The organism is Pinirhizobacter sp. (assembly GCF_036499745.1).
Classification (GTDB): domain Bacteria; phylum Pseudomonadota; class Gammaproteobacteria; order Xanthomonadales; family Rhodanobacteraceae; genus Pinirhizobacter.
The window spans coordinates 56,557-112,490 of the sequence record NZ_DASYDG010000015.1 but is presented as its reverse complement, the minus strand read 5'-3'; the positions used below and the strand labels follow the sequence as shown (position 1 = coordinate 112,490).

The 55,934-nt window shown below is 62.8% G+C and carries 54 protein-coding genes (2 of these 54 only partly in view); 30 read left to right on the top strand and 24 right to left on the bottom strand.

What is annotated here, in order from left to right; genetic code table 11:
• Positions 1–224: the 5' end (the start) of a methyltransferase gene (locus tag VGM61_RS05610; RefSeq protein ID WP_331521750.1), read on the bottom strand. The gene continues 523 nt to the left of window position 1, outside the view; only the first 224 of its 747 coding nucleotides appear in the window; it begins with the start codon at positions 222–224; its stop codon lies beyond the left edge, outside the window.
• A gap of 118 nt (positions 225–342) precedes the next feature.
• On the opposite strand from VGM61_RS05610, the gene VGM61_RS05605 reads away from it, so the two are divergent.
• Positions 343–1,431 carry a catalase family peroxidase gene (locus tag VGM61_RS05605; protein WP_331521749.1) on the top strand — a complete coding sequence of 363 codons (1,089 nt, stop codon included), beginning with the start codon at positions 343–345 and terminating at the stop codon, positions 1,429–1,431.
• Positions 1,424–1,963, top strand: a complete 540-nt coding sequence (locus VGM61_RS05600) for a cytochrome b (protein ID WP_331521748.1) — start codon at positions 1,424–1,426, stop codon at positions 1,961–1,963. Before VGM61_RS05605 ends, VGM61_RS05600 begins: the two co-directional genes overlap by 8 nt.
• A 104-nt stretch (positions 1,964–2,067) precedes the next feature.
• On the opposite strand, the gene VGM61_RS05595 is transcribed toward VGM61_RS05600, so the two are convergent.
• On the bottom strand, positions 2,068–2,697 hold the full coding sequence (locus VGM61_RS05595; protein ID WP_331521747.1) for a DUF6348 family protein: 630 nt from the start codon (positions 2,695–2,697) through the stop codon (positions 2,068–2,070).
• 11 nt (positions 2,698–2,708) lie between these two features.
• Positions 2,709–3,728 carry a TraB/GumN family protein gene (locus tag VGM61_RS05590; protein WP_331521746.1) on the bottom strand — a complete coding sequence of 340 codons (1,020 nt, stop codon included), beginning with the start codon at positions 3,726–3,728 and terminating at the stop codon, positions 2,709–2,711.
• 189 nt (positions 3,729–3,917) lie between these two features.
• Here VGM61_RS05590 and VGM61_RS05585 point away from each other — a divergent pair, with 189 nt between their 5' ends.
• The 3 genes from VGM61_RS05585 (at position 3,918) to VGM61_RS05575 (ending at position 5,055) form a co-directional block, all read left to right on the top strand.
• Positions 3,918–4,112 carry a YqaE/Pmp3 family membrane protein gene (locus VGM61_RS05585; RefSeq protein ID WP_331521745.1) on the top strand — a complete coding sequence of 65 codons (195 nt, stop codon included), beginning with the start codon at positions 3,918–3,920 and terminating at the stop codon, positions 4,110–4,112.
• A gap of 150 nt (positions 4,113–4,262) precedes the next feature.
• A complete protein-coding gene (locus tag VGM61_RS05580; protein ID WP_331521744.1) occupies positions 4,263–4,724 on the top strand; it encodes an SRPBCC family protein in 462 nt (153 codons plus the stop codon).
• Entirely contained in the window at positions 4,708–5,055 is a 348-nt protein-coding gene (locus tag VGM61_RS05575) for a metalloregulator ArsR/SmtB family transcription factor (protein ID WP_331521743.1), read from the top strand. Before VGM61_RS05580 ends, VGM61_RS05575 begins: the two co-directional genes overlap by 17 nt.
• An 87-nt stretch (positions 5,056–5,142) precedes the next feature.
• Here the strand turns inward: VGM61_RS05575 and VGM61_RS05570 are convergent, their stop codons facing one another.
• Complete coding sequence (locus VGM61_RS05570; RefSeq protein ID WP_331521742.1) at positions 5,143–8,172, bottom strand: TonB-dependent receptor; 3,030 nt, start codon at positions 8,170–8,172, stop codon at positions 5,143–5,145.
• A gap of 464 nt (positions 8,173–8,636) precedes the next feature.
• Between VGM61_RS05570 and VGM61_RS05565 the strand changes: the two genes are divergently transcribed.
• The 3 genes from VGM61_RS05565 to VGM61_RS05555 all read left to right on the top strand — a co-directional run bounded on the left by VGM61_RS05565 (position 8,637) and on the right by VGM61_RS05555 (position 12,947).
• The gene (locus tag VGM61_RS05565; RefSeq protein ID WP_331521741.1) at positions 8,637–10,682 is read left to right on the top strand and encodes a hypothetical protein; all 2,046 of its coding nucleotides are present in this window, start codon (positions 8,637–8,639) and stop codon (positions 10,680–10,682) included.
• 61 nt (positions 10,683–10,743) lie between these two features.
• Positions 10,744–11,697 carry a prolyl aminopeptidase gene (pip, locus tag VGM61_RS05560; RefSeq protein ID WP_331521740.1) on the top strand — a complete coding sequence of 318 codons (954 nt, stop codon included), beginning with the start codon at positions 10,744–10,746 and terminating at the stop codon, positions 11,695–11,697.
• 5 nt (positions 11,698–11,702) lie between these two features.
• A complete protein-coding gene (locus VGM61_RS05555) occupies positions 11,703–12,947 on the top strand; it encodes an arsenic transporter (protein WP_331521739.1) in 1,245 nt (414 codons plus the stop codon).
• 28 nt (positions 12,948–12,975) lie between these two features.
• On the opposite strand, the gene VGM61_RS05550 is transcribed toward VGM61_RS05555, so the two are convergent.
• A complete protein-coding gene (locus VGM61_RS05550) occupies positions 12,976–13,872 on the bottom strand; it encodes a LysR family transcriptional regulator (RefSeq protein ID WP_331521738.1) in 897 nt (298 codons plus the stop codon).
• A 111-nt stretch (positions 13,873–13,983) separates the two neighbouring features.
• On the opposite strand from VGM61_RS05550, the gene VGM61_RS05545 reads away from it, so the two are divergent.
• Positions 13,984–14,859: an aldo/keto reductase family oxidoreductase gene (locus VGM61_RS05545; protein ID WP_331521737.1), complete on the top strand. Its 876-nt coding sequence runs from the start codon at positions 13,984–13,986 to the stop codon at positions 14,857–14,859.
• Between the two features lie 125 nt (positions 14,860–14,984).
• Positions 14,985–15,836 carry a class I SAM-dependent methyltransferase gene (locus tag VGM61_RS05540; RefSeq protein WP_331521736.1) on the top strand — a complete coding sequence of 284 codons (852 nt, stop codon included), beginning with the start codon at positions 14,985–14,987 and terminating at the stop codon, positions 15,834–15,836.
• On the opposite strand, the gene VGM61_RS05535 is transcribed toward VGM61_RS05540, so the two are convergent.
• On the bottom strand, positions 15,826–16,716 hold the full coding sequence (locus VGM61_RS05535; protein WP_331521735.1) for a hypothetical protein: 891 nt from the start codon (positions 16,714–16,716) through the stop codon (positions 15,826–15,828). The two genes, VGM61_RS05540 and VGM61_RS05535, sit on opposite strands and share 11 nt — an antisense overlap.
• 88 nt (positions 16,717–16,804) lie before the next feature.
• Between VGM61_RS05535 and VGM61_RS05530 the strand changes: the two genes are divergently transcribed.
• Positions 16,805–17,701, top strand: coding sequence for an RNA polymerase sigma-70 factor (locus tag VGM61_RS05530; RefSeq protein ID WP_331521734.1), 897 nt, complete (start codon positions 16,805–16,807; stop codon positions 17,699–17,701).
• Positions 17,702–17,719: 18 nt separating this feature from the next.
• Here the strand turns inward: VGM61_RS05530 and VGM61_RS05525 are convergent, their stop codons facing one another.
• The 3 genes from VGM61_RS05525 to VGM61_RS05515 all read right to left on the bottom strand — a co-directional run bounded on the left by VGM61_RS05525 (position 17,720) and on the right by VGM61_RS05515 (position 19,506).
• Positions 17,720–18,121: a cupin domain-containing protein gene (locus VGM61_RS05525; RefSeq protein ID WP_331521733.1), complete on the bottom strand. Its 402-nt coding sequence runs from the start codon at positions 18,119–18,121 to the stop codon at positions 17,720–17,722.
• 10 nt (positions 18,122–18,131) lie between these two features.
• Positions 18,132–18,611 carry a carboxymuconolactone decarboxylase family protein gene (locus tag VGM61_RS05520; RefSeq protein ID WP_331521732.1) on the bottom strand — a complete coding sequence of 160 codons (480 nt, stop codon included), beginning with the start codon at positions 18,609–18,611 and terminating at the stop codon, positions 18,132–18,134.
• A 130-nt stretch (positions 18,612–18,741) separates the two neighbouring features.
• Complete coding sequence (locus tag VGM61_RS05515) at positions 18,742–19,506, bottom strand: SDR family oxidoreductase (protein WP_331521731.1); 765 nt, start codon at positions 19,504–19,506, stop codon at positions 18,742–18,744.
• Between the two features lie 207 nt (positions 19,507–19,713).
• On the opposite strand from VGM61_RS05515, the gene VGM61_RS05510 reads away from it, so the two are divergent.
• From VGM61_RS05510 to VGM61_RS05490, 5 genes are all read left to right on the top strand, one after another.
• Positions 19,714–20,301, top strand: a complete 588-nt coding sequence (locus VGM61_RS05510; RefSeq protein WP_331521730.1) for a TMEM175 family protein — start codon at positions 19,714–19,716, stop codon at positions 20,299–20,301.
• 130 nt (positions 20,302–20,431) lie between these two features.
• Positions 20,432–21,508 (top strand): LysR family transcriptional regulator, encoded by a 1,077-nt coding sequence (locus VGM61_RS05505; RefSeq protein ID WP_331521729.1) that lies wholly within the window; start codon positions 20,432–20,434, stop codon positions 21,506–21,508.
• A 105-nt stretch (positions 21,509–21,613) separates the two neighbouring features.
• Positions 21,614–22,387 carry an SDR family oxidoreductase gene (locus VGM61_RS05500; RefSeq protein WP_331521728.1) on the top strand — a complete coding sequence of 258 codons (774 nt, stop codon included), beginning with the start codon at positions 21,614–21,616 and terminating at the stop codon, positions 22,385–22,387.
• Between the two features lie 5 nt (positions 22,388–22,392).
• Complete coding sequence (locus VGM61_RS05495) at positions 22,393–22,887, top strand: Ohr family peroxiredoxin (protein WP_331521727.1); 495 nt, start codon at positions 22,393–22,395, stop codon at positions 22,885–22,887.
• Between the two features lie 299 nt (positions 22,888–23,186).
• Positions 23,187–23,369 carry a hypothetical protein gene (locus tag VGM61_RS05490; RefSeq protein ID WP_331521726.1) on the top strand — a complete coding sequence of 61 codons (183 nt, stop codon included), beginning with the start codon at positions 23,187–23,189 and terminating at the stop codon, positions 23,367–23,369.
• On the opposite strand, the gene VGM61_RS05485 is transcribed toward VGM61_RS05490, so the two are convergent.
• Positions 23,366–26,065: a family 78 glycoside hydrolase catalytic domain gene (locus tag VGM61_RS05485; protein ID WP_331521725.1), complete on the bottom strand. Its 2,700-nt coding sequence runs from the start codon at positions 26,063–26,065 to the stop codon at positions 23,366–23,368. The two genes, VGM61_RS05490 and VGM61_RS05485, sit on opposite strands and share 4 nt — an antisense overlap.
• 258 nt (positions 26,066–26,323) lie before the next feature.
• On the opposite strand from VGM61_RS05485, the gene VGM61_RS05480 reads away from it, so the two are divergent.
• Entirely contained in the window at positions 26,324–26,665 is a 342-nt protein-coding gene (locus VGM61_RS05480) for a hypothetical protein (protein WP_331521724.1), read from the top strand.
• Between the two features lie 9 nt (positions 26,666–26,674).
• Here the strand turns inward: VGM61_RS05480 and VGM61_RS05475 are convergent, their stop codons facing one another.
• Positions 26,675–29,731: a ligand-binding sensor domain-containing diguanylate cyclase gene (locus tag VGM61_RS05475; protein WP_331521723.1), complete on the bottom strand. Its 3,057-nt coding sequence runs from the start codon at positions 29,729–29,731 to the stop codon at positions 26,675–26,677.
• 271 nt (positions 29,732–30,002) lie between these two features.
• On the opposite strand from VGM61_RS05475, the gene VGM61_RS05470 reads away from it, so the two are divergent.
• The 5 genes from VGM61_RS05470 (at position 30,003) to VGM61_RS05450 (ending at position 36,529) form a co-directional block, all read left to right on the top strand.
• Positions 30,003–32,555 carry an MGH1-like glycoside hydrolase domain-containing protein gene (locus VGM61_RS05470; protein ID WP_331521722.1) on the top strand — a complete coding sequence of 851 codons (2,553 nt, stop codon included), beginning with the start codon at positions 30,003–30,005 and terminating at the stop codon, positions 32,553–32,555.
• 94 nt (positions 32,556–32,649) lie between these two features.
• Entirely contained in the window at positions 32,650–32,832 is a 183-nt protein-coding gene (locus VGM61_RS05465; protein ID WP_331521721.1) for a DUF3606 domain-containing protein, read from the top strand.
• 66 nt (positions 32,833–32,898) lie between these two features.
• Positions 32,899–33,480 carry a LemA family protein gene (locus VGM61_RS05460; RefSeq protein WP_331521720.1) on the top strand — a complete coding sequence of 194 codons (582 nt, stop codon included), beginning with the start codon at positions 32,899–32,901 and terminating at the stop codon, positions 33,478–33,480.
• An 18-nt stretch (positions 33,481–33,498) separates the two neighbouring features.
• Complete coding sequence (locus VGM61_RS05455; RefSeq protein WP_331521719.1) at positions 33,499–35,499, top strand: M48 family metallopeptidase; 2,001 nt, start codon at positions 33,499–33,501, stop codon at positions 35,497–35,499.
• A gap of 499 nt (positions 35,500–35,998) precedes the next feature.
• A complete protein-coding gene (locus VGM61_RS05450) occupies positions 35,999–36,529 on the top strand; it encodes a hypothetical protein (RefSeq protein WP_331521718.1) in 531 nt (176 codons plus the stop codon).
• On the opposite strand, the gene VGM61_RS05445 is transcribed toward VGM61_RS05450, so the two are convergent.
• A complete protein-coding gene (locus VGM61_RS05445; RefSeq protein ID WP_331521717.1) occupies positions 36,526–37,395 on the bottom strand; it encodes an ion channel in 870 nt (289 codons plus the stop codon). The genes VGM61_RS05450 and VGM61_RS05445 overlap by 4 nt on opposite strands.
• 48 nt (positions 37,396–37,443) lie before the next feature.
• Positions 37,444–38,049 (bottom strand): hypothetical protein, encoded by a 606-nt coding sequence (locus VGM61_RS05440; protein WP_331521716.1) that lies wholly within the window; start codon positions 38,047–38,049, stop codon positions 37,444–37,446.
• A 171-nt stretch (positions 38,050–38,220) separates the two neighbouring features.
• Between VGM61_RS05440 and VGM61_RS05435 the strand changes: the two genes are divergently transcribed.
• The 4 genes from VGM61_RS05435 (at position 38,221) to VGM61_RS05420 (ending at position 41,574) form a co-directional block, all read left to right on the top strand.
• Entirely contained in the window at positions 38,221–38,817 is a 597-nt protein-coding gene (locus VGM61_RS05435) for a hypothetical protein (RefSeq protein WP_331521715.1), read from the top strand.
• 64 nt (positions 38,818–38,881) lie between these two features.
• On the top strand, positions 38,882–39,265 hold the full coding sequence (locus VGM61_RS05430) for a VOC family protein (protein WP_331521714.1): 384 nt from the start codon (positions 38,882–38,884) through the stop codon (positions 39,263–39,265).
• A 180-nt stretch (positions 39,266–39,445) separates the two neighbouring features.
• Positions 39,446–40,552, top strand: a complete 1,107-nt coding sequence (fic, locus tag VGM61_RS05425; RefSeq protein ID WP_331521713.1) for a protein adenylyltransferase Fic — start codon at positions 39,446–39,448, stop codon at positions 40,550–40,552.
• A gap of 218 nt (positions 40,553–40,770) precedes the next feature.
• Positions 40,771–41,574: an alpha/beta hydrolase gene (locus VGM61_RS05420; RefSeq protein ID WP_331521712.1), complete on the top strand. Its 804-nt coding sequence runs from the start codon at positions 40,771–40,773 to the stop codon at positions 41,572–41,574.
• A gap of 113 nt (positions 41,575–41,687) precedes the next feature.
• Here VGM61_RS05420 and VGM61_RS05415 read toward each other — a convergent pair whose 3' ends face one another.
• Genes VGM61_RS05415 through VGM61_RS05390 form a run of 6 tightly spaced genes read right to left on the bottom strand, consistent with a single transcriptional unit; the run spans position 41,688 to position 47,255 of the window.
• Positions 41,688–42,692, bottom strand: a complete 1,005-nt coding sequence (locus VGM61_RS05415; protein ID WP_331521711.1) for an NADP-dependent oxidoreductase — start codon at positions 42,690–42,692, stop codon at positions 41,688–41,690.
• Positions 42,693–42,702: 10 nt separating this feature from the next.
• Positions 42,703–43,491 carry an SDR family oxidoreductase gene (locus tag VGM61_RS05410; protein ID WP_331521710.1) on the bottom strand — a complete coding sequence of 263 codons (789 nt, stop codon included), beginning with the start codon at positions 43,489–43,491 and terminating at the stop codon, positions 42,703–42,705.
• A 15-nt stretch (positions 43,492–43,506) separates the two neighbouring features.
• Positions 43,507–44,274, bottom strand: coding sequence for an SDR family oxidoreductase (locus tag VGM61_RS05405; protein ID WP_331521709.1), 768 nt, complete (start codon positions 44,272–44,274; stop codon positions 43,507–43,509).
• 13 nt (positions 44,275–44,287) lie between these two features.
• Positions 44,288–44,977 (bottom strand): histidine phosphatase family protein, encoded by a 690-nt coding sequence (locus VGM61_RS05400; RefSeq protein ID WP_331521708.1) that lies wholly within the window; start codon positions 44,975–44,977, stop codon positions 44,288–44,290.
• A complete protein-coding gene (locus VGM61_RS05395) occupies positions 44,977–46,041 on the bottom strand; it encodes a phosphotransferase family protein (protein WP_331521707.1) in 1,065 nt (354 codons plus the stop codon). The genes VGM61_RS05400 and VGM61_RS05395 overlap by 1 nt, the downstream gene beginning before the upstream one ends.
• Positions 46,038–47,255 carry an acyl-CoA dehydrogenase family protein gene (locus VGM61_RS05390; RefSeq protein ID WP_331521706.1) on the bottom strand — a complete coding sequence of 406 codons (1,218 nt, stop codon included), beginning with the start codon at positions 47,253–47,255 and terminating at the stop codon, positions 46,038–46,040. Before VGM61_RS05390 ends, VGM61_RS05395 begins: the two co-directional genes overlap by 4 nt.
• Positions 47,256–47,364: 109 nt before the next feature.
• Here VGM61_RS05390 and VGM61_RS05385 point away from each other — a divergent pair, with 109 nt between their 5' ends.
• A complete protein-coding gene (locus tag VGM61_RS05385; protein ID WP_331521705.1) occupies positions 47,365–48,291 on the top strand; it encodes a LysR family transcriptional regulator in 927 nt (308 codons plus the stop codon).
• Between the two features lie 16 nt (positions 48,292–48,307).
• Here the strand turns inward: VGM61_RS05385 and VGM61_RS05380 are convergent, their stop codons facing one another.
• Both VGM61_RS05380 and VGM61_RS05375 read right to left on the bottom strand, forming a co-directional pair.
• Entirely contained in the window at positions 48,308–50,356 is a 2,049-nt protein-coding gene (locus VGM61_RS05380; RefSeq protein ID WP_331521704.1) for a M13 family metallopeptidase, read from the bottom strand.
• Positions 50,357–50,469: 113 nt separating this feature from the next.
• Positions 50,470–51,174 carry a pirin family protein gene (locus tag VGM61_RS05375; protein ID WP_331521703.1) on the bottom strand — a complete coding sequence of 235 codons (705 nt, stop codon included), beginning with the start codon at positions 51,172–51,174 and terminating at the stop codon, positions 50,470–50,472.
• A 175-nt stretch (positions 51,175–51,349) separates the two neighbouring features.
• Here VGM61_RS05375 and VGM61_RS05370 point away from each other — a divergent pair, with 175 nt between their 5' ends.
• The gene (locus tag VGM61_RS05370; protein WP_331521702.1) at positions 51,350–53,635 is read left to right on the top strand and encodes an FdhF/YdeP family oxidoreductase; all 2,286 of its coding nucleotides are present in this window, start codon (positions 51,350–51,352) and stop codon (positions 53,633–53,635) included.
• Positions 53,601–54,452 carry a formate dehydrogenase accessory sulfurtransferase FdhD gene (gene fdhD, locus VGM61_RS05365; protein ID WP_331521701.1) on the top strand — a complete coding sequence of 284 codons (852 nt, stop codon included), beginning with the start codon at positions 53,601–53,603 and terminating at the stop codon, positions 54,450–54,452. The genes VGM61_RS05370 and fdhD overlap by 35 nt, the downstream gene beginning before the upstream one ends.
• On the opposite strand, the gene VGM61_RS05360 is transcribed toward fdhD, so the two are convergent.
• Together VGM61_RS05360 and mobA are read right to left on the bottom strand one after the other, a co-directional pair.
• Positions 54,434–54,763: a hypothetical protein gene (locus VGM61_RS05360; RefSeq protein ID WP_331521700.1), complete on the bottom strand. Its 330-nt coding sequence runs from the start codon at positions 54,761–54,763 to the stop codon at positions 54,434–54,436. The genes fdhD and VGM61_RS05360 overlap by 19 nt on opposite strands.
• Positions 54,760–55,320, bottom strand: a complete 561-nt coding sequence (gene mobA, locus VGM61_RS05355; protein WP_331521699.1) for a molybdenum cofactor guanylyltransferase — start codon at positions 55,318–55,320, stop codon at positions 54,760–54,762. The genes VGM61_RS05360 and mobA overlap by 4 nt, the downstream gene beginning before the upstream one ends.
• A gap of 73 nt (positions 55,321–55,393) precedes the next feature.
• On the opposite strand from mobA, the gene VGM61_RS05350 reads away from it, so the two are divergent.
• Positions 55,394–55,606: an RNA-binding S4 domain-containing protein gene (locus VGM61_RS05350; RefSeq protein ID WP_331521698.1), complete on the top strand. Its 213-nt coding sequence runs from the start codon at positions 55,394–55,396 to the stop codon at positions 55,604–55,606.
• On the opposite strand, the gene VGM61_RS05345 is transcribed toward VGM61_RS05350, so the two are convergent.
• Positions 55,599–55,934, bottom strand: partial view of a glutaminyl-peptide cyclotransferase gene (locus VGM61_RS05345; protein ID WP_331521697.1) — the end only. Its footprint extends 450 nt past the window's final position; 336 of the gene's 786 nt are visible here — the last part of the coding sequence; the start codon falls outside the window, past its right edge; its stop codon occupies positions 55,599–55,601. The genes VGM61_RS05350 and VGM61_RS05345 overlap by 8 nt on opposite strands.

Sequence of the window (55,934 nt, the reverse complement as noted above, 5' to 3'; positions counted from 1 at the left end):
CGCGTAAAGTAACCGCCACCGGGCATGATGTCGGCCACGGTATTGCCCGGCTTGATGCCGGCGAAGGCGACGAGTTCCGCCGGATGGCGGGCAGCGTCACGCGCGGTGTCTTCTGCCGGGCGTGCTGAGGATTGCACGGCAGTAGATACATAGGCGGGTGGCGCGGCGGCGTAGGCGGCGGGAACCGCAAGCGTCAACGCGGCAAGCAGGGCTTTTGTCTTCATCGATGGTTCCTCGTGGGGTGGGAACGGCCGAGCGCATCATGCGCGCGATCCGCCCGCCCATGCAATGAAACCGGTCCTGGCCGGTTCTGCTTACACGGCTTACCGCAAAGGCATCCCCATGGCTCAAAATCCTCGAGATACGAATTCCATCATCAGCCAGCTGGCCCGGAACAAGGGCGCCGCGGGGCTGATAGCCGCGGTTGTGGCCGTGGTCCTGCTGCTGTTTGCCTGGACGGGTGGATGGTTCGGCGGCCGCCTGGGGCCGGGCAAGGTTGCCGACGCGCTGCAGGTTCACGACGGCCTGCACGACGGCTTCCGCCGGGCCCACGCCAAGGGCTACTGTTTCACCGGACATTTCGACGGCAACGGGCAGGGAACGCGGCTTTCCGTGGCCAATGTGTTCGCGCAAGGGCAGTCCAGCGTGATCGGGCGCTTCTCCACCGGTGGTGGCATGCCCGATTCACCCGATGGCCGCCTGGTGTTCCGCGCCATCGCGTTGTCGATCACCGCCCCCAACGGCGAGGTCTGGCGCACGGCAATGGATTCCACGGCCATATTTCCCGTGGCCACGCCGCAGGCATTCATGCAGTTCCTGAAGGCAACCTCGCCCGGCGCGGACGGCAAGCCGGACCCGGCCAAGGTGGGACCGTACATGGCGGCCCATCCGGAGACAGTGGCCTTCATCAATTACCTGAAGGAACAGCCGCTGGCGTCGAGCTTCGTCAATACGCGCTACTACTCGATCAATGCGTTCCGTTTCATCGGCGGCGATGGCACCACCCGCTTGGTCAGGTGGTCACTGGATCCCACCGCCACGCCGGAATGGATGGAGAAGGACAAGCTCGCTGGCATGCCCCATGATTTTCTTTTCGACGACCTCATCAAGCGTGCGGCCGCGGGGCCTCTCATCTGGGACATGTCGATCCAGCTGGCGGCGCCCGGCGACAAGACCGACGACGCTACCGTGCAGTGGCCTGAAGATCGTGAATCGGTAAAGGTCGGTCGATTGACCATCGACCATCTCATTACCGAGGACGACGGCCCCTGCCGCGACATCAACTTCGACCCGTTGGCGCTGCCTACTGGCATCAGGGGCTCGGACGATCCGCTGCTGGCGGTACGCTCGGCCGTGTATTCATCCTCGTTCCGCCGCCGTGCCGCGGAAGGCCCGCATCCGAGTTTCGCCAAGGAGCCTCGTCATGACTGAACGCTTCTGGCTTCCCGCGCGTATCCTGCACTGGCTGATGGCGGTGCTGGTGATCGCGATGCTGTTCATCGGTGCCGGCATGGTGTCGACGGTCAGCCGTACCCACGAATGGCTCTTCGCCATCCACAAGCCGCTTGGCTTCACCATCTTCGTGCTGGTGATCATCCGGCTCATCGTGCGCCTGGTGCATAAGCCACCGCCGATGCCCGAGGACATGCCGGGCTGGATGCGCCACGCGGCCACGCTGTCGCACTGGCTGCTGTATGCGTTGATGTTCTTCCTACCGCTGTTGGGCTGGTCGACGCTATCGGCGGCGGGGTATCCGATCCAGCTCGCGCCTCATGTGCACCTGCCGCCGATCGCACCACACAACCTGGCGCTCTACACCTTCCTGCGCGATGCGCACGGTTTTGGTGCCTACCTGCTGTTCTTCACTTACCTGACCCACCTGGGGGCGGCATTGTTCCACCACCTGGTGCGCAAGGATGGTGTGCTGGCCAGCATGTTGTTCGGCAAGGATCCGGCGGGTTAGGCGTTGCCGAAGCGCCCGGCGGCGATGAGGCTGTTGATCTTGTCGTCGCCGAACCCCTGGCGGTACTTTCCGCCGCGCACCGTCCGCCTGCGCTGTAACATTTTTTAATAGTCGCGAACGTCCACCAGCAGCAGCCACCTCGCCGAGTTCTCCGCCTGTGGCCAATCCTTCGATGACAAGGCGGCGACACCCGCAGCCCAGGGCTGGTTGTCCAGCGTAGCCAGGGCGCGTTCGTTGCCATCGGTATCGCGGGCGTGGAACAGGTTCACCCAGTGCAGTTCCGAGGTGAGGGATTGCGCGCGCAACGCCGCAAGCACGGCATCGCGCACATTTGCTGGAATATCCGCCACGCCGCGCAAGCCCGGCTTGCCAGCGAACACGTCCCAGGTGTTCAGGCCGCTGTCGAAGGCGCTGACATCGAGCTTGCGATCGTCGGTGACGTACCAGCAGGCGGCGAGCAGCGGATACAGCGCCTGTCGCTCGAAATCGTCCAGCGCATCGCGGCAGCCTCGCTCGCCGTAACCTGGGTAGGAGAGCTCGATGGTGCGTTCCTCGGCCGCCACCACGTCGATGTCCAGGTGACCTGGTTCATCGCCGCGGCCGGCGTGCCAGGTGGCGCGGATGGCCGGGAAATCGCCATCGGTCACCAGCCAGTCTTCTTCGTCGTCTTCCAGTTCCACGTCGTGGCTGGCAAACATCTCCCGCAGGCGCGAGGCCAGGGCTGGTCCATTCATGGCGGCTCCTTTCAAGGGCTGGTCGGGGTAGTGGCGTTGTCATCATCGGGTGCGGTGACGGTATAACCGCGCTTGCGCAACTCCGCGAGAGAGCCATTGGGATCGATGAGGTCTTCCATCGGCAGCATGGCGAAGCTCTGCCGGTGGTTGGTCATGGCCTGGATGGCGTAGGACAACCACAACGTGCGCAGCCTGGTAAGCATGTCGCTGATACCCAGCCGCTTGGCGATGCCGGCCTCGGCTACGGTGTTCAGGCAGATGTCCCAGCGATCCTGCACCAGGTATTTGCGCAGGGCCGGCACGTCGCCGGTGGCCCACGCGTTGGCGCGCACGGTAAGCGTGCCCAGCCGCTTGTCGATGTTGTCCAGCGTCTGGTGGAAGCATCTGACGTCGTCGAGGGTAGAGGCCTTGAACTGTTTGACGGCCGCACGTGGCTCGGCGATCTCCACCTCGTACTGCACCGGCTGCAGCTCTACGCCGTGGGTCCTGGCCAGGTCGTCGACGGTGCCGGCGATATTGGTTTTCTGGCGCAGGCCGATGCCTTTGACCGCTTCGTTGTAAAGCTTCAGCGCCGCAAAAATCGGACGGTAATTCTCGATCTTCTTGTTCTTGCCGATGTACTGGTCCTTCAGCTTCAGCCACAGGGCGTAATCGTCGGGCGGAACGGCGTCTTTCAGGTTGCCGTCGTCGGGCTGGTCGCGGGCATTGATCAGCGTGGGCAGCAACATCAGCTTGCCGAACCAGCCCACCTTGGGCTTGAGCGACATCGACGGCGGCTGCAGCACCACTTGCGAATTGGCCACGGCGTTCTCGACGTCGGCCGAGTGCCACTGGATGTCCCGGGGCAGGGGCGCCACCAGTCCCAGGATCCACATGGTGTGCTGGTTCTTGGTGACCTTCCACAGGCCGGGGCCTGGCTGCTGGCCCTGGACGGTGATGGCTTCCAGGTTGACCGCCTGCTGGGGATGGTCCTGGGCCATGGCCGGCAAGGCCAGGCAGAGGGTGAGCAGGGCGATGGATCGAAGGCGCATGGTGCGGTCCGGCGGCAAGACCCTTCGATTGATACCACGAAACGGTGTCAACCGGTCGCGAGCGGCGCGGCGCCGGTAGCAGGGTACTGGTATCGCAGCGCGCTGGCCGTATCCGGTAAGATCATCCGGCACCCCTTGCCGTAGGTACATATAACGGCTCGGAAGATTAACCAACAAAGGGAATTGAGAATGCGTTTGCTGATCGCCTTGCTTCTGCCATGGCTGACGTTCTTCACCATCGGCAGGCCGATCGCCGGGCTGGTTTGCCTGATTCTCCAGATCACCCTGATTGGCTGGTTGCCCGCGGCTTTCTGGGCCGTGTATGCCCTGGGTCAATACAAGACCGACAAGAAGATCGAGAAGGCGTTCGCCCAGCGAACCTGACCGCCGTCATCGAAATCATGGCGAAAGATCCACGCGGCGGTGCGGGGCAGGCTCGCACCGTCGCGAGTTCGATACTGCCCGTTAGGCAACCTAGGGGTTGCATTCAGAGTAGGTAACGCGGTATAGGTATATGCAACCAGGAGGTGGCATATGGCTGAAGATACCGATCGCATCGAACGACAGATTCTTCTCAAGGCCTCGCGTTCGCGGGTGTGGCAGGCGCTGGTCCAGCCAAAGGCCTTCGGCCAGTGGTTCGGCGTCGTGTTTCAGGATGAGTCATTCGCTGAGGGCGAGCATGCCAGGGGGCGCATAACTTACCCGGGTTATGAACACTTGCAGTTCGATTTCCTCGTCGCCTGCATTGAGCCGGAATGTCGTTTCAGCTTCCATTGGCACCCTTACGCTGTGGACCCGAACAAGAACTACGACGACGAGCCCACCACGCTTGTGATGTTTGAGCTGGAGGAAGCTTCGGGCGGAACCCTGCTACGCGTGGTGGAGTCGGGATTCGATGCCATTCCCGCCGAACGGCGTGCCGAGGCATTCCGCATGAACAGCCAGGGATGGGATGAGCAGATGGAAAACATCCAGCGCCATGTCGCCACGCACTAAGCCGCCCTTGCAAGGCAGCCTGCAACGTTCCGCACCGGTCTTTGCCGCGTTGGGCGACGAGGCCAGGTTGCGGTTGGTGGCGTTGCTGTGCGCCGGCGGTGCCATGTCCATCGCCCAGCTCACCGAAGGCTCGCAGATCACCCGCCAGGGCGTGACCAAGCACTTGCTGGTGCTGGCCGATGCAGGCCTCGTCAATGACGTGAAGATCGGGCGCGAACGCATGTGGGAATTCGCGCCTTCCCGCCTGGAGGAAGCACGCCGTTCGCTCGATCACGTCGCCCGGCAGTGGGACGACGCTTTATTAAGCCTGAAGCGAATGGTCGAAACCTGATCGTGCATCTGAAAAAAAGCAGCCCTTCCGCGCGCGCAAGGGGGACAGGCGCGGAAGGGCCGGGGGAAACACTTCAAAGCTGGATGGTTAGAAGTCGTACGTCACGCCAAGGCGGAAGTAACGCGGCGTCTGGTAGCTGATCACTCGCTGGTAGCTGTCCTTGACCGTGGTGGTGGTGCCATACACCGGGTCGATCTGGTTGGCGCGCTGCTGGTTGAGCACGTTGAACACCGTGGCGTTGAACGCCAGCTTCTTGCCCGCCCATTCCGGGCGGTATTCAGCCGTCAGGTCAATATTCTCCTGCCACGGATTGCGACCCTTGTCGCCCGGGCGCGTCGGCTGGCCGTCGCAGTAGTGGTAGTAGCTGCCATAACCGGACGGATCGTTCTGCGCCGTGCCGTACAGCCCAAGGCATTCGCGCGGCGTTCCCGAGGCCACCGTGACGTTGGCTGAGAGCATCCACTCCGCGGCCACCTGGTATGAACCGTAGAACTTGATCACGTGCTTGCGATCGTTGGCGAGGTACCCGTTGGCGTATTCCATCAGCGTCTCGTAATCCCAGTCGCGCGAGGCGGATACGCTGCCCTGGCCGACGTCCGTGCGCACCTGGCCCTCGGTATTGCCGTAGCTGCGCGAATACAGGTAGTCGATCTTCGCACCCCAGGTGCCGTCGAACGGATGCGACAGGTAGGTATCAAGGCCGTAGTAATTGCGCTTGAGGTGGCTGAAGCCGAAGTCCTTGTTGGTGACGGTGACGTTGGTGTAACCGCCGTCGGCGGACTTGAGCTGGTAGACGTTGGCGCGGCCAGGATTGGAAAGATAGCAACTGCCAATGGTGACGTTGGCCAGGTCCGCCCCCTGGGCTTCCGCGGCGCGGCTGATCGCGCCGTTGTCGCACACGTCGTCCAGCGCGTTGTTCAGATGCCGCACTGTCGCCTTCATGCCCCACACGTAGGCGTCGTTCAATTGCTTGTCGAAGCCAAGGATGAATTCGTCCTGCGATTCGGAATGGATGTTCTTGGCCGACACCGTTTTCGGGTCGGGGGCCTGCCCGTATTCCCCATTCGGGGAAACGCCGCCACCCGTGGCCGATGCGATCGGGGTGAGGCCGGTGGGCGTGCCATCGGCGGCGATGCCGGTATAGGTGTAGTACTCGTTCACGGCGAGGGAGCCTGAGGCGGTACGCAACGCAACGCTGGCTGGCATGGCCAGGAAGTAGCGGCCGGCGTTGCCATATACCTTCAGTGAGGAATCGCCGTTCACATCCCAGCTGAAGCCCAGGCGCGGCGCCCATTGTGGTTTGGTCAATCGCAGGTACGCCACGCCGAACGGGTTGTAGTTGGTGAACTGGTCGTTGCGAACGCCCAGCGACAGCAGCAGGCGGTCATTGACCTGCCAGTTGTCCTCCACGTACTGGGCGCGCTGCTTGACCGCCACCGTCGCCAGGGTGTTGTAGTGGCGGATATAGGCGAAGTAGCCGGTCTGTCCGCCAGGGTAGTTGCCGGGCATGCCGACATACGGGTTGTCACTGACGTTCTTGTCCGCGTCGCCATGCGCGTACCAGAGCTCATAACCGGCACCGCCGATGGTGGTGCCGTCCTGGATGTCTTTCGAATCCTGGTTGTCGATGCCCGCGGTGATCGAGTGATCGCCGAGCTTGTAGTTGAGGTCCACGCGCAGGTTGCGGTTACTCGACTTGTGGTCGGGATTGTCGATGGTGTCCAGGGTCTGGCCGTTGGTGATGATGCGGCCGCCGGTCAGGGCCGGATTCTGCTGGTCGGCTCCGCCAATAAAGGGCCCGGTGACGCCCGAATCGATCGGCTCGTTGTAGTAACTGAGCTTGGACTTGCCGTACATCGCGGTCAACGTGAGGTTGTCGGTGATGTAGCTTGTGAACTTGCCCACCCAGATCCGCGCGCTGGTCTTGAGCGTCTGGTCGTCGCTGGCGTAGTCGCCGTTTGATAGCGTGTCGTAGTCGTAGTTGTACTTCTCGCCCGTGGATCGGTGGGTTTGCGACAGGCCGGTGAGTTCGAGGATGTTGTTCTGGTTGATGTTCCAGTTGAGCTTTACGTAACCCTTCGGATCTTCGTACCGGTACTGGGTGTCGTAGGCGCTGTTGCGCGAGCCCACATCGTTGCCTTCGGTACGCTGCGCCTCGACGGCGGCGAAGATGAACAGCTTGTCCTTGATCAGTGGGCCGCCGGCGTAGCCGTCGACGGTGGTCACCCACTGCTTGTTCTGCGCGTTGCGCTGGAAGATCGTGCCTTTCTCATCGCCCCCATGCAGGTAGCGGATGTCGCGCGCATCGCTCTGGGCAAAGGCGGGCGCCCACAATACCTGTGCGCCGGCGTGCCACTCATTCGTGCCGCTCTTGCCCACCTGGCTGATCACGCCGCCATCGGATCGGCCATAGGCAGCCGAGTAGCCGCCACTGAGCACTTCCTGCTGATCGATCGCACCGTAGGGCAGGGAAATGCCACCGAAGCCGCTGAGCGGATCGGTGGTGTTCAGGCCATTGACGTAGTAGGCGTTCTCGGTCACCGAGGAGCCTGCAAACGAGACCACCGAGCCACCGAGGGCGTTCTTGAAGTAAGTGCTGCCCGGTACGGTGCCGGGAGCGAGCAAAGCGATCGATTCGGCACTGCGGCCCAGCGGCAGCTTGGCCAGGTCCTGCGAAGTGATGATGGTGCTTGAGCTGACGCTGGTAACGTCGATCTTGGGCAATGCGGTGGCCGACACGGATACACCGGACAAGTCCTGGGCATGGGCGGCCGATGGTGCGCTGCTCTCAAAGGACACGTCGGTGGCAATGCCCACGCGCAAAGTGACGTTGTCGCGTGAGTCCACCGTGTTGCCGCCTACCCGCAACGACACCTTGTAGGTGGTAAGGGGCAGGGCGTCGGCCACATAGCGGCCTTTAGTGTCAACGGGCACTTCGCGGACCAGGCCGTTGGCGCCTTCAACCAGAACGGTTTCATTCTCAGCGATGGGTGCCTGGCCCGAGATGCGGCCCGAGGTTGCCTGGGCATGGATCGCGCCGCTGAAGGAGGCTGCCAGGGCGGCGGCGAGCAGGGTTTTGCGGAGCGCTGCGTTGCGATATCCGGTGGTCGCGTACATGGGCGGTTTTCCAGGGGAAGGTTATCGGGGGCGAGCTGGTGGGTCAGGGGCGCGGGAACAGGTCCGGGGCGTGGAATCGACGATCAGGTGATGTGGTCGCCAATGCTTCTCCCCTTGGACGGCACCTTGGTCCGCCGCGTACGCCGCACTCCCTTGTGTGGCGTTTTGAGGATATTTGCAAATATGGGGCGTCACGTCCACTGGAATATTTTGATTTTCGTCATGGGTTTGTCACGGCGGCAGGCTAGCCAACCCGTGACCGCGGAAGAAATCGGGGCGGGGAGCGGCTTGGGGCGGCTTTCCGTGGCAATTTGTGCTTCCCTACAATTCCAAGATTCAACACATTTGAGGCCGATAGTGCCCGCGGCATGCTTCACGCCGTTGACGGCCAGGCTTGTCCGTTGGCCCTTTCCCGCCCACTTGTGCTTGACTAGCGGCCTCTTTGAAGCGACGGGCAGTGAGAAATGGCGAGCGCTCGCAATGTAAGGACGTGGGTGGCGGCGCTGGCGCTGGCCATGGCGGCCGGATCGTCACTGGCCGCTACCGACAGCGGCTTTGCCCGGGTCGAGGGCCTGAACCTCAACAGCTTCGTCCGCGAGGGCGATGTCGCCGCGCATATCGTGCTGCGCAACGGAAACGACCCGCGGTTGATCGTGGCCTTCCCGGCCGGGAACAGCGGCGTGGGATTGTGGTTCAGCCCGCTGGGCAAGCCGGCGGAATGGTCCATGTCCGCTCCCGCCACGCCGGTCACGGTGAACGACGCAAAGGGACGCCCACTGCACGGTGTCAGCTTCCAGGCAAGCATCCATGCCGATCAGCTGGTGCCGAAACAGGCTGTGCTTTCGAGCGTGCGCGTGCTGCGTGATTACCAGGGCCTGGGGACGCAACCGGCCGAGGTGGTGGCCAAGCCCATCGTGCAGCGCGATTCCATCACCTGGTCGCGTGATCGGCTGGACGGCGCACCGGGTTATTCCCTCGTGGTGAAGGTCGTGCATGGCTCGCTTCGTGAAGGCTCCTTTGTCGCTGGTGCCGATGGCATGGTCACATTGGCATTCACGGCCCTGACCGGCGAGACGCCATTGACGCCCGTGTCCGGCAACGCGCTGCTTAACGATCGTGCGCTGCCTGATGCGGGCGCGCGCGCCGCGCTTGAGTACCTCAGCTACAAGGAAAAGTACCTCGCTGGTTCCTGGCGCTTCGACACCTACTTCGGCCGCGACACGTTAATGTCGGTGCGGCTGCTGATGCCTGCGCTGCAGCCCGCTGCGGTGGAAACAGGCCTGCGCTCGGTACTTGAGCGGCTGTCGCCGCAGGGCGAGGTGGCGCACGAGGAAGACATCGGCGAATTCGCCATCATCGACCATCGCAGGCAGGGCGATACGACGTCCGCCGCACCCGTATACGACTACAAGATGATCGACAGCGATTACCTGTTCGTGCCGGTAGCGCGCGCGTGGTTGCTGGACGACCCGCGCGGCCGCGCGCGCTCTAAGGCGTTCCTCGCTGGCACCGTGGGCGGTGAGCGGTTGGGTGACGCGATGATGCGCAACATCCGCTTCATTGCCACGCAGGCCAGGGCTTTTGCAACGTCGCCGACGAAAGCGAACCTGGTGAGCCTGAAGCCGGGCGTACCCGTGGGCGAATGGCGTGACAGTAACGATGGATTGGGTGGCGGGCGCTATCCCTACGACGTGAATGCGATCCTGGTGCCTGAGGCCCTGGCTTCAGCCAGCGAGTTGTATCGAAGCGGTCTGCTTGCTCCCTATGCCAAGCCGGAAGACAAGGCCGTGCTGGCGAGCCTGGCGTCCATGGCCGCGGTCTGGCAGAAGGACGCCGCACCGTTGTTCATCACTCATATCGACGCCGATGCGGCCAGGAAGGCCATCCAGATCTATGCCGATAAGGCAGGCGTGCCGGCGAGGGCGGCTCTGGCCGCGGTGGATGCGAAGGGCGTCACCTTCCATGCCTTGTCGCTGGATGCGCAGGGCCATCCGATTGCCGTGCAGAACAGCGATGACGGCTTTGCTCTTTTATTCGGCAAACCATCGGGCGATCAGCTCGACACCATGGCGGCCGTGATCAACCGGCCTTTCCCCGCCGGCCTGATGACGCCGGTGGGCATGCTGGTGGCGAACCCTGCCTTCGCCGCAGGCAACGTGCAGTCGCGGTTCGGCCCGGGTGCCTACCACGGCACGGTGATCTGGTCGTGGCAGCAGGCGCTCACGGCGGCAGGCCTGGCGCGCCAGCTTGAGCGCAAGGATATTCCCGCCGCCGCACGCAACCATTTACGTGCGGCGCAAACGTGCCTGTGGAAGGCCATCGACGCTACGGCGAGCGTGCAAAGCTCCGAACTGTGGTCCTGGCGCCATGCGCAGGGCAAGTACCAGGTTGCTGCCTTCGGCGCCAGCGGCGCTGACGCGGATGAGTCCAATGCTGCCCAGCTGTGGAGCACGGTATTCCTTGCCATCCCTGAGCCAGCGCCCGAACCGGGAATAAGCTGCCCGGCATAAGCGCCCTTCCCGCCGATGCAAGGCGTCGCTATGCTCGCGTCATCCCACAGGTAGGATGATCGTGCGCGAACTGTATCCAGAAATTCAGCCGTACCGGACGTTCAGGCTACCCGTTGGAGACATCCACGAACTGCATGTCGAGGAATGCGGCAACCCCGAGGGCTTGCCGGTATTGTTCGTGCACGGTGGCCCGGGGGCCGGCGTGTCGGCGTACCACCGGCGCTTCTTCGACCCTGCGCGCTACCGCATCGTGTTGTTCGACCAGCGCGGGGCAGGGAAGTCCACGCCGCATGCGGAGATGCACGACAACACCACCGGCCACCTGGTAGCCGACATGGAGGTTATCCGCGAGCACCTGGCGATTTCCCGCTGGGCGGTATTCGGCGGCTCGTGGGGTTCGACGCTGTCATTGGCCTATGCGCAGGCCCATCCCGACCGCGTGCTCGGGCTGGTTCTGAGGGGCATTTTCCTTGGTCGTCCTGGCGAATTGCGCTGGTTCAACGAGCTCGACGGCGGCGCGGCGTGGATTTTCCCCGAGCGCTGGGAAACGTACCTGGCGCATATCCCCGAAGCCGAGCGCGGCAACATGGTCGATGCCTACTGGCGACGCCTGGACAGTGATGACGAAGGCGTGCGCCTGGCAGCGGCAAAGGCCTGGGGCTACTGGGAAGGCGGCAGCACCACGCTCGTGCACGACCCGGCGGAAGCTGGCCATTTCGAGGAACCGCTGTTGTCCCTGAGTGTCGCCCGCGCCGAGGCCCACTACTTCCGGCATCAGGTATTCCTTGAACCCAACCAGCTGCTGCGTGACATCGATCGCATCCGCGATATCCCGGCCACCATCGTGCATGGCCGCTACGACATCATCTGCCCGATGAAGAGCGCCTACGACCTGGCCCAGGCGTGGCCTGAAGCGATACTGCGCGTGGTGTTGGCGGGGCATAGCGCGGCGGATCCGGCCATCGTCGATGCGCTGGTAGAAGCTACTGACGCGCTGGCCGGACGCCTGGCCTAGAGAAGATGTCTTCGCTGGCGGCGTGGACCATCGTGGCCCTGGCCACGGCCGGGGTGATCATCCGTCCGTTCAAATGGCCCGAGGCCGTATGGGCGGTGGGCGGCGCCGTGCTGGTGCTTATCTTCGGCCTGATCCCGCTTGCCGCAGGTGGCGCGGCGGTGATGAAGGGCATGGACGTCTATCTTTTCCTGACCGGCATGATGCTGCTGTCCGAAGTGGGCCGGCGCGAAGGCTTGTTCGACTGGATCGCGGCATTCGCGGTGAATCATGCGCGAGGGTCGCCCCGGCGATTATTCGTCCTGGTGTACCTGGCAGGCGTGGTGACGACCACCTTCCTGTCCAACGACGCCACCGCGGTGGTGCTCACACCAGCGGTGTTTGCCGTGGCGCGCCGCGCACGCGCCGAGCCACTACCGCTTCTGTTCGTCTGCGCTTTCATCGCCAATGCCGCCAGCTTTGTCCTGCCGATTTCCAACCCCGCCAACATCGTGCTCTATGGCAGTCACGTGCCGCCGCTGGGGACGTGGCTGAAAAGCTTCGGCGTGGCCTCGGCGGTGTCGATCGTGGTGACCTTCGCGTGCCTTTACGCCACGCAACGCTCGAAGCTTGCGGGTGTTTGCCAGGCGAGGGTGGACGTTCCCCGGTTGTCGAGCAATGGCCGTCTCGCCCTGGCCGGCACGGTCGTTACCGCCATCGTGCTGATGGCGGTGTCCGCCTGTGACGGGACGTTGGGATTGCCCACGGCGGCGATGGGCGTACTGGTGGCTTCGATGGTTTGCCTGCGCAAACGCGAGAGCCCCGCCGCCATGATGAGCCAGATGTCATGGAGCATCCTGCCCTTGGTGGCGGGTTTGTTCGTGCTGGTGGAAACGCTGGTGCGCACCGGCGTGATCGATGCGCTGGCGCATGGCATCGGACAGGTTGCCGGCCACGGTGATGATGCTGCAGCATGGCTCGCTGCCGGTGCGACAGCGCTGGCAAGCAACCTTGCCAACAACCTGCCGGTAGGCCTGGTGGCCAGCGCCACCCTGGCCAAGGCGCAGGTATCGCAACACGTGGTGAATGCGACGCTGGTGGGCGTGGACCTTGGCCCGAATTTATCCATCACCGGTTCGCTTGCCACGATCCTCTGGCTCAACGCCATCCGCCGTGAAGGGGCGGACGTGGGCTTCTGGGCATTCCTGAAAGTGGGTGTGGTGGTAATGGTGCCGGCGCTGTTGTTCTCGGTGTGTGCACTTCTGGCGGTGTGACGTTGAGTTACTGCGGGATCAGTGGCGACTACCGCGCTCTGACGAAATCGACGAATGCCCGCAGCGGAGCAGGCAGATGGCGGCGTCCCGGGTAGTAGAGAAAGGGGCCGGTAAACGTCTGCCACCATGGCTCCAGCACAGGCTCGAGAGCGCCGCTGTCCAGATGCGGGCGCAACCATTCCTCGAACAAGTGGATCACACCCAGGCCACTGACGGCCGCTGCAACGGCCAGATCTACCGCAGCGCCCAGGCGAACAATCAATGGGCCGGTGGGGTCAACGCGCACAACTTCGCCATCGCGCTCAAACTCCCAGGCAGGCATGGCTCCGCTGGCAAACTGCCCGCGCAGGCAGGCATGGCCAAGCAGGTCACGCGGGTGTCCTGGTCGGCCCCTTTCATGGAGATAGCCCGGTGATGCGGCGGTCACGAAGCGCTGGAAACGCGGGCCGATGGGCACCGCGATCATGTCCTGCTCAAGACGTTCGTCGTAGCGGATACCGGCATCGCAACCCGCCGCGAGCATGTCGACGAAGCTGTCCTCTACGATCACCTCCAGCCTGATCTCGGGGTAGGCCTTGAGGAATGGCGTGACGATCGAAGGAAGAACCAGGCGGGCGACGGTGGCAGGCACGTTCAGTCGGAGCGTTCCCGTCGGCCGGTCGCGGAAACTGTTGACGACGTCCAGCGCAGCTTCTACTTCACCGAGCGCCGGCACGAGCCTTTCGGCCAGGCGGGCGCCCGCCTCCGTGGGCACGACGCTGCGGGTGGTCCGGTTGAGCAGCCGGACGCCAAGACGCGTTTCCAGGCGCCGCACAGCCTCACTCAGGCTCGAGGCGGATGCGCCGCTGGCTCGGGCACCTTCGCGGAAACCTCCCGCCTGGACCACCGCAAGAAAGGCAAAGAGGTCCTGGAATTCTGTCGTCATTGTTCGGCCCTCCGCACAACCTGTGCCGATTCAACGGGATTATCGTGTAGTCGGGAAGTGCCTATAGTCCAGCCCTGACGACATTCTGATCGCCGTTTTGCTGGAGACCGTATGACCAACCTCAAGAAATCAGGGGCTTTCTCGCTGGGTGATCACACGGTGACCCGATTGGGCTATGGCGCCATGCAACTGGCGGGCCCCGGGGTATTCGGGCCACCGAAAGACCGAGACACTGCTTTGGCGGTGCTTCGCGAAGCGGTGGCCTCGGGTGTGGATCACATCGATACCAGCGACTTCTACGGTCCCCACATCACCAATCAGCTGATCCGCGAAGCTTTGCATCCCTATGCGCAGGACCTGGTGATCGTGACCAAGGTTGGCGCAATGCGCGGCACCGATGGCTCATGGAACCCGGCACAGAGCCCCGCCGAGTTGACGCGCGCGGTGTATGACAACCTGCGCAACCTTGGCCTGGATGTGCTGGACGTGGTGAATCTGCGCATCATGGGGGATGTGCATCAGCCCAGCGAGGGATCGATCGAGCCGCAGTTCACGGCGCTGGCAGAACTGCAGCGGCAAGGGCTGATACGGCACCTTGGCCTGAGCAACGCGACCTCCGGGCAGGTGGTACAGGCACAGCGCATCGCCAATGTGGTCTGCGTGCAGAACCACTACAACCTTGTGCATCGCCATGATGATGCGCTCATCGATGAACTCGGCCAGAAGGGCATTGCCTATGTTCCCTTCTTCCCGCTCGGCGGTTTTACACCGCTGCAGTCCGGGACCTTGTCCGCCGTTGCGCAAAAGCTCGGCGCGACTTCGATGCAGGTTGCCCTTGCATGGCTGCTCGCCCGTGCACCGAATATGCTTCTGATTCCCGGCACATCGTCACCCGGGCACCTGAAGGAAAACCTGGCGGCGGCCGAGCTGGTACTTGCGGATGATGTTCTGGCCGAACTGGAAGACATCGGACAGAACCATGGTTAGGGGCATGTGACCCCGTGTCGACGATTATGGCGGCATCGAAAATGACCGCCGCAATGAGCTTGTCGCCATGGTCCGCGCTGCTCCGCTAAGCTCCATGGCAACCGTATCCAGTTCGAAAGTGGCCCATGACCAGTTCCACCACACCTTCGGGGTTACTTGGCGATACCACGACACGCGATTACAGCAGGAAGCTTAAGCTCTTCAATGCCTTCGCTGCACCGGAGCTTCGCCAGGCCATGGCGAGCCTTGCTTTGAAGCCGGGAATGCGGGTCCTGGATGCTGGCTGCGGCACCGGTGAAGCATTGGGATGGTTGGCCGCCGAGGCGGCGCCCGGGGGCATGGTGATCGGGATGGACCTGGCGGCATCCCACGTCAGGGCGGCCCGCGCCATCGCTCCAGAAGATTCCGTGCAGGTACTCCAGGCGAACCTCCTGGAGGCGCCACTAGCCCTTGCAAGCTTCGACCTGGGCTGGTCGGTCAACGTCATCAATCATCTGCGCTCGCCATCGGCGGGTATCGATGCCCTGGCCGCACTGCTTCGCCCGGGTGGCCGCATCGCGCTAGGCCAGAGCTCGCTGCTACCAGACATGTATTTTGCCTGGGATTCAAGGCTCGAGCGCCTGGTCAACGAAGCGGTGCGCCAGTACTACCGTGATCGATACCAACTCGACGAACGCGACTTGACAGCCGTCCGCGCCATCGCAGGCCTCCTGCGCAAAGGCGGACTGCAAGACGTGCGCGCACACACCTTCATGATCGAAAGGATATCCCCGCTGCGAGCGGAGGATGAAGACTATCTCGTGGAAGCCATTTTCCGCGACACCTGGGGCTCCCGGTTGCAGCCCTATCTGTCGAGCGATGATTATGAAGAACTGGAACGTCTATGCGATCCGGGTCACCGGGAATTTGCGCTGCGTCGACAGGATTTTCATTTTCTGCAGAGCTTCACCCTCGTTGTCGGCACAGTCAGGGGGTAAGCACGGGCCATCCGGCAAGCCATAGGGCAACGTTGCGCACGTAACGCCTGATCGAGCGCTGTGCTTCGGAAGAATGCGCCATGCCATCACTGGGCGCTTCACTCACAAAACTTGGCGAGCCCCTGGATGGGTCCCAGTTGTAGTCGGCGAAGTGATGGAATGTCGACTGCGCGATGGCCGGGCCGCCTTCATCGGATGGCTCAAACGCAACGGCAAGGTTGAAGTCGCGGCCGCTCAGCGTGCTGCGTCCCATGGCGATTACCCTCGCCGTGGCGTCATTGGCCGGCTTTCCGACGGCGCCCTCGTGTGGATGCGATGGAAAGAACTCGATCGCTCCGTGGGCCGATTCGGGGTCGGTGAGTACCGGATGAAGCGGCTCACAGATGTCGATACGCTGAAAATCCCCGTTGGCCCCGGAGTGGTAATTGGGCCAGAGAATGTCGGTGGTAATCGTATCGTCCACCTGATGCCGGGACGGGTCCGGGTCCGGGTGGGTCGAATGGAAAAAATGCGCCGCGCCCACGCCGCCGAGATTGCATACCGAACTTCCCAGGTCCATGTGGTCCCGCGCCACAAGCAGGCCGCCACCGCGTTGGCGGAACCGTGTGATTCCCTCGCAGTCTTCGGCTGTCAGGCCGTTGCCGATATCCACGGCGAACAGCCAGAGCTGGTCGAAAGTGGATGAATCCAGACGGGACAGCACGCTATCGGGTGCGCCCAGCGGCTCACGATTGCGCGCTACAACGTCAAAAAGTGGCTGGTCAGTATCGTCGCGCAGGCCGGCAAGGCAGTCGCGCAGAAGGCCAAATCGACCGATATGCCAATCGTCGTCGGTGGCGGGAATGGTCGTTTGCAGGAGGATTCGACTTGCCGGAAGCATGATCGTCGCCTGTATCAACGGGTTAACAGTGGTAAGTGAAAGCTGGATATAGAAGAATCACAGATCTACAGTCCTGGCATCAACTGCTGTGAGCGATGTTAACGCCATCTTCCACACGCTTCGTTCCCGTCTGCAGGGAATTGCCTATAACATGCTCGGCTCCGTGGCCGACGCCGAGGATGTCGTGCAGGATGTCTGGCTTCGCTGGCACGGGGCCGAACACTCGGCCATCAACAACACCGAAGCCTGGCTTGTTGCTGCGACCACACGTACCGCGATCGACCGGCTGCGGGCACTGAAGTCGCGTCGGGAGAGTTACGTCGGCATCTGGCTTCCCGAGCCTGTACTCACCGACGGTCCGGCTACGCCTGAGCAGGTCCAGGAGCGTTCAAGCGACGTTTCCGTGGCCCTTCTGTCATTACTCGAACAGCTTTCTCCCGAATCCCGCGCCGCTTTCCTGCTTCGCGAAGTGTTCGATGTCAGCTATCCGGAGATTGCGCAGATCATCGACAAGAGCGAGGCTTCCTGCCGACAGATCGTCCATCGCGCGAAGTCGCAGTTAGGAGTAGGTCAACCACGCTACGCGGTAACCCGGGAGTCACATCTGCGAACGGTGAAGCAGTTCGCGCATGCACTGGCCAAGGGCGACTTCCGGATCATGAAGTCGATACTGGCCGATGACGCACAACTCCTGGGCGACGGCGGCGGGATGGTCCAGAGCTTTCCCAGGCCCATGCTGGGCGGCCAACGCATCGCCCAGCTCTTCTATGCCTCGAACCTGCGTTACAAAAGTGGGTTGCGCATCGACCTGGCGTCGATCAACGGACAGCCTGCCGTACTGCGCTACATCAACGATCAGCTGGAATCGGCCCAGGCTTTCGAGACCGATGGCGATCGCATCGTTCGTATCCTGGTTCAACGAAATCCCAACAAGCTTGCCGGCATCGCGTTGACGACGGGCGCGAGGTTGTTTACTCCTCTGTAGGCAGCTGTTTATGGTGGGTCAGGGCACCGGTGTCAGGATGGGAGCGCCCTGTTTCTTCAACAGCACGACAAGGAACTTCGCAGGCTTCGTGGCGCTGGCGTTACGGCCGATCGTATGTATATCGTCCGGCCCTTCATAGAATGTCTGTCCGGCCGTCAGGGTAACGGGTTTACTGCCCTTCACGCCCATGACGATGGAGCCTTCCAGCACGTAGACGAAGGCGTGTGCGTCGTGGCGATGCACGGGATCGACCGACCCTGGAGGATACTCAACCGTGAACATCACGGCTTCCTTGCCGGGATAATCGTTCAGAGCCTTTGTCATGAGCGGCGCGACAATGGCCTGCGGCGGCGCTTCTTGTGCGGCGGCGGTTCCAGCTGTCAGCACGGACAGCGCCGCAAGTATTCTGAAGATACGCATGGTTTTTTCCTCAGGAAAGTCCGGCCTTGTCCAGGCCGTATGCCTTGTCGAACGCGCCGGGGACTGGGCGGAAGCCAACATTGATGCGATTCCAGGCGTTGATGGACATGATGATGAAGGTCAGGTCGGACAACTCCTTTTCAGACAACTGGGTACGTACGCGTTCGTAGATGTCGTCCGCCACGCCCTGGGCGGGGAGCTGGGTCAGGGTTTCCGTCCAGGCCAGGGCGGCGCGCTCGCGAGGGCTGAACAATGTGGACTCACGCCAGGCTGCCAGGTGATGGAGCCTGAGCGGCCGTTCGCCGCGCAACGAGGCTTCCTTGACATGCATGTCAAGGCAGAACGTGCAGCCGTTTATCTGCGATGCCCGGATATTCACCATGTCGTGGATGGAGTCCTCGATCGAGGACTTCCGGAGGGCGTTGCTGAACCCGAGGAACTTCTGGAGAAGATCGGGAGATTGCTGCTGGTAGTCGATGCGCTGGGTCATGGTGAATCCTGGTCAGTTGGAATATTCGCTGTCGATCACGCTTGATCCAGATGTTAGGTAAGCCCCGGGGCTACCGGTAGATCCGTGCAGGGCCTCACGGTGTTGCCTGGCTGGCATCAATAGTTGGAAATCACCAGTCGGCGCCGCGGAGTTCGGATTGAGCGAACCAGGGCCCAAAGGCCATCGTGCCGATCCTTGCGCCATCGGCCGGGACAAGGGAGTCATCATCGAGCGTTGCGCCGAAATAGGGAGCGTCAGCGTCGGTAATGACGTCATATGGCGCTTCGATTTCAGTAAGGAAGCGCTGGACTATCTCAGACATCCGCTCGCGCTCGGGCCCCGCGATTTCGATGGTCTGGTTGGTGGCACGGGCCGCTGCGATGTCCGCCATCAACGCCGCCACGTCGTCCGATGCTACCGGCTGGATATGGGCAGGGGATAATCGAACCGTTTGACCACGCATGGCCGCATCGATGATGCCCAGGAGGAATTCGAAGAATTGCGTGGCGTGCACGACGGTGAATGGCACCCCGGAGTCCCTGATCAGGCGGTCCTGAAGTGCTTTTCCCCGGAGGTACGGACTCCCGGCCAGCCGCTCGGTACCCACCACTGAAAGTGCCACATGGTGTTTGACGCCGGCGGCGACTTCGGCCTCGACGATATTGATACCCGCGGTCTTGAAGAAATCGAAGGCCGCAGGCCCATCGAACTCCGGCGAGTTGCTGACATCGACGACGGCATCGGTATTGACCAATGCGCCGGCCAGTCCGACACCCGTGATGACATCGACGCCGGTCGAGCGCGACGCCGCCACCACCAGGTGGCCGTCGGCCCTGAGTCTGCGCACGATGTTCTTCCCGATGAGGCCGTTGCCGCCTATCACGACGATTTTCATCACACCTACCCCCGTAGCATCTACGTGTCCCAGGCCGGCCGCACGGCGTGTCGATGGTGCGGTTGCCGGTCCATAGTAGGCGGCGGATTTCTCTTCAAGTAGGGACAGCAAGGGACATACCGTGTTGCCGGTGATGCACCAATGTATTGCTGTGTTTCCGGTTAGGTTCCTGATGAACCGGTGACTTTCGTACCCAGGGTCAAGCATATGGACAAGGGAAGATTGGAGGCATTCACCGACGGTGTGATTGCCGTCGTCATTACCGTCATGGTGCTTGAGCTGAAGGTCCCTGGAACGCCTACCTGGGCCGCCCTGCTTGGAGAGGGCTCGATTTTCTTGAGCTATATCCTCAGTTTCATTTACGTTGGCATTTACTGGAACAACCATCACCACATGTTCAAGCTGGTGAGGATCATCAATGGCAAGGTACTGTGGTCGAATCTGTTCTTCTTGTTCTGCCTGTCACTCTTTCCTTTCTCGACCGCCTGGCTCAACCAGGCACACCCAAGGCCGGCGCCCGTGCCCACGGTCGTCTATGGCGTAACCCTTCTCTTGACAGCCGTGTCGTGGGGACTGCTGTCGCGGATGCTGATCGAGGCCGATCGCGGTTCAAACTCGGAGCTACGCGAAGCATTCGGTACGGACACGAAAACCAAGGTCTCGATGGCTGTCCAGATCTTGGGTATTGCAATGGCAACGTATACCCCATTGATTTCCTGTGTGTTGTACGCCGCCGTCGCTGCGGCCTGGTTCGTTCCCGACCAGCGAATCGAGCGGCGGCTGCGCGCGCGGTAAACCGCCCGCAGCCGAGGCTTTGTCACAAACGGGTTGCCTCATACGACTAGGGGGTATGGGCCGACAGACGCAGACCTCCCGTGCGCCTTTTTTGCCCGGTAGACAGGGCAAAAATCCACAAGGCAACGGCATGACCGACAACCTTCACGACAAATCGCCTGGCGAGGTCGCCGATTCCCTTGCATCGAGTTTTAGTGCCAGCTATGCAGGTGTCGTGGCGTTTATCGCCGTAGCTTCGGAGGGAAGCTTTGCCCGCGCTGCGGACAGGCTGGGCATCGGACGTTCGGCGGTGAGCCGGAGTGTCCAGAAACTGGAGGCGCAGCTGGACGCCCGGCTTTTCCTCCGAACCACCCGAAGCACGTCGCTGACACGTGAAGGAGAATTGTTCTACGAGAACTGCCATCCCGGCGTACAGAGGATTATCCAGGCCCTGGAAGACATGCGTGAACTTCGAGCTGGCCCGCCGCGTGGGACGCTTCGAATCAGTGCGACCACCGGTTTCGGACGACACATCGTCGCCCCCTTGCTCGCCGGTTTTCGGGCCCGCTACCCCAGCATTGCCATTGACCTGGTACTGGACGACCGGCCGACGGATTTCACTACGGACCGCGTGGATGTCGCCTTCCGCGACGGCCGTCTGGAGGACAGCCAGATAGTTGCCAAGCAACTGATTCCCATGCAGATGCTCATCTGCGCATCTCCGAAGTACATCCGGAACCACGGCCTGCCGCGCAGCATTGAGGATCTCGCCCGCCACACCTGCATCAACTTCCGCAACGCGACGGGGCGAGTGGCCGAGTGGGAATTCAAGGTGGGGGGAAGGAAACAGACGTTGGCGCCTTCATCCAGATTGACCCTCAATGACGCCGACCTCGTGCTGCAGGGTGTCCTGGACGGGGCAGGGATCGCCCAGATGGGTGCCTACCAGGCATGTGAACACCTGCGGGAGGGAAGGCTGGTGGCCTGCCTGGCCCAATACGCTCCGGATGATCGGGGACACTACCTGTGTTACCTGAGCCGGCAGCACATGCCGGGCCGCATCCGCGTATTCATCGACTACATGACCGAAGCGGTGCGGGCGTTGGACCTCCAGTACATGGAAGGGTTGTCACCCACCAGACATGTTCCTGGCGCGGCCGCCGACGACATGCTGGCAGCCGGGCCACCGCGGGTCATTCGCCCGACATTGCACGATCGAATGGATTGATGCGCCTTGGGCAACACGGTGGGCACGTGGCCGTACCTACCGGACTTCCGCCGCCAAACCTACGATGGCCAGGTGACATACCACCATGTCCAGACGAGGTGTCCCATGAAAATCGTGGTTATCGGCGGTACCGGCCTTATCGGCAGCAAGGTCGTTGACAGGCTCGGCAAGCGCGGTCACGACGTGCTGGCCGCGTCGCCGTCATCGGGAGTCAATACCCTCACCGGGGAAGGTCTGGACGAGGCCATGGCCAAAACCGACATCGTTATCGATCTGGCCAACTCGCCCTCGTTCGAAGACAAGGCTGTCCTGGAGTTCTTCGAAACCTCGGGAAGGAACCTGTTTGCCGCGGAGAAGAAGGCGGGTGTGAAGCATCACATCGCACTGTCCGTGGTTGGCACCGATCGCCTTTTGGCGAGCGGATACTTCCGGGGGAAAAGCGCGCAGGAGAAGATCATCCGGGCATCCGGTATTCCGTATACGATTGTCCATTCGACACAATTCTTTGAGTTCCTCACGTCGATCGTCAAGTCCGCGGCCGATGGGAACCAGGTACGCGTCTCCTCTGCATTGATCCAGCCGATCGCATCTGACGATGTCGCAGATGCCGTCACTGACTATGCCCTGGGCGCTCCAGTGAACGGCACTGTCGAGATCGCAGGGCCAGATGAAATCGGCATGCCGGAACTCGTCAGGCAATTCCTGTCCAGGATGCATGATCCGCATGAAGTGTCCGGCGATGCTCGCACTCCATATTTCGGCGCGGTCCTCGAAGAAAGAACGCTTCTTCCATCTCCCGGCGCCAGGCTGGGAAAGATCGGCTTCTCATCCTGGTTCGATCACTCGGGCCTCGCCCAGGCTGGCGCATCCAGGCCCTGAACGCCATGACAACCGTGCGGCCAGCGGCGACATCCTTGCTGGATAAATACCACGGCGCGGATTTCCATCCGCTCTATACGGCCGTCGTGCACGTCAACGGAGGCGAGACGCGGCATGGCCGTGCATCAGGCATCGCCCGCTCCGATGACGGGCAACTGGATGTCATGCTGCGGATGCCCTCAGAGCTCGGGGGGAATGGCGACGGAACCAATCCTGAGCAGCTTTTCGCGGCCTGTTGCGCGGCTTGTTTTCATGGTGCGCTAAGCCTGCTGGCCAAGCGCGCAAAAGTCCCCATCCCCGATGCCAGGGTGACTGCTTCGGTCACGTTTGGCAGGGACCCGGTGGATGGTTTGTTTACCCTGGTGGCCGATATCCGCATCTGCCTTCCCGGTGTCGAGAGAGCTATCGCCGAGGAGCTGGTTCGCAACACCGAGCGGATCTGCCCATACACCAAGATGGCCAGGGGAGGCATCGAATGCATCGTTTCCCTGGAATCATGATGCGGTCGTACTTCCATGTGTCGGCTAGCCGCAAGGCGTTTCCCAACGCCTGCTGTAAGGTTCCTGCTATAGGTGCGTGTTCTCAATTGACCCTCCTGCGCGGCGGGCCTAGGATTCTTCCGCCGCCCAAGTGGCCGGCCTTACTCCCAAGTGGAACCCATGGATAGTTATCCGAGTCGACAGGCGATCACGAACACATCGTTCGCGATCGCCCTTCAAGTGAATGTCCGCGCGCACGGCGCGGGCGGGTCGCCTCGCGCATAACCCGCTCGCCCCGGGCCGCGGCCTGGAGGTGAGCCATGTACAAGATATTCCTTTCCCTCGTGGCATTTGCGGCCGCAGCGCCTGCAGCCATCCGTATCACCGTGCCGGCAAGGCGTGGCTCGCGCAGTGATGGACTGCGTCGCAGCGGCCTGCATTGCGTGTGGCGGCGCGATGCTTCCTCCGGGGCATTACGCAGTCACTGGTGCACGGACGACTAACGCGTCGGGGCGACAAACGGCGCGCGGAACACGTACTTTCCGGATCCGATCGTGACATGGGTGCCGTGGCTGTCGTGGGTTGCAGCGCCTGCGCCTTCGATCGCGCCAAGCGTCTTGCCGCCTTCGGTCACCGTCGATGGGTCGGAGGAAGGAATGACCACGTTCGCCGTAGTGTTCACCGGAACCGTGACATCCAGCTCCAGCACGCCTGCATCTACGCGCCACGCAGTGACGATGTCACCGTAGGGCGAATCAAGCTCGCCACCACCGGAAGTAAGCCCACCGCCGATGCGTGGAGCGATGGTGATCGTGCGGTAACCTGGCGCCGCGGGAGCAATGCCGGCAATGGTGCGATACATCCAGTCGCCGACGGCGCCGTATGCGTAGTGGTTGAAGGAATTCATCGACACATCGCCGAACGTGCCATCGGGTTTGAGGGAGTTCCAGCGCTCCCACATCGTGGTAGCGCCGTGGGAGACCTCGTAGCCCCACGAGGGGTAGTCGTGGTTAAGCAACAGGCGATAGGCCAGATCGTCGTGGCCGCTTGCTGAAAGTGCCGGCAACAGCCAGGGCGTGCCGAGGAAACCGGTGGAAAGATGGTCGTGGCGTGCAGCCACGGCCCGTGCCAGTGCATCGCCCACTTTCGATGGTTCAACCAGCCCCATGCCAATGGCCATGGCATAGCCTGTCTGGCTGTTGCTGCCGAGGGTGCCGTCGGTGTGCAGGTAGTGCTGGTCGAACAGACCACGCAACCGGACGGCAAGTCTGGCGTAATAAGCAGCATCGTCGTCGCGGCCGATGGCTTTCGCCATTTGCGTCATCAGTTGCGCGTCGTAGTCAAGATAAGCCGTGCCGATAAGCTCGGGCGGCGTTGGATCATCCAGGTGCAGCCAATCGCCCCATGGACCGTGTACGCGGCGACCTTCCGGCCCTGCCATGACCTCGATCCGCGTCATGAATCGCTTCATCGATTCATAACCATCTTCGATCACTCGCTTGTCACCGTAGGCCATCCAAAGCGTATAGGGCACGGTGATGCCGGCATCGGACCAGCCGCTGCCGCTTTCGATGTTCGGAGGATTGGGTGCGACGCCGGGGTAGTTGTCGTCGGATGTTTGTGCGTCACGCAGGTCGCGAAGCCACTTTGAGAGAAAATTGAGCGTGTCCTGGTTGAAGCTTGCGGTGGGTGCGAATACGTTGATGTCGCCCGCCCAGCCCAGGCGTTCATCGCGCGCCGGGGTGTCGGTGGGTATGGAAACGAAATTCCCGCGCGCTCCCCAGGTGATGTTGCTTTGCAGTTGCTTGAGCATCGCATTGCCCACCTGGAAGCTTCCGGTGCGTCGCAGGTCGCTGCCCAGCACCAGGCCGGTAAGCGACTTCACATCCACTGGCGCGCCGATGCCAGTGATCTCCACATAACGGAAGCCGTGGTAGGTAAAAGTCGGGGTATACGTCTGCTCGCCATCGGTAGCGGGAAGGTAGTGATCGGTGGCCTTGGCGGTGCGAAGGTTCGCCGTATACAGCGAACCGTCGGGATTGAGCACCTCACCGTAGCGCAGACGGATGTCCTGGCCAGCACGAGCATTCACCTGCAACCGCACCACGCCCACCATGTTCTGGCCCAGGTCGTAGATCACGGCCCCTGGCGTCGGCTGGCGGGCGAGCACGATGGCTGGGCGTTCGGCGGTGACGCGCACGGGCTCGTCCGACTGTGCGTGGAGCAACTCATCCCGGCCTTGCCGGTCGGCGACACGCGCCGGCTGCCAGCCATCCGCCGGCGCGTCGATCAGGTTCCAGTGGGAAGGCAGACCGGATGCGTTGTAGGTCTCGCCCATGATGATGTCGGCCTGACGGAAGGGACCCGGGGCGTTCATCCACGTGCTGTCGGTATTTACCCAGGACGATTTGCCATCGGCAAAGTCCAGCCGCAGCTGCGCCGACAGCAGCGGTGAGTCGCCGTACTTGTGCGTGCCGAAGCTACCCACGTTGCCGGAATACCAGCCGGGGCCGAGCATCGCTGCCAGGACATTGCGGCCCTCATGCACCTGGCCGGTGACGTCGTAGGTCTGGTACTGGATGCGTTTGTTGTAGTCGGTCCAGCCCGGCGCCAAGTAGTCGGCATCCGTCCGCGCGCCGTTCAGGAACATGCGATAGACACCGAGCGCTGTCACATACAGGCGTGCGCGCACCGGCATGGCCGGCACGTCAAAGCCTTTGCGGAAAATGGCGCTGTCGGCCGTTGGGGTGGTGGCGCCTATCCAGCTGGCCTTCCACGGTATGGAGCCCAGGTCCGTCTCGAAGGAAGCAGCGTGGCTCCACGCCGAGACGCGTCCCTTGTTATCGCGTATGCGTACTTGCCAAGCATAGGGCGTGGCATCCTCCAGTGCAGGGCCGGCGTAAGGCACCATCACCTGTTCGCCGGAGGCGACCCAACCGGAATCCCAGGCTGGCGCAGACGCCAGGGTACCGGGATCACGCGCCACACGGACTTGCCAGCCCGTTTGTGCCACGGCTCGACCGGTCGCCGTGGTCTTCCAGCTGAACAGCACCCGGAACGTTGGCACGGCAAGTGGATTATCCAGGTCGTTGGTGCGCAGCGAGGTGACGGCGGGATCACCGTGTGTCGATGCCGGGCGGACGCAAGCAGCAAGCCCGATTGCCGTGCCAAGGACCAACAGCAGAAAGAAAATTCGCATCGTCAAGGATTTCACGCGGGGTACCCTGGGGTTGGGACTCCGTACGGTTACGGGATTGGCCCGATGTGTCAACGACTTCGGCACAATCCTTTGCCTGTCGCTGGTGCAGGCGTATGCTTGGTCCCGTCGCCCGGGGGCGATGTTGGTTCTTAAGGGGGAAGACATGCGCTTGACAGCAGCCGAAGCCATGCTTAAGCCGGTGATGGAAGCCTCGTGCCGGTAACGGTCGATCATCGTTACGTCTGGACTGTCCATCGAATGATGGCGGCGTTCGTCGCGCTCTTCCTGGTGGTCAATGCATGCGAACTGCTGTTCGGACAGACGCATCGACCCATGTGGGAGTGGGCCCAGATATTCCTTCTGCTCGTGGTGGTGTTTGCCGGCCATATCTACCTGGCGATCGGTTCGTCGCAAGCGAGCGAACTGGCGCGGGTCTTGTCGCTTATCGCCGGAGTTCTCTACCTTTTCCTTTTTCCCGTGGGGACGGTCGTCGGCGCATTCCTGATCTACAAATGCCGAACACCGTGGCAGGAACTAAATCCGCGCGCGACCCAGGTCGTTTCCAATCCCACTGACAACAAACCCTGGAAGGGCTACTGATCGAAAAGATCAACCCACGACCAGCCGGTTACGCCCCGTACGCTTGGCGCGGTACATCGCTTCGTCCGCGCGGGAGATGAGCGTCGCGGCGGTTTCGCCTACGGCGAGCGTGGCGACGCCGGCGCTGGTGGTAAGCCGCAGGTGGCGCTCGCCATAGGGAATATCGAGCTGCTCGACGACAAGGCGGCAACGCTCGGCCATGCTTTCGGCTACCGGGCCGTCGGTCTGGGCCAGCACCACCATGATTTCCTCGCCACCGTAACGGCCTACCTTGTCGCCTTCACGGCAGGTGGCGGCAATCGCATCGGCGACGCGGCGGAGTACCTCATCGCCGGCCTGGTGGCCGTGGCGGTCATTGAGGGCCTTGAAACGGTCGAGGTCGAGCATCAGCAGCGAAACGGGAGAGCCGTCCTGGGGGCTGCGCGCGCAGGCGTCTTCGAGCGTGCGCATGATCGCGCGGCGATTGGCAAGGCCGGTGAGTTCATCCACGTTGGCCAGGAGGTCCAGACGGTCGTTGGCGGCGCGCAAATCCGCGGTGCGGGTTTCCACCAATGCAGCCAGGTGCCTGGCACGGCGACGCAGGTAGCGCGTACGCACGCGCAATGCCAGCCAGAACATCAGCGCCAGCGCGGCGATGGCCGCCACGCGCCACCGCCATTGTTCGAAGCCGCGGGGCTCCACGTCGATGGGCACCGCAGATTCGATCACCTGCGAGTGCAGGCCCGTGATCGCCACACGCATGCGCAGCGTGTAGTGCCCGCCGGGCAGGTTGGTATATACCGCGGTCGGCGGTACGCCCGCTTCGACCGCAATCCAGCCGTCGTCGAAGCCTTCCAGGCGATAGCTGTAGCGCATGTCGCCGGTGGCGGCGAAATCGAGCAGCGCAAAGCCGAAACGCACCGTGCGCGTGTCATCGTCGAGTGTCAGGGTCGAACCATCGCGTGGCATCGATGCGAAGGGACGCTCGCGCTCGTTGACGATCAGTGAGGTGATGCTCAACGGTGCCTGTACGCCGCCGCTGCGGTGACGCGAATCGGCGTCGGCGTCCACCACAGTGAGGCCGCCGATGCCGCCGAACAACAACTCACCGGCCGGACCCAGGCCCGCGGTGCGGTGATTGAAGAAGCGCGTGCGGTAGCCGTCGCGAAGTCCGAGCGCCTGCGCCTGTCTGGTGGCCGGGTCGTACACCGTCAGGCCGTTCGCCGTGGCGGCCCAGATGCGTCCGCGGCGGTCGGCCAGCAGCGAGGAGACATTGTCGCTGCCCAGCCCGTCCTTCTGGGTGATCGCTGAGAAATTGCGTGGCGCCTGGTTCTCGATCAGCTGGGCGACGCCGATGCCGCCGTAGGTACCGATCCATACGCGATGGTTGGAGGTAACAATGGAGCCGACGTAATCCTGCGGCAGGCTGGCGTCGTCAGCCGCGATGTTCTGCACGTTCTCGAATGCCGAAGCATCCTTGCGAAGGATGCTGATGCCGTTGGTGGTGGCGGCCCACACGCTGCCGTCGGCCATCGGCACCAGGTTGCGCACCTGATTGTCGGCCAGGCTGCGGGGGTCCTTGGCGTCATGCCGGAACAGTTCCGGCGGATGGCCATCGCGCAGGCGGTAAAGACCATCATAGGTACCCACCAGCAGCCCACCCTGGCAGGGGCACAGCGACAGGATCGGACGGGTGTCGAGTTCGGGCACATGGTAAGGAGTGGCTTTGAGCGTGGTCGGATCCATTGTCACCAGACCGCGCGCACCCAGTATCAGCCGTCCATCGGGTAGGGCGGCAATGGCCTTGACGTCCTGTCCGGCCTGGCCGCCACCAAGCGTGGTGCTACGGATGCGGCCGGTGGCCGGATCCACGCCAACTACCCGTCCCTGGTTGAAGCCCAGCCATACGGTGCCTGCGGTATCGGTGAACAGGCTACGGACATTCTCGTCCGCATCCATGCTGCCGCCGGGAAGGATTACGCTGCCGTCCAGCGTATAGACGCTGGGTGCACGCGTGTCGTGGCGTGACGCGCCCGATTCGGTCGCGACCCATATGCCGCCGGTGCGGTCTACCAGCAGGGCGCGCACGATGTTGCCGCCGATCGATGCGGGCTCGGCGCGGTTGTGGCGGATGACCGCCACTTCCCCGGTGTCGGGGTTATACGAAGCGATGCCCGCGCCGTCGGTGGCTACCCAGATGCGGCCGTCGGGCAATTCCAGGATGGCGCGTACCGTGCGGCGCTGGATTTGCTCGCTTTCGGCCGATAGGGCTTCCGGTGCGTGCACCTGGCCCTTGGCATCGAGGTACACCACGCCCTGCGAACCGCTGCCAAACCAGATCCGGCCGGTGCGGTCTTCGTCGATGGCCCAGATATCGTTGGCGAGCGCGGCAGCGCCGGCATCGTTGCCGGCGATGAAGCGGGCGAAAGCGTCCTGGCCAGCACGGCGCACGAACAGACCGCTATTGGTGCCAAGCCAGACATTCCCGCGGCTGTCTTCAAGCACCGAAAACGTTTTGGCGTCGGCTTTGAGCTGTGCATTGAGCTCCGGCGGCGCCTGTTCGAGCGTGGCGAGGTCGGCATGCAGGTGTGAAAGGCCATCCTGCGAGGCGATCCAGAAACCTCCTTCGCGATCGGGCGTCATGCCGAAGATACGCGCGCCGGTACCGGTCGCTGCCGAGCTGTCGTAGCGCACGAAGCGATTGGTCTTCGGATCGAAGCGTGCGAGGCCGCCGCTATTGGTGCCTATCAGCAGGCCGCCGTCGGGTAGTGGCAGCAGGTTGCGTATGTAGTTGTCCGGCAGGCTGTCGGGGTTATCGTCGTCCTGGCGGAACACTTGCGTGCGGTAACCATCGTACCGGGCCAATCCGCCCACCGTGCCGATCCAGACCAGCCCGCGCGCATTCTGGGCCAGCGCCGTGGTGGTGGGGTGGGGCAGGCCACGCTCGACGGTCAGGTGTTCGAAGTCGGCGTCGTGCCAACGTCCCCAGCTGCGCGCAATGGATTGCTCAGCCCATGCCGCGGACGGCAACAGGGCCGCCATGCACAGGCCGATCGTCGCCAACACAACGCCCCACCGCTTCACCATCCGGTCTTCAATCTCACTTGGCTGAACCGGTCGGCTCAAGTGGCCGATGGCTCGTCAATGAAGCCGGATGCGCCGGCCGTCCCCCTATTCCCACGCCGCGGGTCTTCTCCCGACGTGCGCACATGCGCGGAGCATGCCCGAGTTCACAAGAACTTGCAGTATCTCGTTCGAGGTCTTGCGTAACCTACTCATTCTATTATAGATGCTGGCGTAAAGCCTGCCTTTGCGGCCACAATCGGTCTGAAGGGTGGCCTTCGCACGGGGGATACGCATGATTTTGGGCAATCGCTTAATCCGGAACGGGTGCCTGGCACTCGCCCTCGTCTCCGCTGCCGCCCTTGCCCAGGATGATCCGGCCTCCCGCCTTGCCATCCATAGCGATGCCACCGGCCATGAACGTTTCCTGGCCGTGCATGGCCAACGCGCACTGATCCAGGGATTGAACGGCGGCGGCCTGGAAGTATTTGCCTTTCCCTTCCAGATCGTCGGCGGATTGCAGGCGGCCTTTCGCCACGAAGGTTCGGTGAGCCTGGTAGACAGCGCGAACCTGCTGCGCGGAATCGACTACGCGCCCGATGGTATTACCCGCACGTATGTCGGCACGGATTATGTGGTCCGCGAGACATTGTTCGTCCCTCGCGATGCAGCCGCCGCGGTTGTTACCTATAGCGTCGAAAGTCCGCATCCGCTGGATATCGTGGTGAGTTTCAACCCGGTGCTCGATCTCATGTGGCCTGGCAGCATCGGCGGCCAGTCGGTGAAGTGGGACGAGAAAGCGTCGGCTTACGTGCTGTTCGAGCCTTCCATGCGTTATGGCGCCTTCGTCGGATCACCGGATGTCGACGCGCACGACAAGCCGACCAACAACGCTCTGGAATCCAATGGTGGCCGCCAGCTTCGCCTGTCACTCAGGGCCGGCGGCAAGGGCGGCCATGATGCACGGCTGGCCTTTGGCATGCTCGAATCGGGCAATGCCGATGCAGGCGCGGCGGTGCGATCGGTGTTGTCGTCGTTGCCCGCCGCGCAGGCCGAGCAACACCGTCACGTGGACGAGGTGCTCGACGGGGGCATCCGCATCCACACCCCCGATGACGAAGTCAACAGCATGCTGTCGTGGGCGGCCATCGCGCTGGATCAGGCATGGGCTTGCAACCCTCAGCTCGGTTGCGGATTCCTTGCCGGATTCGGACCTTCCCGTGAAGCACGGCGCGCGCAATACGAGTGGTATTTCGCCGGCGACGGATTGATCGCCAACGACGCCATGATCGCCACCGGGCGTTATGCCCGGGCGCGCGAAGAACTGGAGTTCATCCTCAAACACCGCGACCAGAAAACCGGGATGATCTGGCACGAGATGAGCCAGAGCGCGGGCCTGATCGACTGGAGCCGCTATCCGTACATGTTCGTGCACGTGGACATCAGTTTCCAGTTCCTTTCCGCGGTGGACCGCTACGTGCGCGCCTCCGGCGATGTTCGCTTCGTCACCGAAAACTACGATGCGCTTGCGCAGGCGTATGCGTATGGCGCGGGCCTGGTTGGCAGCGGCGGCTATCCGCGAATTCCCCCTGGCAAGGAAGGACACAACGAACAGGACAAACTCGGCGATGAACTCTCCCTCTCCATCGCCTGGCAGCACGCGGCGGAGAGTTTCGCCCATCTTGCAACGTTGGCTGGCCACGCTGAGGATGCCGCGCGCGCCAGGACTGCCGCCGAACGAGCGCGCGCCGGGGTACTCAAGCGCTATTGGGTGAACGGCGCCTGGATCGATGCCTACACGCCTGAGGGCAAACCTGTGCATGCACACGGGGCTGAAGCGATGTCGCTGATCGACCTTCACGTGCTTTCCCCGGAACAGGAAAACGGGATACTGGACCAGCTGGCAACGGCGGATTTCCAGACCGACTGGGGTATGCGCAACATCCCGAAGTCCACACCCGGCGCCGATCCCAATTCCTATGCCAATGGCAGCGTCTGGGCCGTCCACACGGCGCATGTGGCTACGGCCTACTGGGCGGCCCATCGTCCCTGGACGGCATCGGCCATGTTCGATGCCCTGGTGGCCTGGAACCGACTCGACTCCCCGGGTCATATCCATGAGTTGGCGGCAGGCGACATCTGGCATCAACAGGTGGAATCGGTTCCAGAGCAAACCTGGTCATCCTCGGGCGTGCTGACGATGGCGGTGGATGGCCTGCTGGGCCTCTCTTTCCCCGCCGGCCAGGCGGTAAGTTTTTCCCCGCATCTGCCAGCCGCGTGGGATGACGTCGGGGCGGACAACATTCCCGTCCCGGGTGGCAAACTCGGTATCCGCATGTCGCGGACGGCCAAGGGGTTTGCCTTCGATATCGGAAACAGCGGGTCACCGATCCCCATCGCCTTGTCGCCCCAGCTTCCCCTGGGTGCGCATCTGCTTGGCGCAACCGTGGAAGGACGGGCGGTCCAGGCCTCGGTGACGAGCCATGGCGAGGAGTCCCATGCCTCCCTGGACGTCGACGCGGTGAAGGGCAATACCCACGTTGAGCTGACGTTTGAGGGTGGCGTCGATATCGGGGTACCCCGCGTGGTCCCCGTTCCAGGGGACACCAGCAAGGGTGCGAAGATCATCAAAATTCACCTGGCAGCCTCTGTTCTCACCATCCAGGCCGATGTCACTGATTCGCCCGTCTCCACGATTCGTATACGTGCCCACGGGATAATCCCGACTGCTGACGGGGCCGACGTGCGTCGCGTGACCGCAGACAGCTTCGACATCACCCCGAAGATGTCGGGCCGGTCCGGCTACCGCCACATCAATCTGGTCGTTCGCCTCGCCCCCGGCGGGTAGGAGACCGGCCTCGGGGGAGCGATTTCTGGCGGTGTTTTTCCCGGTCATGGGTAAACTGGGCTGCGTGTGTCGGCGGCCCCACGGAGGGAGCACAGTGGGCAACAGCAATCACATCGATTTCAACGACGAAACGGCCGTGGCCTATTGGTGCGGTGCGTTCTGCTGCAGTCCCCATGACCTGCGCCAGGCCGCCGAAGTACTCGGTACCGACGAGGCCGCATCGATCGGCATGCTGCTGGCCGAGCCCGCCAGGCGGTCGGTGCCCGATACCCCCTGATCCCTAACAGCCGATGCGCTATGCTCGCAGCGACAGGCGTGGGGGACACGCCGCGAGGGACAAGCCATGGTAACGATCATCCTCCTGGTCATCGTCGTCGCGCTGGTTGCGTACGCGGTATCCATCTACAACGGGCTCGTCACCGCGAAGAACGGTTACAAGAACGCCTTCGCCCAGATCGACGTACAGCTCACCCGACGGCACGACCTCATCCCGAACCTGGTGGAAACGGCCAAGGGCTACCTGGCCCATGAGCGCGGTACGCTCGAAGAGGTGATCCAGGCGCGTAACGCCGCCGTTTCAGGCCTGGCCGCGGCCAAGGCCAATCCGGGCGACCCCGCCGCCATGCAGAACCTCTCCGCCAGCGAGAATTCGCTTACGCAAGGCCTGGGCCGGTTGTTTGCGCTGAGCGAGGCCTATCCGGACCTCAAAGCCAACACCACGATGATGCAGTTGTCCGAGGAGCTTACCTCCACCGAGAACCGCGTCGCCTTCGCACGCCAGGCCTATAACGACTCGGTGATGACCTACAACAACCGTCGCGAGACGTTCCCCGGCTCGCTGCTGGCCGGTGGCTTCCCGGTCGCCGAACCGCTGGCGCTGGAGAACCCCGCCGCGCGCGAAGCGCCGAAGGTCTCGTTTACCTAAGCCTTCGGCCGTCCAGGCATGGATTTCTTCGCCCAGCAGGCACGGATGCGCGGCACCAGCCGCCGCCTGGTGTTCCTGTTCGTGCTGGCCATCGTCGGCATCGTCTTCGTGGTCGATGCCGTGGTGTGGTTTGCCTGGGGCCACCAGCGCACGCCTGACGGCGCCCAGGTGCAGTCGTCAGTGGGGCTGTTGGTGATGAGTTCGGCTGCGGTGCTCGCAGTGATCGCCGGCGCTACCTTGTTCCGCATGGCCAGCCTCCGCGGCGGCGGTTCGGCCGTGGCGCTGCAAATGGGGGCAAAGCAGATTCCGCCCGACACCAACGATCCTGACCTGCGCCGCCTGCGCAATGTGATCGAGGAAGTAGCCATCGCTGCCGGCGTACCGATGCCCGACATCTTCATCATGGAAGAAGAGATGGGCATCAATGCGTTCGCCGCGGGCTATGCGCCGACCGACGCTGCCGTTTGTGTCACGCGTGGCGCACTGGCCATGCTTACCCGCGATGAATTGCAGGGTGTGATCGCGCATGAGTTCTCGCACGTGATCAACGGCGACATGCGCCTGAACATCAAATTGATGGGCCTGCTGTTCGGCATCCTGGTGCTCACCATCATCGGGCGGCAGGTCCTGTGGTGGGGCCCGGGAGCCGGCCGCAAGCGCGACAACAATGGCATTGTGCTGGTGGGCCTGGCGCTGGTGGTGGCCGGATGGATCGGCTATTTCTTCGCCCGGTTGATCCAGGCCGCCGTGGCGCGTTCGCGGGAGAGCCTGGCCGACGCTTCGGCGGTGCAGTTCACCCGGCAGACCACAGGTATCGCCGGTGCACTGAAGAAGATCGCCCGCGCCGAGGAGGGTTCGCGGCTACAGCGTGCCAACGCGCAGGAAGTGGCGCACATGCTGTTCGGCGAGGCTGGGCGTTTCAATTCACTGTTCGCCACGCACCCGCCGATCTACGACCGTATTCGTGCTCTGGAGCCGGGCTTCGATGCCCAGGCGCTGGAGCGTGAACCGCCGCCGGAGCCTTTGTATCGGCAGGCCGATGAGCCGCCGCCGGCGCCAGCGGGCTCGCATCGCTCACCCTGGGATGCCGTGACGGGGCAGGGTGGTTCGGGCCCAGTCGTGCCGATCCCCGGCATCACCGACCCACGTTCACCACTGAATATTCCCGGCGTGATGATCGCAGCCGGTGCGGGCCTGGCGTCCCAGGCCGGCGCTCCCGCCGCGGTGGCGGCGCAGGTGGGCTCCGCCGATGCGTCCGACCTTCAGCGTGCCGAGGAGATCCGCAAGGGTCTTCCACAGGACCTGCGCCAGGCCGTGCGCAATTCGGAGAAAGCGCAGGCGGTTCTGCTGGCCATGGCGCTGGGCAATGGACCCCAGCGAGAGGCCCAGCTGAAGATCATCGACAGCATCGGCGGCCAGGAGCCGCGCGCCGAAGTGCTGGCGGTGGAATCGATGGTACGGGCATTGGATCCCTCGCAGCGCCTGCCGATCGCCTCGCTCGCCTTCCCGGCATTGAGGCGGTGGTCCAATCGCGCGATCACGGTGTTGATCAATGCGTTGAACCAGATGGTGCGCGCGGACGGTCAGGTAGACCTGGACGAATACTGTCTGGTGAAATTGGTGACAGTGCAGCTGTCCGAGGCGCTGAACCCGCGGAATATTCCCCTGCCGGGGACGGGCAAGCTTGCCGCCGCGCGCGGCAGTTTTGCCCTGGTCAGCGCCGTGGTGGCGCAGTTCGGCAACGACGATCCGCTGGCCGCGCGCAAGGCGTGGCAGGCTGGCATGAGCGAGGCGCTGGCAGGCGATACGTCCGCCTACGCGCCGCCGCCGGACGACTGGCAGGGTGCGCTGGATGCAGCGCTCGCCGAACTCGACCGCCTGGCGCCGATGTCCAAGGAGCTCGTGGTTCGCGGCCTTACCAGCGTGGTGATGGCTGACGGTACGTTGCGGCGGGTGGAGGCGGAACTGCTGCGGGTGATCTGCGCCACCTTGCATTGTCCTCTGCCGGCTTTGGTTTGACTCCAAACCTTAAGGAACGACAGGACATCTGGGCGCGCGTCAAGGTTGGCACCATGGTAAAAATCGGCCCATAAGCGCAGCGATGCGGCTACGGTTTTTTTGACATATATGGCAAATTTCGACTAACTCCGGCCATTTTTTGCCATATATGTCAAATGCAGGGACTTCCCGAATCAGGCGCGGCCGAAGCCGTTCGTGCCCACCGGTTCGCTGGTCGGCCTTCGCGTGGAGCGTATAACCGGTTCGTGACGCTATCGGTTTATGCGCAAGGCCCTGCTCTTGCGTAACTACCCCTCGTTCCCGCAAGATCCTTCCATCCGCGGCACGGAGCCGCTGGGATTCGGGGGAATCCATGCACGCATTCGTTCGATCGCTCGCCCTTCCAGCCTGCGGGCTGATCACTTTGATGTCTGGTTGCGTGGCGGGGACCAAGACGCCCATGCCCACGGGCGCGTCTTCCACTCTGGAAGGCAGGTCGCTTACGTATGCAACGCACACGATGCCCGATTTCGCCGCTTTCACGGCGGGAAAAGCCACATTTGGCATGATCGGTGGCGCGATGATGATTTCCGCCGGCAACGCAATAGTTCTGGAAAACCACGTTCCTGATCCTTCCGTCGGCCTGCGCGAAAGACTGGGCGCAAAGCTGCAGTCGGCGCATCACATGCCGCTGGTAGTTACCGGCCCGGGTGATGACGCTACGAGCAAGCTGTCTGAACTCGTGGCGAAACACCATGGCGCTGACTACCTGTTGGATGTCGAGACCCTGGGTTGGGGCTTCTACTACTTTCCCACGGATTGGTCGCATTACAGGGTCTCGTACGTGGCCCATGTGCGTCTGATCGACCTTCACTCCGGTCACATCGTGGCAGAGTCCACGTGCAAGACATCAGCTGGTGATGGCAAGGGCGAAAAAGCGCCCTCCCGGGATGAACTCCTGGCCAACCGAGCGGCACTGTTGAAGTCCGATGGCAGTCACTTCATCGATACCTGCGAGCAGACGCTGGCGCGGGAAGGAGTGTTGATCTAGGCGTCCAGCGCCCGGGTCTCGTGCAGCCGCCGCAGATCCAGGTGCAATATGCCTTCGATATCGGTCACCACGTCGGCGAACTGGTGGTCGATGAGGATGTCCTTGCGGCCGTAGCTGTGGCTGCCCTGCGACTGCGTCGCCAGCAGGGTATCCACGCCGCTCACCATCGCCGCCAGGATGAAACGCTCGTTGCTTGCAAGGGCCTTGAGTAGGTCGCTGCCGGGTTCGAGCAGGTGCACGAGCATCCACGACAGGCTGAGCATCGGGTTGTGTGAATGAACCAGCGTCAGTTCCACCAGCCGCCGGTAGGTGCCGCCGTTGGGCTCGTCCACGCGTTGCAACCATGACAGCTGGGCGTTGACGTCGGCCAGCGGGCGAGTGCGGATCGACGCCATGCGCACCATCAGCGCCGGTTCGCCCCGGAACAGGCCGATCACGGCGACCTTGCTGAAGACGATGCTGGCACGCGGACGCGAGAAGCGGGCGAAGATCAGGCCGGTGTTGGTGGCCGTAAAGAACAGGCCCAGCAGGATCTCGAAGGCGGCGATCGAATGCCCCAGGTGGCTGGCCGGCGCCATGTTGCCGTAGCCCACGGTGGCCAGGGTTTCGACCGAGAAGAAAAAGCCATCGGCGAAGGAATGCGGTACGGCATTGGCTATGGCGCCCGGAAAGGACGCGTATATCGTGCCGAATACAACATTGATGCCGATGAACACCAGGGTGACCAGGCCGACGAAGGTTGGCCAGGTCATTTCCATCGTGCGGTAATAAAGGTCGCTGAGCGGATGCGGGCCACCGACCTTGAAGGCCTGGAAGCCGCCGAGGTCGATGCGTTGCCGGTGGGGATGTTTTTTGAAGGGAGCCATGCGCCTAGTATGCAACGTTCGCCAGGCCTGTCAGGGACTGCGGGTCGGTCAGGGAATGGAAGATGCCGGGTCGATGTTGTCCGGAACTTCGGTAAGCGTGGCGGCCGAAGGCGGTCGTGGATAGACGAGGTCTACCTCGGGGGTTTCTGACAGCGAGCGCATGAAGTCCTCGACTTCCCGCCTGGAGGACAGCACCACCACCCGCTTGGCGCCACGCGTGGCATCCAGTTGCTGCATCAGCGCCGGACGACGCATGTCGGGGTAGGTGAGGATCCACCATACGAACGACAGGTCCAGCCGCTCCCTGCAGCCCTCAGCACCGACATCCGGCCGCACATGGCCCCGGTACTGCCACCAGCGGCGAAGCACGCGCCACAGGCATAGCAGGCGGGGCATGTCGAGGAACACCACGGTGTCGCAGGCGGCAATGCGGCGCTCCAGGGTGCCGCCGTAGTTGCCGTCCATTACCCAGGCGTCCTCCGACAGCAGGCGGGCCACCGTGGTGGACCAGGCGTTCTTCGTCGGTTCCGTCCAGTTCGGCAGCCAGTAATGGGTATCGAGGTGGATCAGAGGCAGGTCTAGCTCACTGGACAGCCGACGGGCAAACGCCGACTTGCCGGCACCACCAGACCCGACCACTAGGACGCGCTTCATGCAGGTGTTCTCCGTAGTCCCCTGTCCGGCAGATCGGATCCTCTGAAGGATCCCGCCGCATTTTGAGCATAGTTTGCGACATTTTGCCCAGGGAATCTGCGACCGTTACTAAAGACATCGCCGATGTCGCACCGCATCATGGTCGGGTTGCCCTAAATGGGGCGACCGGGCATGGAAACCCGTTGCGGTGCGGGCGGCGTCACGATGTGGCGTCGTCCGCGCGCTGCCTATGGCGGCGTGCTGGGCAGGTTTATCCTGGCCGTTCACCGTTGCGGTTTCCATCCTGGCACGCCGCCACCCCATCCGGGGTGGCGGATCGCCCCGGAGCTAAGGATGGCTTGCCCCGACAATACCGAACGCCAGGCCCTGATCGGGCAGGTCATGGAGGGTTCCGCCCGGATGGAGGTGGCCCTGGAAAGCTGCATCCGCGCCTGCCTGGATACGCCCCGCCCGGAAATGTTCGCTCCATTGTTGCTCAAGCAGACCTTTCGCCAACAGGTGGAGGTTCTGGAGGAGACAGCTGCGCTACTTTTCGAGCGGCATCATCCGACGTACATCGCCTTTCGCCGATGGCTGCGCCGCCTCGAGCGGCTGCGGCGGCGACGGAATGCCCTGGTACATGTGCTGCTGCGGCTGGATGCCAGCCTTGCCAATGTGGGGCAGCTTCGCGCTGAAGTCGTGCGCCTGGAAGAGGAGTGCGAAGCTGCCGACGGATGGGCGTCGCTGCTGGCTGCCCGTGTCGAAGCAAGTCGGGTGCTGACGTCCTAGGCGATTTTTCTGTCATTGAAGATGATGCATGCTCAGCGTTTCGACATGTTGACGGAGGTCATCCATGGTTTCGAAAGTATCGACATTCCTGATGTTCGAGGGCGACGCCGAAGAGGCAATGGACTTCTACGTATCACTTTTCCCCGGGTCGACGGTGGAAAGTGTGAAGCGTTATGGCGCTGGAGAGCCGGGTCTCGAAGGCAGCATCAAGGTGGCCTCGTTCCAGATTCACGGCCACTCATTCATGTGCTCGGACTCGCCGGTAAAGCACGACTTCACCTTCACCCCTTCGATATCGGTGTTCATCGATTACGACGACGACCAGGAACTGGCCCAGGCCTTCGAGAGGTTGTCCGCCGGCGGCAAGGTTTACATGCCGCTGGACAACTACGGCTTCAGCCGGCGATTCGGCTGGGTCGGTGATCGGTTTGGGTGTCGTGGCAGTTGAACTTGCCAAACTTATTTACTGCATAGTAATCAATTACTTGACGGGATTTCTCGGCGCTTGGTATTTATCGGCTTGTTTCATATGTCGATTTTTTGTTGAAAAATCGACACGTTTTCAAGTAGTGTCGATGACATCGACATATCCCAATAACGTGTCGAAAAAAACTGGTTTTATAGACATATGCCTTTTGACGCACGCCGACCCTATAACGACCTCTCGACCCTCCCTCCGAAGGTCGTGCTGGAGACCAAGTCGGTGCTCAAACGTTGCATCGAGGGCAGGGCCGCGCTTGCAGAGCTAAAGGCCGTAGGCGCCTTGTTGCCTAACCAGGCTGTCCTCATCAACACCATTCCCCTGCTTGAGGCCCAGGCGAGCAGCGAGATCGAGAACATCGTCACCACGGGTGATGCGCTTTTCAAGTTCTCTCAATTCGAAGAACTGGCCCATGACCCGGCCACCAAGGAGGCGCTGCGCTATCGCGCTGCACTGCGGGAAGGCTTCGACTCGCTTGCAGTGCGTCCCCTTTGCACAAATACCGCCGTGGACATCTGCAGCACCTTGCAGGGGCGGTTTATGGATGTGCGCAAAATTCCCGGCACGGCTCTTACCAATGCGTCCACGGGCGAGGTGGTCTACACCCCGCCCGACGGCGAAGCGTTGTTGCGTCAGAAGCTTGCCAACTGGGAGCAGTTCATACACGAAGCCTCCGATGTGGATCCGTTGGTCAGGATGATCGTCGCCCACTATCAGTTCGAGGCTATCCATCCCTTTCTCGATGGCAATGGCCGTACAGGGCGTGTATTGAACCTGCTGGTGCTGGTGCAAGAAGGATTGCTGGATCTGCCGGTGCTTTACCTGTCGCGCTACATCCTTCGGCACCGGAACGACTATTACCGATTGCTGCTCGCGGTGACGGTAAACGGCGCGTGGGAAGAATGGATTATTTTCATGCTCGATGCGGTGATCGACACTGCTCGATGGACCGCGGCGAAAATCTGGGCCATTCGCGACCTCCAGGCACGTGCCGTGGAGTTTGTCAGAGTCAGGGCCGGCGCGATCTATACGCGAGAACTCGTCGACGTACTGTTCGAGCAGCCCTACTGCCGCATCCAGAACCTTGTCGATGCGGGCATCGCCAGGCGCCAGACGGCGTCAGTGTATCTAAAACAACTTGTCGACCTTGGTATGTTAGGTGAGATCAAGGTAGGTCGCGAGAAGCTCTTCATCCACAAGAATTTCATGCAATTGTTGATGACGGACCACAAGGCTGTGCTTACTTACGGCTGACACCTGTCACGCCGGCCTTCCATGCTCTGCTCCATAGATCGCCAGATAACCATCCAGGTCGGGGGTGCGAAGGCCGAGTGTTTCCAGGATGGCGGCCATGAAGGTCACTGGTGCGGCTCCTGATGCCGTGATGGGATGTCTCCTGGCGCGAGGCGTTGAATCCGTTGTCGAACCGGGAGATTATCAACTCGGGCGTCTTCGAGCCCTCAAGGGGGTCCGTGGACGCCATACCGACTCGACCGGCCCGCCGGCGACGCCGCCTTTGGTTCGGCGAGCGCACGATCGCGCTGCTGCTTACCGTGCTGCTCGCCCTGGCGGTGACCGGCTTGATCCTGCACGACGTGGAGCGCAGCCTGCTTTACCCGGCCCCGCCACAGACCGAGGCCTGGGGAACCGAGGTGCTCAAGCGCCCCGACGTGGTGCTTCGCGGCTGGATCGTCCGGCCGGACGCCGCCGATGCCTGGGTGGTGTTCGGTGGCAACGGGCTGGCGCTGCCTCCGGTGGGTCGTGCCTGGCAGGGGTGCACGGAGCGCGCGATCTACCTGGTGCCGTATCGTGGCTATGAAGGGCAGGAAGGGCGGCCGGGCGAGAAGGACATGGTGGCGGATGGCATAGCCCTGGTTCGTCAGGCCCAGCAGGCGCATCGCCATGTCGGCATCATCGGAGTCAGCCTGGGTACGGGTGTCGCCACCCAGGTCGCCGTGCAGGCGCGGCCGGACAAATTGCTGCTGGTCACACCGTACGATCGCATGGATCTCGTGGCCCAGGATTATTTGCCCCAATGGCCCGTGAAGTGGATAGTCAGCGACACTTACGACAGCGCCAGTGCAGCGGCGAAACTGGGCGATCTTCCCGTGGCGTTCCTGCAGGCTGATCATGACGAGATCATCGCTGCCGAACGAACACGTGGCTTGGCCGCGGCGCTTCCCGTGCCTCCGTCGCCGTGGATGCACGTGTCGACCACCCACAATGGCGTTTGGAATGAGCCGGAGTTGTGCAGCTTTGTGAGACAGGGGAAGTGAGACGTTGCAGGAGTTTCGGACTTGCTCGGCACCTTGCGACCACTCACCACATCTCGCCTCGTGTGTATGATTAAATCATACACATCCGGCTAAGTCGGTCAATCAGCTTTTTCCTAGTCCTGCACCTTGAGGAGCAGCTTCCCGGTATGTGACCCATCGAAAAGTCGATTAAGCACCTCCGGCGCATTCTCCAACCCCTCGGCAATGGTCTCCTCGGTCTTTAACTTCCCTTCCAGGATCCACCCCGCAATGGCCTGCACGGCTTCCTTCGTCTTGCGATAGTCGAAGGCCAGGAACCCCTTCACCGTGAGGCGCTTGACGATCATGATCGAAAAATCATCGCTGGGTTTCTTCTCGCCGGTATAGCCGGAAATCAGGCCACATAGCGCGACACGCCCGCCGATCACCATGCGTGAGAGCACCGCACGCATGACTTCACCGCCCACGTTCTCGAAATTCACGTGCACGCCGTCGGGTGTGGCGGCCTTGAGTTGCTGCTTGAAGTCGGCGGCCTTGTAGTCGACGGCGGCATCGAAGCCGAGGGTCTCGGTGAGGTATTTGCATTTGTCCGCGCCGCCGGCGATGCCGACCACGCGGGCGCCCATGATCTTGGCGATCTGGCCGGCGACGGAGCCGACCGAGCCTGCAGCGGCGGAGATAACAATGGTCTCGCCGGGCTGCACGGGGGCAATGTCGGTAAGGCCGTAATAGGCGGTGATGCCCGACAAACCGCACGCGCCGAGCAGGGTGGGCAGCGGTAGCGGCGACGTCGGCAGCTTCACCAGTTCTTTAGCATGAGAGGCGTCGAGGATGGCGTGGTCTTGCCAGTTCAACAGGCCTTGCACCAGATCGCCTTCGGCAAAGCGTTCGTTCTTCGACGCCACGACGCGGCCAAGGCCGCCGGCGCGCATCACTTCACCGATGGCTACCGGCGGCATGTACTGCGGGATGTCGCTCATCCACACGCGGTTGGTCGGGTCCATCGAGATGTAGAGCACCTTCACGTGCACCTGGCCATCTTCAAGCGCGGGCAGGGCGTGTTCGACCAGGTCGAAGTCGGACTTCTTGACCAGGCCTTCGGGGCGGGACTTGAGCAGGAGCTGGCGTTGCGTGGTCATGGCTATTCCTTCAGACGGCTGCGGCGCCGCCATCGATGAGCATTTCGGCGGCGGTGACAAACCGGCTTTCGTTGGAGGCGAGGTACACGGCTGCATAGGCCACGTCGTCCGGGTCGCCAAGACGGGCCATGGGTACGCCGCGGATCAGTTTCTTCGTCGCTTCCTCTTCGCCCAATGCCTTGAAGAATGGCTCCACGATGCCGGTGCGGATGAAGGCCGGGTGGATGGAGTTGCAGCGGATGTCCACCTTCTGTTTCGCGCAGTCCACGGCGATCGATTTGGTGAGCATGGCCACGGCAGCCTTGGAGGTGTTGTAGACGGTGTAGTTGGGGTCGACCTTGTGCGCGGCGAGCGAGGAGATATTCACGATCGACGCGGGGGTGTTTTCCTTGAGGAATTTCATCGCATGCTTGCAGCCTAAGTAAACCGCTTCCACGTTGATGTCCATCACGCGTCGCCAGTCTTTCGGTTCCAGGGTTTCCACGCCACCGAGCGCGCCGATGCCGGCGTTGTTCACCAGCACGGAGATGCCGCCCATCGCCTTTGAAGCTTCGGCCAGCACGGCGAGCCAACGTGCTTCATCGCGTACATCCTGCGCGGCTGACCATGCCACGGTAGTACCGGCCTCCTGGTTGATATCGTCGGCCACCGCAGCGACGGAAGCGCCGTCGAGATCGGTAACGAATACCCTGGCGCCTTGACGCGCGAACATCTGCGCCATGGCTTTGCCGAGGCCACCGGCCGCGCCGGTGATGAAAGCCTTCTTGCCGTCCAGACGACCGTGGTGGTTCGTGCTCATGCTTGGAATTCCAGGTTAGACCGAGAGATAACCGCCATCGACGTTGAGGATGGCGCCGGTGGTGTAGGAGGCAGCATCAGACGCCAGGTACAGCGCGGCGCCGGCCATTTCCGAGGGTTGTGCAACACGTCGCATGGGCACGTGAGCCAGCGCCTGCTTCAGGATCGCCGGCGTATTGACCAGCACCGAGGCGAACTTGGTATCGGTCAGGCCCGGCAAGAGGGCATTGCAACGAACGCCTTGTTCGGCGCATTCCACGGCGAAGGCCTTGGTCATGGAGATCACCGCGGCCTTGGTAATGGAGTAGATGCCCTGCTGGAAGCCCGGGACTACGCCATTGACCGAAGCCACATTGACGATGGCACCGCCGCCGTTCTTCGCCATCAGCTTTGCGCCCAGCGACGACATGAAGAAATAGCCGCGGATGTTCACGTCCACCGTCTTGGTGAACACCGCTTCGTCGGTGTCGGTAATGTGGCCGAAGAACGGGTTGGTGGCAGCGTTGTTCACCAGGATGTCCAGGCGGCCGTGTTTTTCCCCGATGGCGGAATACAGCGCGCGGATCTGCTCCATCTCGCCGATGTGACAGGCCATGGCCTCGGCTTTACCGCCGTCGGCTGTCATGCCATCCACCACTGATTGGCAATCCGCCAGCTTGCGGCTGGAGACAATGACATGCGCGCCACGTGCGGCGAAAAGGCGGGCGATTTCCTCGCCAATGCCGCGGCTGGCGCCGGTAACGAGGGCGATCTTGCCGGAAAGGTCGAAGGGATCCTGGCTCATGCGTGTGCCTTGTCTAGCGATGGGTGAGGAGCGCGGCGTCGCCGGCGTCCTCAAGATGGGGAGCGGTGTTGTAGCTGAAGAAGGTAGGGGCCCCGCGCGCGGTGCGCAGGGTAGTAAGGCTGGTGTTGATCAGCGGGTAGGCAAGGCTGAAGGTGTTTTCTTCTGGCATCTGCAGCAGTGACTGCACCATCACGGCGATCGGGCCGCCGGAGGTGAACACCCAGGTTATCTCCGCCGCGTGTCCGGCGAGATACTTCAACGAGTCGAGCACGCGTTCACGGAACTTAGGCCAGGTTTCATCGTGGGCGGCTTCGCTGCCGGCACCGACCCAAGCCGCGATGGCCTGGCTGAAGAGTGCCTGGAAGGCCTTGTGCGGGTCGGGGTGGGCGCGCATTTCCGCGTGCAGGGCGGTTTCGTCGGGGAGGTCCGGCCGGTGTCGGCGAAGGATCTCCACGTGGTTGAGTTCATCCAGGCCCGGATTCACCTCGAAGGCCATGTCGACACCGGCGGCCTCAAGGCACAGTGACGCCGTGCGGTGGTGGCGTTGCATGCTGCCAGCCAGTACGCGGTCGGGCTTACCGTGGGTGCGGGCCAGCCATCGGCCCAGCAAAACCGATTGTTCTTCCCCGCGTGGCGAAAGCCGGTCGTAGTCGGCTGCGCCGAAGCTGGCCTGGCCATGCCGGATCAGGATGATGCTGCCCATCAGTGGCCTTGTTCCATCAGCTTGCGGCAGCGCTGGCCCATGTATGCCGCGGCCTGTCCGAATCCCTTGAAGCGGGGATTGGTGGTCTGGCCCAGTGCGAAACGGCGGTAGATCTGCTGGATGATCACCATAAGCCTGAACAGGCCGAATACTTCGTAGAAGCGGAAGTTTTCGATCCGGCGGCCTGTGCGTTCGGCGTAATAGGCCACCACCTCAGCGCGCGTGAGCATGCCGGGGGCATTGGAGGGCTGTAGCCGGAATGCCTGGAATGTTGCATCGTCGTCGGTCTGTACCCAATAGGCCAGTGATGAGCCCAGGTCCATCAGCGGATCGCCTACCGTGGCCAGTTCCCAGTCGAGCACGCCAATGATGCGCAGTGGGTCAGCAGGATCCAGCACCACGTTGTCGAAGCGGAAGTCGTTATGGATCACGCACGAAGCGACGTCCGTCGTGCGGTTGGCCTGGAGCCAGGCGATGATGTCTTCACTGGGATCGGTGCCTTCGGTGAGCGCCTGGCGCCAGCGTTGAGCCCACCCGGACAACTGCCGCTGTACGTAGCCTTCGCCGCGACCGAGCGAGGCGATGTCCGCGTGGCTTGCATCTATGGCATGCAGATCCACCAGGCGATCGATGAAACCGTGGCAGAGCGCGCGCGTACGTTCGGCATCCAGACCAAGGGTATCGGGCATGTCCTTGCGCAGGATCACGCCGCGGATGGGTTCCATGGCGAAGAACGGCCGACCGATGATGGCGTCGTCCTCGCACACGGCCAGGATCGCCGGCACGTAGGGGTAACGCTTGCCTACCGCCGCCATCACCCGCGCCTCGCGCAACATGTCGTGCGCCGAAGCGGCCTTGGCACCCTTCGGCGCGGTGCGCAGCACCACTTGCCGGTTTCCCCAGCCGAGAAGGTAGGTAAGGTTCGACGCGCCGCCGGGGAATTGTTCGAGGGTGGGCGTGCCGGTGAGCCCATCGATGTGTTGCCTGAAAAAAGCATCGAGCGCCGCGACGTCGAGCTGGTCTTCCTCGCGAACGGGTCGCGCCTGGTCGGTTGCTGCCGTCACGATGCTTTTTCCTTCTGCATCTTTAACTCCTGCCGTGCGATCACCGCGCGATGCACTTCATCGGGGCCATCGGCCAGGCGCAGCACGCGTGCATGGGCGTAGAGCGCGGCCAGGGGGAAGTCATCAGAAAGGCCGGCACCGCCGTGGATCTGGATAGCGGCATCGGCGGCCTTTTGCGCCACCATCGGTACAACCACCTTGATCTGGGAAACCAGGCTCAACGCCGCCTTGATGCCCTGGGTGTCTATCGTCCAGGCGGCCTTCAAGGTAAGCAGGCGCGCCTGTTCGATGGCGATGCGAAGGTCCGCGATGATGTCGCCATTGCCACCGAGCATCGCCAATGGCTTGCCGAACGCCTGGCGTGACAATGCCCGCGTGCACAGCAGGGTGAGTGCGCGCTCGGCGGCACCGATGGCCCGCATGCAGTGATGAATTCGGCCCGGCCCCAACCGGCCCTGCGCGATCTGGAAGCCTTTTCCCAAGCCAAGGATCACGTTCGATGCCGGCACGCGCACGTGATCGAAGCGTACCTGGCCGTGACCTGAGGGTTCGTCGTAGGTACCGAACACCGGCAGCATGCGTTCGATAGTGACACCCGGTGCATCGAGCGGACACAGCACCATGGAGTGCCGGTGGTGCGGTTCGGCGTCGGGATCGGTGAGCCCCATGAAGATCACCACCTTGCAATGCGGATGGCCGATGCCGGTGGACCACCACTTGGCGCCGTTGAGCACGATTTCATCGCCGTCGGGGGTGGCCGTGGCACGCATGTTGGTGGCGTCGGAGGACGCGACATCCGGTTCGGTCATGCAGAACGCCGAACGGATGCGGCCGGCGAGCAGCGGCTCCAACCATTGGCTCTTCTGCCCGGCTGAACCGTAGCGCAGCAACACCTCCATGTTGCCGGTGTCCGGCGCGTTGCAGTTGAATACTTCCGGGGCGATGAACGAGTGGCCCATGATTTCGGCCAGGGGTGCGTAGTCCTGATTGGACAGGCCGCCTTCGTCGTCGGGCAGGAACAGGTTCCACAAGCCCGCGGCATGGGCGCGTTCCTTCAGTTCCTCCATCACCGCCGGTTGGCGCCAGCTGCGCCAGTCGGAACTGCCGTTCAGGGACTCATGCCAGGTTTTCTCGGCAGGAAGAATCTGCTCCGCCATGAAGCGGGTGAGTTTCTCGCCGAGTTCCCGGCTGCGGGCCGAAGGGGCGAAGTCCATCGTGCACGGTCCTTAAGCGACAGGCAGAAACCCGAGCGTACGCCAACGTATGGAATCAGTAAAATGAATGTGTCTTATGCGTGGTCATGAATTAAAGTAATGTGCTGGCATGCCCCGCAACGACAAGCGCATCGATCTCAATCTCTTCCGCGTGCTCGACGCCATCCACGCCGAGGGAGGTATCGGCGCGGCCGCGCGGGCGCTGCACCTGACCCAGCCGGCGGTCACCCATGCCCTGAACCGGTTGCGCGAGCACTTCGACGATCCGTTGTTCGTCAGGCAGGGAAACCGCGTGGTGCCCACCGACCAGGCGCGGGCGATCATCGAGGATGTCCGCCTGCACCTGAAGGGGCTTCAGGACACCACGCGCCGGCAGGCAGGCTTCGAGCCCTCGCGCCTGCAGATGGAATTCACCGTGGGTTTCCGTGACATCCTGGAGTCCATCGTCTTTCCTCGCCTGTTGCCGCGACTCGAATGCGAGGCGCCGCAGGTACGCATTGCCAGCCGCCGCGTGCCGGCCGTGGATGTGGAACGCGAACTGGTGGCGGGCCATGTCGATCTGGTGATCGACCGCTCACTGAAGGTAGGCGCACACGTGGTGCATGAGCACCTGGTGGACGAAGGCCTGGTGGTGGTAATGCGGCGTGGGCATCCACTCGACGGCGCAGCATTGCGCAAGATCGATTACCTGGCCGCGCGGCACGTAGCGGTATCACCTTTTGGTGAGCCGATCGCGCTGGATGTCCTATTGGGACAGGACGGGCGTTTCCGCAATATCGCGCTTACCTGCCAGCACTATTTCTCAGCTGCGCAGATTGCCGCGGACAGCGATCTGTTGCTGACCATGCCGCGGTCATATGCCCTGAGTGTATCGGGCAGCTTGCCGATATCACTTCATCCGCTGCCGATCCGGCTCAAGCCCATCCCGGTGCGGATGTATTGGCATGAATCCAAACGGGGTGATCAAGCACATGCCTGGTTCCGCGGCGTACTGTCTGAAATGGTGGTAGCGGCCATGCCGCACCAGGCGGCATGACCTTGCCATCAACCTGTTACCAGATCTTCACCCGCTGGCTCGGATCCAGGTAAAGCTTCTGCCCCGGCTGCGGCTTGAACGCGTCGTACCAGCCATCGATATTGCGCACGGTCTGGGCACGGAACTGGCCCGGCGCATGGCCGTCGCCGATCAGTTGCGCGCGCAACGCCGCTTCGCGGGTCTTCGTGCGCCACGACTGCGCGAACGACAGGAAGAAACGCTCGTCGCCGGTCAGGCCGTCGATCACCGGCGCAGGCTTGCCGCCCAGCGACTTGTGGTACGCAGCCAACGCGATCGTCAGTCCCGAAACGTCGGCGATATTCTCACCGAGGGTCTGCTGGCCGTTCACATGCAGGCCCGGCAGGGCTTCGTACTGGTTGTACTGCTCGACCAGCTTCTGGCCGGCGGCCTTGAAGTGGGCTTCATCGGCCGGTGTCCACCAGTTGGCCAGGCGTCCCTGCGCATCGAATTCAGCGCCGGTGTTATCGAAGCTGTGGCTGATCTCGTGGCCGATCACGGCGCCGATCGAACCGTAGTTGGTGGCAGCGTCCGCTTTCGGATCAAAGAACGGCGCCTCCAGGATAGCTGCCGGGAAATTGAGCGCGTTCTGCAGAGGCAGGTTCACCGCGTTCACCGTCTGCGGGGTCATCCACCATTCGTTGCGGTCAACCTTGGCATTGAGCTTGGCCAGCTGGTGTGCGGTCTCGTAGCGTCCGGCACGCAGGCTGTTGCCTACCGGATCATTCGGCGAGATCTTGAGTTTGGAATAGTCGCGCCAGGTTTCCGGATACCCCACGCCCACCAGCAGGGTATCGAGCTTGGCCTTCGCCTTCGCGCGGGTGGCCGGCGTCATCCAGTCGAGCGAGTCCACGCGGTCGGCGAAGGCGGCGATGATGTTCTTCACCATCTGCTGCACTTCGGCCTTGGACGAGGCCGGGAAATAACGCTTCACGTACACCTTGCCCACGGCGTCGCCAAGGTCCGCATTGACCCGGCCGATGCCGCGCTTGTAGCGGTCGCGCTGCTTGGGCGTGCCGGAAAGCACGGTGCCGTAGAAGCCGAAGCTCAGGTCGTTGTATGCCTTGGGCAGCAGGCCCGCGCTGTGGTTGATGGCGTGGAAGCGAAGGTAGTCTTTCCACGTCTGCAGCGGTTGGCTTGCCACCAGCGCCGACACATCGTGCACCGTGCCCGGCTGCCAGACATTGATCGTCTTGGCCTTGTCCAGGTGCGCGGCGCCGAAGTACTCAGCCCAGTCGATGCCCGGGGCCTTGCTGGCAAACTCAGCCGTGGGCCAGGGGTTGTTCGCCTTGTGGATGTCCTCGCTGTCCACGATGCTTTCCTGGGCCGTGGCGATCTTGGTTTCCAGGTCGAAGATGGCCTTGGCTTTCGCCTCGGCATCGGGCGTGCCGGCCTGCTTCAGGATGGCGGCGATATAGGTTTGATAGGCCGTGCGCGCATCGGCCATGGATTTGTCCTTGCCCAGGTAATAATCCCGGTTGGGCATGCCCAAGCCACCCTGCAACAGATAGGGCATCGAGTGCGTGGGATCTTCCAGCCCCTGGGATACCCACAGCCCGAACAGGTTCTCGGTGTCGAGGTTGGTGGCGTTGATCGGGTCGACGTCTGCTCGCAGGCCGTCACCAAGCACGCGGGAGAGATCCTTCACCGAGCTGATCGCTTCGATCTGGTCGAAGCTGGCCTTCAGGGGCGCCAGGCCGTTCTTCTCGATCGCCGCTTCGTCCATGAAGGCGGCGTAATAATCAGCGATCAGCCGCGCGTCGCTATTGGCCGGCGGGTTGCCCTTGCCGGCGTCGCGGATCAACTCCGCGTTGCGCTTCTCGGCTTTCTCGAACACCTGCAGGAAGATGCCGGTGCTGGCCCGGTCGGCCGGGATCACCGCGGTCTTGCGCCAGGTGCCATTGGCGTAGCTGTCGAAGTCGTCGCCGGGCTTCACAGACTTGTCCATGCCGGCAAGGTCGATGCCCGAAGGCTTAGTCTGGGCCATGGCCGGCGAGGCCAGGGCTGCGAGGATGGCGGTGGCAAGAAGCCAGCGGGATGCGGTCATGTCGGCACGTCCTTGGAGAAGGTGCGTGAACGATAGTCCCCGCGGGGTGTCGCGGGGACCATGACCTTTGGGAGGGGTGAAACGCCGCTCAACCTGCCTTGGCTGTTTTAAGGTCAGTCGAAGGTGGGCAGGTCGAAAACCAGCACTTCGGCCTTGTCACCGTGGCCGAGCTTCACCATCGATTCCTCGCGCATCATCACCGCATCGCCGGCACGCACCGCCGTGCCGTTCACATCCAGTGCGCCGCGCACCACGTGCACGTAGACGATGCGGCCTTCGGCGATGGCAAGGCTTGCTTCCTCGGCGCCATCGATAAGCCCGGCATAGAGCCGTATGTCCTGGTGCACCACCACCGAGCCCTCGGCACCGTCACGGCTGCCCACCAGGCGCAGACGGCCCCGCTTCTGGCTGTCGGGAAATTCCTTCTGCTCGTAGCCGGGCTTGAGGCCCGCGCGCTCGGGGATCACCCAGATCTGCAGGAAGTGCGTGCTGCCGTTGGCGTTGTTGCGCTCGGAGTGCACCACGCCGGTACCTGCGCTCATGCGCTGCACTTCGCCCGGACGGATCACCACCTTGTTGCCGATGGAATCCTCGTGGGCCAGTTCGCCCTCCAGCACGTAGCTGATGATCTCCATGTCCCGGTGCGGATGCGAGCCGAATCCGGTGCCCGCTTCGATGCGGTCTTCGTTGATCACGCGCAGCGGGCCGAAATGCACGTGGTTATCGTCGCGGTAGTCGGCGAACGAAAAGCTATGGTGGGAATCGAGCCACCCGTGGTTGGCGTGGCCGCGGTCTTCGGAACGACGAAGGGTAAGCATGGCTTGAACTCCTTGATTGATAGTTGCCATTTTCCTCGCTCGGACAATAACCCGGTAGATAGCGAAAAGCGCACCGATCGTTTCCATTTCGATACCAATGCCCATTATCCCGGCCAAGGGCGCCCCGCCGGACGGCGCAGGGCGTAGCATCTGATCCCATGCAGCAGGAGCATCCATGAGCGATACGAAGGTCAAGGGCATCGAGCCTTACGAGAGGCCGGCGGGCGGCTGGGGTGCGTTGCGCGCCGTGGCCTCGGCGTTGGCCGGGCAAATGGCCGTGGGCCGTGAATCGGCGGCCCTACGCAAGATGAACCAGCCTACCGGGTTCGACTGTCCGGGCTGCGCCTGGCCCGATCCCAAGCACACCTCCAGCTTCGAGTTTTGCGAAAACGGGGCCAAGGCCGTGTCGTGGGAGGCCACCGGCAAGCGGGTGAAGCCTGAGTTCTTCGCCAAGAACCCGGTGAGTGAGCTGTGGAACCTCTCTGACTATGCGCTCGAGGGGCTAGGCCGCCTGACCCATCCGATGGCTTATGACGCGGGCACCGATACCTACCGCGAAGTAAGCTGGGATGAAGCCTTCCAGCGCATCGGCGCAGCGCTCCGGGCATTGCCTGATCCGGACATGGCCGAGTTCTACACCTCCGGACGTGCCTCGAACGAGGCGGCGTTCCTGTACCAGTTGTTCGTGCGCGAGTTCGGCACGAACAATTTCCCGGACTGTTCCAACATGTGCCACGAGGCCACCAGCGTCGGCCTTCCCGAATCCATCGGCGTGGGCAAGGGCACGGTAACGCTTGAAGACTTCGATCACTGCGACGCGGTGTTCTGCATTGGCCACAACCCCGGTACCAACCATCCGCGCATGCTCTCCACCTTGCGCGAATGCAGCCTGCGCAACGTACCGATCGTGGTGATGAACCCGATGGCGGAGCGCGGCCTTGAGCGTTTCACCTCGCCCCAGCATCCCACCGAAATGCTCACCGGCAAGTCCACGCCGATTGCTTCGACCTATTACAAGGTGAAGATCGGCGGAGACGTGGCCATGCTCAAGGGCATGATGAAATCGCTGCTCGAGCGGGACCTGGCCGATAAAGAATTCGTCCGCGAGCACACCAGTGGTTTCGAAGCACTCGCAGCCGACCTGGCGGCCACGGGCTGGGAGGAAATTGAAACTGTCAGTGGCGTCAGCCGCACGGATATCGAGGCGGCGGCCGATATCTACGCCAACGCCGAACGAGTGATCGTTTGCTATGGCATGGGCATCACCCAACACAAGCACGGCACCGAGAACGTGCAGCAGATCGCCAACCTCATGCTGCTGCGTGGCAATGTCGGCAAGCAGGGCGCGGGTATTGCGCCGTTGCGGGGCCACTCCAACGTGCAGGGCGACCGCACCGTCGGCATCACCGAGAAACCCAACCAGGCACTGATCGACGGCATCGAGCGTACTTACGGCTTCAAGTCGCCGGCGGCACATGGCCACGATGCAGTGGCGGCCATCCAGGCGATCCGTGACGGACGCTCCAAAGCCATGATTTCGCTCGGCGGCAACCTTGCGGTGGCCATGTCCGATCCTGAGGCGAGCTTCGCTGCCATGCGCAAGCTCGACCTGGCCGTGCATATCGCCACCAAGCTCAACCGTTCCCACCTTATCCTGGCCCGGGAATCGATCATCCTGCCGTGCCTTGGACGCACCGAAGCCGATGAGCAAGCCACCGGCCTGCAATCGGTAACGGTGGAAGACTCCATGTCGATGGTGCATGCCTCGCAGGGCAACCTGAAACCTGCGTCGGAGTTCTTAAAGTCCGAACCGGCCATCGTGGCGGGCATCGCCCGCGCCACGCTTCCCGATTCAAAAGTGGATTGGGAAGGCCTGGTAGGCGACTACGACCGCATCCGCGATGGCATCGAGTCGGTCTTTCCCATCTTCAAGGACTTCAACCAGCAGATCCGCGAGCCGGGTGGTTTCCGCCTGTATATCGCCGCGTCCGAGCGCCATTGGGTGACGCAAGACAAGCGCGCGCATTTCCTGTTGGCCCGCGGCCTGAATGAGGACGGGCTGGTACGTGGCGGGGATACCTTGTTGCTGACCACCGTGCGTTCGCACGATCAGTACAACACCACCATCTACGGGTTGAACGATCGATACCGTGGCGTCACTGGCCGGCGCGACGTGGTGTTCGTGAACCCCGAGGACCTGGCCGCCCGTGGCCTGAAACATGGTGACCGGATCGACGTGGTGGCACTGGGAGCCGAGGCGGGCCAGCATGCCGGGCGAGAGGTGCGCGGATTCGTTGCCGTGGGCTACGAAATCGCCCGGGGTTCGGTGGCCATGTACTTCCCTGAAGGAAACGCCCTGGTGGCGCTGGAGAACCATGACGCGAGGTCGGGCACGCCGGCGTACAAGTCGGTGGCGGTGACCTTGCATGCTGCCGGGACCCGCGATAGCCGTGCCGCCTGACGATACCGTCGACCGCCGCGGGGCGTCGCGTCGCGAGGTGTTACGGGTGGAGCGCGGCGAAGCCTCGATGGCGCACGACTGGCTGGCCGAGGAAGTGCCGGTGGAAGTCAACGTGAACGGCCAGCCGTTCGCCGTGATGATGGCCACACCCATGGATCTGGAAGACTTCGCCTGGGGTTTTGCCGCCAGTGAAGGCCTGCTCGCCGATGGCGCCGTGATCGGCGATATTCGCGTGCGCGAGCACTTCGAGGGCATCACGCTGGACATCATCGCCGAAGCATCGGCGCGCGCGCAGGGCGAGCGGCCGATGCCGGGCCGGAGCGGTTGCGGTATCTGCGGTTCGCGCCTGCTCGAGGACGTCGTTCGCCAGCCGGATCCGGTAAACGGCGGACCCACCATCGACGACGGGGCGATCGAGCGCGCCCTGGACATGTTGCGCGAACGCCAGCCGATGAACTTAGTCAGTGGTGCCGTCCATGCCGCCGCCTGGGCCAACGAGCAGGGTGAGATCGCCCTGGTGCGCGAGGACGTGGGCCGGCACAACGCCCTGGACAAGCTCACCGGGGCCATGGCAAGGACATCCGTGGATGTGTCCCGCGGCTTCGCCCTGGTGACCAGCCGCGCCAGTTACGAGATGGTGACCAAGGCCGCGTCTGCGGGTATCGCCGTGCTGGTGGCGATATCGGCGCCCACGGCACTGGCCGTGCAGTTGGCGAGGAGTTGCTCGGTCACCCTGGTGGGGTTCGCCCGTCCTGGCCGCCACGTGGTGTACTCAGGCGGCCAGCGGGTGCGGCGCACTCAGCCGCGGTCGCGCTGACGTCGACGACGCACGCTATCGCGAACGTCCACGTCGAACAGTACGGCCAGGCCGTCAATATCGAATGACAGCCCGTCACGGCTGGGCAGGCGCGAAGCGAGCTCTGCGATGTTTTTCCGGGGAAGGCAAATCGTGCAGGCGGCGGCCGTCCCCTCGATGGCGGCGGCTTCGCCGACGACCAGCCTGAAATTCAGTCGGAAAGCGCGCCCGAGTTCGGTGGGCGCGTCCAGTACGGTGCCGTCGAGCAGGGCCTTGAACTCGTCTTCGTCCACGCGCAGTCGCAGTGATTGTTCCTGGAGCTGGATCCTCATGACGAAAGGGCCTCCCAGTCAGCCGGCGTGTTGCCGCTGGCGAGCATAAGCTCGATGGCGGGTGTCGTCGCCAGGACGTGTGCGCCGATGCGTTGTTGCAGTGCGCGTAACGATGCACCGCGCCCGCCTGCAGCCAGGCAATGGGTCATGGCCGCGCGCGTGTCCAGGCGCAGTTCCAGTGCCATCGGCAGGGGCGCACCTTCGTAACAAACGCAACCATCGCTGGCGCGCCAGTAGCTGTCATCGTCCATCAGCGCGCGCAGCAGGCCTGGCGTGAGCCGCGGCATGTCCACTGCAAGTACCAGCAGGCGGCCATCGGGTAGCGCGGCGGCGGCACTGGCCAGGCCGCCCAGGGGGCCAAGCCCGGGTGTCAGGTCGGGGATCGACCGATACCCGGGCCGATCGCCACTGACATAAACGTGATCGATGCCGGCTTCGCGCGCCAGGCCTATCATGTGATCGAGCAACGAGCGCCCGTGCCAGGGCAGCATGGCCTTGTCGCGGCCCATGCGCGTGGACCGGCCTCCCGCCAGGACCAGGGCGGCGTGCAGGCTCATGGCGGCACTCCTGTCATGCCGGTAAGCGTAGCGCAGTCGCATGGTTGCGACGCATGGGCGCTATGATGGGCCGATGGAAACGATCAAATTTGAAGTGGAAGGCGATTACGTCGAGCTGAACCTGCTGTTGAAGCTCACTGGCCTGTGCGATTCGGGCGGCGCCGGCAAGGCCATCGTGGCCTCCGGCGATGTGTCGGTCGACGATGTGCAGGAATTACGCAAGACGTGCAAAGTCCGACGCGGCCAGGTGGTGACCCTGGGCGACGTGCGCATCGAGGTTATTTAGCCGCTGGGCGTTCCTTCAGGCGGATCTCGAAGAGTTTCGTCCAGTTCTTGCCGGTGACGAACAGCCGGTCGCCCTTGGCGTCATAGGCGATGCCATTGGCCACCGCATCGGTGTCGTCGGAGGTATCGGCGGGTTTCAGGCCTTTCAGGTCGATCACGCCCACCACGTTGCCGGTGGCCGGATCGATGCGCAGGATCCAGGTGGTCTGCCACACGTTGGCGTAGATCTGCCCCTTCACCCATTCAAGTTCATTGACGTAGGTCACCGGCTTGCCGTTCAGGGTGACATGGATGCGGCGTTCTTCATTGAGGGTAGTGGGATTGAGCAC

Bases quoted from the DNA above. Each gene is read 5' to 3' on its own strand.
- VGM61_RS05605 (WP_331521749.1), top strand. From the start codon at position 343: ATGGCTCAAAATCCTCGAGATACGAATTCCATCATCAGCCAGCTGGCC.
- VGM61_RS05600 (WP_331521748.1), top strand. From the start codon at position 1,424: ATGACTGAACGCTTCTGGCTTCCCGCGCGTATCCTGCACTGGCTGATG.
- VGM61_RS05595 (WP_331521747.1), bottom strand. From the start codon at position 2,697: ATGAATGGACCAGCCCTGGCCTCGCGCCTGCGGGAGATGTTTGCCAGC.
- VGM61_RS05590 (WP_331521746.1), bottom strand. From the start codon at position 3,728: ATGCGCCTTCGATCCATCGCCCTGCTCACCCTCTGCCTGGCCTTGCCG.
- VGM61_RS05585 (WP_331521745.1), top strand. From the start codon at position 3,918: ATGCGTTTGCTGATCGCCTTGCTTCTGCCATGGCTGACGTTCTTCACC.
- VGM61_RS05580 (WP_331521744.1), top strand. From the start codon at position 4,263: ATGGCTGAAGATACCGATCGCATCGAACGACAGATTCTTCTCAAGGCC.
- VGM61_RS05575 (WP_331521743.1), top strand. From the start codon at position 4,708: ATGTCGCCACGCACTAAGCCGCCCTTGCAAGGCAGCCTGCAACGTTCC.
- VGM61_RS05570 (WP_331521742.1), bottom strand. From the start codon at position 8,172: ATGTACGCGACCACCGGATATCGCAACGCAGCGCTCCGCAAAACCCTG.
- VGM61_RS05565 (WP_331521741.1), top strand. From the start codon at position 8,637: ATGGCGAGCGCTCGCAATGTAAGGACGTGGGTGGCGGCGCTGGCGCTG.
- VGM61_RS05555 (WP_331521739.1), top strand. From the start codon at position 11,703: ATGTCTTCGCTGGCGGCGTGGACCATCGTGGCCCTGGCCACGGCCGGG.
- VGM61_RS05550 (WP_331521738.1), bottom strand. From the start codon at position 13,872: ATGACGACAGAATTCCAGGACCTCTTTGCCTTTCTTGCGGTGGTCCAG.
- VGM61_RS05545 (WP_331521737.1), top strand. From the start codon at position 13,984: ATGACCAACCTCAAGAAATCAGGGGCTTTCTCGCTGGGTGATCACACG.
- VGM61_RS05540 (WP_331521736.1), top strand. From the start codon at position 14,985: ATGACCAGTTCCACCACACCTTCGGGGTTACTTGGCGATACCACGACA.
- VGM61_RS05535 (WP_331521735.1), bottom strand. From the start codon at position 16,716: ATGCTTCCGGCAAGTCGAATCCTCCTGCAAACGACCATTCCCGCCACC.
- VGM61_RS05525 (WP_331521733.1), bottom strand. From the start codon at position 18,121: ATGCGTATCTTCAGAATACTTGCGGCGCTGTCCGTGCTGACAGCTGGA.
- VGM61_RS05520 (WP_331521732.1), bottom strand. From the start codon at position 18,611: ATGACCCAGCGCATCGACTACCAGCAGCAATCTCCCGATCTTCTCCAG.
- VGM61_RS05515 (WP_331521731.1), bottom strand. From the start codon at position 19,506: ATGAAAATCGTCGTGATAGGCGGCAACGGCCTCATCGGGAAGAACATC.
- VGM61_RS05510 (WP_331521730.1), top strand. From the start codon at position 19,714: ATGGACAAGGGAAGATTGGAGGCATTCACCGACGGTGTGATTGCCGTC.
- VGM61_RS05505 (WP_331521729.1), top strand. From the start codon at position 20,432: ATGACCGACAACCTTCACGACAAATCGCCTGGCGAGGTCGCCGATTCC.
- VGM61_RS05500 (WP_331521728.1), top strand. From the start codon at position 21,614: ATGAAAATCGTGGTTATCGGCGGTACCGGCCTTATCGGCAGCAAGGTC.
- VGM61_RS05495 (WP_331521727.1), top strand. From the start codon at position 22,393: ATGACAACCGTGCGGCCAGCGGCGACATCCTTGCTGGATAAATACCAC.
- VGM61_RS05490 (WP_331521726.1), top strand. From the start codon at position 23,187: ATGTACAAGATATTCCTTTCCCTCGTGGCATTTGCGGCCGCAGCGCCT.
- VGM61_RS05485 (WP_331521725.1), bottom strand. From the start codon at position 26,065: ATGCGAATTTTCTTTCTGCTGTTGGTCCTTGGCACGGCAATCGGGCTT.
- VGM61_RS05480 (WP_331521724.1), top strand. From the start codon at position 26,324: ATGATGGCGGCGTTCGTCGCGCTCTTCCTGGTGGTCAATGCATGCGAA.
- VGM61_RS05475 (WP_331521723.1), bottom strand. From the start codon at position 29,731: ATGGTGAAGCGGTGGGGCGTTGTGTTGGCGACGATCGGCCTGTGCATG.
- VGM61_RS05470 (WP_331521722.1), top strand. From the start codon at position 30,003: ATGATTTTGGGCAATCGCTTAATCCGGAACGGGTGCCTGGCACTCGCC.
- VGM61_RS05460 (WP_331521720.1), top strand. From the start codon at position 32,899: ATGGTAACGATCATCCTCCTGGTCATCGTCGTCGCGCTGGTTGCGTAC.
- VGM61_RS05455 (WP_331521719.1), top strand. From the start codon at position 33,499: ATGGATTTCTTCGCCCAGCAGGCACGGATGCGCGGCACCAGCCGCCGC.
- VGM61_RS05450 (WP_331521718.1), top strand. From the start codon at position 35,999: ATGCCCGATTTCGCCGCTTTCACGGCGGGAAAAGCCACATTTGGCATG.
- VGM61_RS05445 (WP_331521717.1), bottom strand. From the start codon at position 37,395: ATGGCTCCCTTCAAAAAACATCCCCACCGGCAACGCATCGACCTCGGC.
- VGM61_RS05440 (WP_331521716.1), bottom strand. From the start codon at position 38,049: ATGAAGCGCGTCCTAGTGGTCGGGTCTGGTGGTGCCGGCAAGTCGGCG.
- VGM61_RS05435 (WP_331521715.1), top strand. From the start codon at position 38,221: ATGGAAACCCGTTGCGGTGCGGGCGGCGTCACGATGTGGCGTCGTCCG.
- VGM61_RS05430 (WP_331521714.1), top strand. From the start codon at position 38,882: ATGGTTTCGAAAGTATCGACATTCCTGATGTTCGAGGGCGACGCCGAA.
- fic (WP_331521713.1), top strand. From the start codon at position 39,446: ATGCCTTTTGACGCACGCCGACCCTATAACGACCTCTCGACCCTCCCT.
- VGM61_RS05415 (WP_331521711.1), bottom strand. From the start codon at position 42,692: ATGACCACGCAACGCCAGCTCCTGCTCAAGTCCCGCCCCGAAGGCCTG.
- VGM61_RS05410 (WP_331521710.1), bottom strand. From the start codon at position 43,491: ATGAGCACGAACCACCACGGTCGTCTGGACGGCAAGAAGGCTTTCATC.
- VGM61_RS05405 (WP_331521709.1), bottom strand. From the start codon at position 44,274: ATGAGCCAGGATCCCTTCGACCTTTCCGGCAAGATCGCCCTCGTTACC.
- VGM61_RS05400 (WP_331521708.1), bottom strand. From the start codon at position 44,977: ATGGGCAGCATCATCCTGATCCGGCATGGCCAGGCCAGCTTCGGCGCA.
- VGM61_RS05390 (WP_331521706.1), bottom strand. From the start codon at position 47,255: ATGGACTTCGCCCCTTCGGCCCGCAGCCGGGAACTCGGCGAGAAACTC.
- VGM61_RS05385 (WP_331521705.1), top strand. From the start codon at position 47,365: ATGCCCCGCAACGACAAGCGCATCGATCTCAATCTCTTCCGCGTGCTC.
- VGM61_RS05380 (WP_331521704.1), bottom strand. From the start codon at position 50,356: ATGACCGCATCCCGCTGGCTTCTTGCCACCGCCATCCTCGCAGCCCTG.
- VGM61_RS05375 (WP_331521703.1), bottom strand. From the start codon at position 51,174: ATGCTTACCCTTCGTCGTTCCGAAGACCGCGGCCACGCCAACCACGGG.
- VGM61_RS05370 (WP_331521702.1), top strand. From the start codon at position 51,350: ATGAGCGATACGAAGGTCAAGGGCATCGAGCCTTACGAGAGGCCGGCG.
- fdhD (WP_331521701.1), top strand. From the start codon at position 53,601: ATGCTGCCGGGACCCGCGATAGCCGTGCCGCCTGACGATACCGTCGAC.
- VGM61_RS05360 (WP_331521700.1), bottom strand. From the start codon at position 54,763: ATGAGGATCCAGCTCCAGGAACAATCACTGCGACTGCGCGTGGACGAA.
- mobA (WP_331521699.1), bottom strand. From the start codon at position 55,320: ATGAGCCTGCACGCCGCCCTGGTCCTGGCGGGAGGCCGGTCCACGCGC.
- VGM61_RS05350 (WP_331521698.1), top strand. From the start codon at position 55,394: ATGGAAACGATCAAATTTGAAGTGGAAGGCGATTACGTCGAGCTGAAC.